46 protein-coding genes and 1 tRNA gene (1 of these 47 only partly in view) are annotated in these 57,671 nt (G+C 55.8%); 13 read left to right on the top strand and 34 right to left on the bottom strand.

The genetic code is table 11. From position 1 onward, the window contains the following. On the top strand, positions 1-198 hold the final stretch of the coding sequence (locus tag WKI47_RS13035) for a methyl-accepting chemotaxis protein (protein ID WP_340227575.1). 1,128 nt of this gene lie to the left of the window's left edge; the window shows 198 of its 1,326 coding nt (coding positions 1,129-1,326); the start codon falls outside the window, past its left edge; it ends in the stop codon at positions 196-198. 119 nt (positions 199-317) lie between these two features. Here WKI47_RS13035 and WKI47_RS13040 read toward each other — a convergent pair whose 3' ends face one another. From WKI47_RS13040 to WKI47_RS13075, 8 genes are all read right to left on the bottom strand, one after another. After that, entirely contained in the window at positions 318-1,190 is an 873-nt protein-coding gene (locus WKI47_RS13040) for a UbiA-like polyprenyltransferase (RefSeq protein ID WP_340227576.1), read from the bottom strand. Continuing rightward, positions 1,187-2,572 (bottom strand): aspartate aminotransferase family protein, encoded by a 1,386-nt coding sequence (locus WKI47_RS13045; RefSeq protein WP_340227577.1) that lies wholly within the window; start codon positions 2,570-2,572, stop codon positions 1,187-1,189. Before WKI47_RS13045 ends, WKI47_RS13040 begins: the two co-directional genes overlap by 4 nt. 5 nt (positions 2,573-2,577) lie before the next feature. Further along, complete coding sequence (locus WKI47_RS13050; RefSeq protein WP_340227578.1) at positions 2,578-4,656, bottom strand: U32 family peptidase; 2,079 nt, start codon at positions 4,654-4,656, stop codon at positions 2,578-2,580. Positions 4,657-5,031: 375 nt separating this feature from the next. Further along, positions 5,032-5,868 (bottom strand): energy-coupling factor transporter transmembrane component T, encoded by an 837-nt coding sequence (locus tag WKI47_RS13055; RefSeq protein ID WP_340227579.1) that lies wholly within the window; start codon positions 5,866-5,868, stop codon positions 5,032-5,034. Next, positions 5,861-6,979 carry an ATP-binding cassette domain-containing protein gene (locus tag WKI47_RS13060; RefSeq protein WP_340227580.1) on the bottom strand — a complete coding sequence of 373 codons (1,119 nt, stop codon included), beginning with the start codon at positions 6,977-6,979 and terminating at the stop codon, positions 5,861-5,863. The genes WKI47_RS13055 and WKI47_RS13060 overlap by 8 nt, the downstream gene beginning before the upstream one ends. Then, positions 6,936-7,823 (bottom strand): ATP-binding cassette domain-containing protein, encoded by an 888-nt coding sequence (locus WKI47_RS13065; RefSeq protein WP_340227581.1) that lies wholly within the window; start codon positions 7,821-7,823, stop codon positions 6,936-6,938. The genes WKI47_RS13060 and WKI47_RS13065 overlap by 44 nt, the downstream gene beginning before the upstream one ends. Before the next feature lie 60 nt (positions 7,824-7,883). Further along, entirely contained in the window at positions 7,884-8,438 is a 555-nt protein-coding gene (locus WKI47_RS13070) for a Gx transporter family protein (RefSeq protein WP_340227582.1), read from the bottom strand. Next, entirely contained in the window at positions 8,422-8,829 is a 408-nt protein-coding gene (locus tag WKI47_RS13075; RefSeq protein ID WP_340227583.1) for a NusG domain II-containing protein, read from the bottom strand. The genes WKI47_RS13070 and WKI47_RS13075 overlap by 17 nt, the downstream gene beginning before the upstream one ends. A gap of 503 nt (positions 8,830-9,332) precedes the next feature. Between WKI47_RS13075 and WKI47_RS13080 the strand changes: the two genes are divergently transcribed. Together WKI47_RS13080 and WKI47_RS13085 are read left to right on the top strand one after the other, a co-directional pair. Further along, complete coding sequence (locus WKI47_RS13080; RefSeq protein WP_340227584.1) at positions 9,333-10,610, top strand: hypothetical protein; 1,278 nt, start codon at positions 9,333-9,335, stop codon at positions 10,608-10,610. A 476-nt stretch (positions 10,611-11,086) separates the two neighbouring features. Continuing rightward, positions 11,087-12,013: a LysR family transcriptional regulator gene (locus tag WKI47_RS13085; RefSeq protein WP_340227585.1), complete on the top strand. Its 927-nt coding sequence runs from the start codon at positions 11,087-11,089 to the stop codon at positions 12,011-12,013. A gap of 80 nt (positions 12,014-12,093) precedes the next feature. Here WKI47_RS13085 and WKI47_RS13090 read toward each other — a convergent pair whose 3' ends face one another. From WKI47_RS13090 to WKI47_RS13120, 7 genes are all read right to left on the bottom strand, one after another. Beyond that, entirely contained in the window at positions 12,094-12,849 is a 756-nt protein-coding gene (locus WKI47_RS13090; protein WP_340227586.1) for an SDR family NAD(P)-dependent oxidoreductase, read from the bottom strand. Positions 12,850-13,268: 419 nt separating this feature from the next. After that, positions 13,269-15,368 (bottom strand): M28 family peptidase, encoded by a 2,100-nt coding sequence (locus tag WKI47_RS13095; RefSeq protein WP_340227587.1) that lies wholly within the window; start codon positions 15,366-15,368, stop codon positions 13,269-13,271. A 112-nt stretch (positions 15,369-15,480) separates the two neighbouring features. Beyond that, on the bottom strand, positions 15,481-16,695 hold the full coding sequence (locus tag WKI47_RS13100) for a dipeptide ABC transporter ATP-binding protein (RefSeq protein ID WP_340227588.1): 1,215 nt from the start codon (positions 16,693-16,695) through the stop codon (positions 15,481-15,483). Beyond that, complete coding sequence (locus tag WKI47_RS13105; RefSeq protein WP_340227589.1) at positions 16,673-17,692, bottom strand: ABC transporter ATP-binding protein; 1,020 nt, start codon at positions 17,690-17,692, stop codon at positions 16,673-16,675. Before WKI47_RS13105 ends, WKI47_RS13100 begins: the two co-directional genes overlap by 23 nt. Further along, complete coding sequence (locus WKI47_RS13110) at positions 17,670-18,704, bottom strand: ABC transporter permease (RefSeq protein WP_340227590.1); 1,035 nt, start codon at positions 18,702-18,704, stop codon at positions 17,670-17,672. Before WKI47_RS13110 ends, WKI47_RS13105 begins: the two co-directional genes overlap by 23 nt. Before the next feature lie 233 nt (positions 18,705-18,937). After that, positions 18,938-19,888, bottom strand: a complete 951-nt coding sequence (locus WKI47_RS13115) for an ABC transporter permease (protein ID WP_340227591.1) — start codon at positions 19,886-19,888, stop codon at positions 18,938-18,940. A gap of 91 nt (positions 19,889-19,979) precedes the next feature. After that, positions 19,980-21,584 (bottom strand): ABC transporter substrate-binding protein, encoded by a 1,605-nt coding sequence (locus WKI47_RS13120; RefSeq protein WP_340227592.1) that lies wholly within the window; start codon positions 21,582-21,584, stop codon positions 19,980-19,982. 262 nt (positions 21,585-21,846) lie between these two features. On the opposite strand from WKI47_RS13120, the gene WKI47_RS13125 reads away from it, so the two are divergent. Beyond that, entirely contained in the window at positions 21,847-23,364 is a 1,518-nt protein-coding gene (locus tag WKI47_RS13125) for a carboxypeptidase M32 (RefSeq protein WP_340227593.1), read from the top strand. Between the two features lie 146 nt (positions 23,365-23,510). On the opposite strand, the gene WKI47_RS13130 is transcribed toward WKI47_RS13125, so the two are convergent. Genes WKI47_RS13130 through WKI47_RS13160 form a run of 7 tightly spaced genes read right to left on the bottom strand, consistent with a single transcriptional unit; the run spans position 23,511 to position 34,556 of the window. After that, complete coding sequence (locus WKI47_RS13130; RefSeq protein WP_340227594.1) at positions 23,511-23,900, bottom strand: hypothetical protein; 390 nt, start codon at positions 23,898-23,900, stop codon at positions 23,511-23,513. Positions 23,901-23,922: 22 nt separating this feature from the next. After that, positions 23,923-25,656, bottom strand: a complete 1,734-nt coding sequence (locus WKI47_RS13135) for a hypothetical protein (protein WP_340227595.1) — start codon at positions 25,654-25,656, stop codon at positions 23,923-23,925. A 44-nt stretch (positions 25,657-25,700) separates the two neighbouring features. Then, positions 25,701-26,315, bottom strand: coding sequence for a hypothetical protein (locus WKI47_RS13140; protein ID WP_340227596.1), 615 nt, complete (start codon positions 26,313-26,315; stop codon positions 25,701-25,703). A 41-nt stretch (positions 26,316-26,356) separates the two neighbouring features. Continuing rightward, positions 26,357-29,893: a DUF4132 domain-containing protein gene (locus WKI47_RS13145; protein ID WP_340227597.1), complete on the bottom strand. Its 3,537-nt coding sequence runs from the start codon at positions 29,891-29,893 to the stop codon at positions 26,357-26,359. A gap of 21 nt (positions 29,894-29,914) precedes the next feature. After that, a complete protein-coding gene (locus WKI47_RS13150) occupies positions 29,915-31,057 on the bottom strand; it encodes a VWA domain-containing protein (protein ID WP_340227598.1) in 1,143 nt (380 codons plus the stop codon). Then, entirely contained in the window at positions 31,042-33,468 is a 2,427-nt protein-coding gene (locus WKI47_RS13155; RefSeq protein ID WP_340227599.1) for a DUF5682 family protein, read from the bottom strand. The genes WKI47_RS13150 and WKI47_RS13155 overlap by 16 nt, the downstream gene beginning before the upstream one ends. Continuing rightward, complete coding sequence (locus tag WKI47_RS13160) at positions 33,456-34,556, bottom strand: ATP-binding protein (protein WP_425355461.1); 1,101 nt, start codon at positions 34,554-34,556, stop codon at positions 33,456-33,458. The genes WKI47_RS13155 and WKI47_RS13160 overlap by 13 nt, the downstream gene beginning before the upstream one ends. A 317-nt stretch (positions 34,557-34,873) precedes the next feature. Between WKI47_RS13160 and WKI47_RS13165 the strand changes: the two genes are divergently transcribed. Beyond that, positions 34,874-35,131 carry a hypothetical protein gene (locus tag WKI47_RS13165; RefSeq protein WP_340227601.1) on the top strand — a complete coding sequence of 86 codons (258 nt, stop codon included), beginning with the start codon at positions 34,874-34,876 and terminating at the stop codon, positions 35,129-35,131. Positions 35,132-35,210: 79 nt separating this feature from the next. Here the strand turns inward: WKI47_RS13165 and WKI47_RS13170 are convergent, their stop codons facing one another. The 3 genes from WKI47_RS13170 to WKI47_RS13180 form a co-directional block, all read right to left on the bottom strand. Further along, entirely contained in the window at positions 35,211-36,827 is a 1,617-nt protein-coding gene (locus WKI47_RS13170; RefSeq protein ID WP_340227602.1) for a sensor domain-containing diguanylate cyclase, read from the bottom strand. Between the two features lie 769 nt (positions 36,828-37,596). Then, positions 37,597-37,668 (bottom strand) — tRNA-Thr (locus WKI47_RS13175). A gap of 118 nt (positions 37,669-37,786) precedes the next feature. After that, positions 37,787-38,107 carry an MTH1187 family thiamine-binding protein gene (locus WKI47_RS13180; protein ID WP_340227603.1) on the bottom strand — a complete coding sequence of 107 codons (321 nt, stop codon included), beginning with the start codon at positions 38,105-38,107 and terminating at the stop codon, positions 37,787-37,789. Positions 38,108-38,508: 401 nt separating this feature from the next. Here WKI47_RS13180 and WKI47_RS13185 point away from each other — a divergent pair, with 401 nt between their 5' ends. The 6 genes from WKI47_RS13185 to WKI47_RS13210 all read left to right on the top strand — a co-directional run bounded on the left by WKI47_RS13185 (position 38,509) and on the right by WKI47_RS13210 (position 47,028). Further along, positions 38,509-40,551, top strand: coding sequence for an anaerobic ribonucleoside triphosphate reductase (locus WKI47_RS13185; RefSeq protein ID WP_340227604.1), 2,043 nt, complete (start codon positions 38,509-38,511; stop codon positions 40,549-40,551). A gap of 58 nt (positions 40,552-40,609) precedes the next feature. Beyond that, positions 40,610-41,131, top strand: a complete 522-nt coding sequence (gene nrdG, locus WKI47_RS13190; RefSeq protein ID WP_340227605.1) for an anaerobic ribonucleoside-triphosphate reductase activating protein — start codon at positions 40,610-40,612, stop codon at positions 41,129-41,131. 383 nt (positions 41,132-41,514) lie between these two features. Continuing rightward, a complete protein-coding gene (locus WKI47_RS13195; protein ID WP_340227606.1) occupies positions 41,515-42,357 on the top strand; it encodes a TerC family protein in 843 nt (280 codons plus the stop codon). A 260-nt stretch (positions 42,358-42,617) separates the two neighbouring features. Continuing rightward, positions 42,618-43,067, top strand: a complete 450-nt coding sequence (locus WKI47_RS13200) for an IDEAL domain-containing protein (protein ID WP_340227607.1) — start codon at positions 42,618-42,620, stop codon at positions 43,065-43,067. Positions 43,068-43,739: 672 nt separating this feature from the next. After that, complete coding sequence (serS, locus tag WKI47_RS13205; RefSeq protein WP_340227608.1) at positions 43,740-45,035, top strand: serine--tRNA ligase; 1,296 nt, start codon at positions 43,740-43,742, stop codon at positions 45,033-45,035. A 406-nt stretch (positions 45,036-45,441) separates the two neighbouring features. After that, the gene (locus WKI47_RS13210; protein ID WP_340227609.1) at positions 45,442-47,028 is read left to right on the top strand and encodes a methyl-accepting chemotaxis protein; all 1,587 of its coding nucleotides are present in this window, start codon (positions 45,442-45,444) and stop codon (positions 47,026-47,028) included. Between the two features lie 127 nt (positions 47,029-47,155). Here the strand turns inward: WKI47_RS13210 and WKI47_RS13215 are convergent, their stop codons facing one another. Beyond that, complete coding sequence (locus WKI47_RS13215) at positions 47,156-48,820, bottom strand: NAD(P)H-hydrate dehydratase (protein ID WP_340227610.1); 1,665 nt, start codon at positions 48,818-48,820, stop codon at positions 47,156-47,158. A gap of 36 nt (positions 48,821-48,856) precedes the next feature. Further along, on the bottom strand, positions 48,857-49,504 hold the full coding sequence (locus tag WKI47_RS13220) for an NAD(P)-dependent oxidoreductase (protein ID WP_340227611.1): 648 nt from the start codon (positions 49,502-49,504) through the stop codon (positions 48,857-48,859). A 276-nt stretch (positions 49,505-49,780) separates the two neighbouring features. Between WKI47_RS13220 and WKI47_RS13225 the strand changes: the two genes are divergently transcribed. Continuing rightward, positions 49,781-50,662, top strand: a complete 882-nt coding sequence (locus WKI47_RS13225) for a hypothetical protein (protein WP_340227612.1) — start codon at positions 49,781-49,783, stop codon at positions 50,660-50,662. A 50-nt stretch (positions 50,663-50,712) separates the two neighbouring features. Here the strand turns inward: WKI47_RS13225 and WKI47_RS13230 are convergent, their stop codons facing one another. The 3 genes from WKI47_RS13230 to WKI47_RS13240 form a co-directional block, all read right to left on the bottom strand. Then, on the bottom strand, positions 50,713-50,910 hold the full coding sequence (locus WKI47_RS13230; protein ID WP_340227613.1) for a hypothetical protein: 198 nt from the start codon (positions 50,908-50,910) through the stop codon (positions 50,713-50,715). Positions 50,911-51,338: 428 nt separating this feature from the next. Then, positions 51,339-51,794: a DUF4385 domain-containing protein gene (locus WKI47_RS13235; RefSeq protein WP_340227614.1), complete on the bottom strand. Its 456-nt coding sequence runs from the start codon at positions 51,792-51,794 to the stop codon at positions 51,339-51,341. Between the two features lie 81 nt (positions 51,795-51,875). Further along, on the bottom strand, positions 51,876-52,964 hold the full coding sequence (locus WKI47_RS13240; RefSeq protein ID WP_340227615.1) for a lactonase family protein: 1,089 nt from the start codon (positions 52,962-52,964) through the stop codon (positions 51,876-51,878). Positions 52,965-53,242: 278 nt separating this feature from the next. On the opposite strand from WKI47_RS13240, the gene WKI47_RS13245 reads away from it, so the two are divergent. After that, positions 53,243-54,187, top strand: a complete 945-nt coding sequence (locus WKI47_RS13245; RefSeq protein WP_340227616.1) for an ArsR/SmtB family transcription factor — start codon at positions 53,243-53,245, stop codon at positions 54,185-54,187. A gap of 87 nt (positions 54,188-54,274) precedes the next feature. On the opposite strand, the gene WKI47_RS13250 is transcribed toward WKI47_RS13245, so the two are convergent. The 4 genes from WKI47_RS13250 to WKI47_RS13265 all read right to left on the bottom strand — a co-directional run bounded on the left by WKI47_RS13250 (position 54,275) and on the right by WKI47_RS13265 (position 57,665). Further along, positions 54,275-54,502: a hypothetical protein gene (locus WKI47_RS13250; RefSeq protein ID WP_340227617.1), complete on the bottom strand. Its 228-nt coding sequence runs from the start codon at positions 54,500-54,502 to the stop codon at positions 54,275-54,277. Between the two features lie 142 nt (positions 54,503-54,644). Continuing rightward, entirely contained in the window at positions 54,645-56,066 is a 1,422-nt protein-coding gene (locus tag WKI47_RS13255) for a DUF4179 domain-containing protein (protein ID WP_340227618.1), read from the bottom strand. A 27-nt stretch (positions 56,067-56,093) separates the two neighbouring features. Continuing rightward, complete coding sequence (locus WKI47_RS13260) at positions 56,094-56,612, bottom strand: sigma-70 family RNA polymerase sigma factor (protein ID WP_340227619.1); 519 nt, start codon at positions 56,610-56,612, stop codon at positions 56,094-56,096. Between the two features lie 480 nt (positions 56,613-57,092). Beyond that, on the bottom strand, positions 57,093-57,665 hold the full coding sequence (locus tag WKI47_RS13265; protein ID WP_340227620.1) for a hypothetical protein: 573 nt from the start codon (positions 57,663-57,665) through the stop codon (positions 57,093-57,095). Positions 57,666-57,671 lie beyond the last annotated feature (6 nt).

A 57,671-nucleotide genomic window follows, 5' to 3' on the forward strand; every position in this document is an offset into this window, starting at 1 on the left:
GGGCACTCCGTTAACGATATCGGAAAAGTGATCGAATTCGTGACCGGCTTGTCTGTCCGTACCGTTGACAACGTGGAAGAAATCAACGCTAGCCTGTCCGGAATCTCGTCGGCTTTGGAGCAAACCGAACAGTCGACGCAAGAACAAAATGCGCTGGCGGATCGTCTAAGCGAACGAGTCGGGCAATTTACGATCTGAATCCTGATACTCGACGGGATCAAAAGGGCCCGAACGCGCCAAGCGAACCGACGGCAAGGCAAGAACAAAAAAGACTTCACGTTTCGCCTTTTCGCGAACGATGAAGTCTTTTTTTCGCCTTACAGGAAGTAATCCAGCATCGTAAATAACAGAATCAGCATACTGACCACCTGGTTTAGATTGTACGAAGCGATCTTCATCAGTCGCCGATTATGCGGCTTGACGATTCCGTGCTCCAACATCAGCAGGAAAGCCGCCAGTACGATCCCGATCAGATACAACCAGCCCAGATCCCGGAAAAGGAACAAGAACAGCAGCAAGCCCACCATAACCGCATGCAAGAAGCGCGAGATATACAATGCGGGCTTCAAGCCAAACGCGCTCGGAATCGAATATAGCCCCTGCTTGCGATCAAAGTCGATATCCTGTGTTCCGTACAAAATATCAAAACCGCCGATCCATAACATCACGATCGTGCCGAGTACGAAAGGCGTGAACGCGAATGATCCCGTCACCGCAAACCAGGCCCCGATCGGCGCGGAAGCGATCGTAAAGCCCAAATACAGATGGCTCAGCCACGTAAAGCGCTTGGTATACGAATACGAAGAGATCAAAAAGATCGCGACCGGAGACAAGACCAGGCAAAGCGTATTCAGCATTCCGGCTGCCACAATAAAGATCGCGTAATTGACGACGACAAAAATCCAAACTTCGCGCACGCCGAGCAGCTTTTGCGGCAAATGCCGATGAGCCGTGCGCGGATTGGCGGCGTCGAACTCGCGGTCGGCCAACCGGTTGAACGCGTTCGCGCCGTTGCGGGCGGCGACGAGGGCGATCAGCGACCAAAGAATCACGCGCCACGAAGGCACGCCGCCCGCTGCCCATACAATCGAAATGATCGCGAAAGGCAATGAAAATAGCGTATGCGAGAACATGACCAACGAACCGAAATCGCGTGTTTTTAAAAAAGCACTTCGTATCGCCGCACTCATGGCTGCACGCTTGGCGCAGATCCTTCGCTCTCTCCGGCATGTTCCGATTCAAGCCCTGCAAGCCGTTCCTGCTCGATCGCGCCCAGCACCGCATCCAGCGCTTCCAGCATGATCTCGATGTCCGACGCTTCGATCACTACCGGCGGTTGGAAAGCCAAAACGTTGCGGGACACGCCGTTTTTGCCGATCAGGAAGCCGCGGTCTTTCATTTCTTCCAGCACCCGATCCGTAACCGTCGCGCCGTAAGCCGGATCTTCCGCATACAGCTCGGCCCCCAACATCAAGCCAAGTCCGCGAACTTCGGACACGATATGCGGATAAAAAACGCGCATGCGCTCCAAACCAAGCTTCAGCGCCGAACCCAGCCGCGTCGCCCGTTCCGGAAGCTGCTCCGACTCGATGTACGCCAGCACCGCCAGCGCCGTCTCGGCCGAGATCGGATTGCCGCCGAACGTCGAAGCCGACGGCACATTGAGCGAAGCCGCGACCTTTTCCGTCGCCGCGAACGCCCCGATCGGGATGCCGCCGCCAAGCGCTTTGGCCATCGTCACGATATCCGCCTGCACGCCAAGCTGCTGCGAAGCGAGCAGTTGCCCGGTACGGCCGAAGCCGGTTTGGATCTCGTCCGCGATCAGCAGCACGCCGTAGTCTTCCAACATTTTTTTGGCGCGCGACAGATAACCGTCCGGCATGACGATCATTCCGCCGTTGCCCTGAATCGGCTCGACGATCATCGCCGCGATATTGTCGCCCGCTTCGCGCAGCACGTCAGCCAGCGCGCTGAGCGAACGTTCTGCCGCTTCCTGCGGATCAAGGCCATACTCGTACGGACGAGGAATAAAGTAGACATGGTCGTCCGGGAACGGATCGGTCCGCCACATTTGCAAACCGGTCACGCTCGTCGTCAGCGAAGTGCGGCCGTGCAGCGATTCGGTCAGCGAGATAAAGCCTTTGCGCTTCGTATGCCGACGGGCCAGCACCAATGCGCCTTCGTTCGCTTCCGAACCGCTGTTGCAAAAGAACACGCGCGGGTAAGCGGGCAGCAACTCCGACATCCGTTTCGCCAGTTTGGCGGAAGGCTCGGTCAGATAGATCGTCGTCGTATGCTGAAGCTTAAGCGCCTGGCGAACCGTGGCTTCGGCAATCGCGGGGTTGCAGTGTCCCGTCGCAACGACGGATACGCCCGCGAAAAAGTCCGTATATACCTTGCCTTCGCCGTCGGTCACATGCTGCATATGACCGGATACCAGCACGGGCGGATTGGTATAGAAATGCTGGGTACACGGGAAAAAGTGGGCTTTGCGCAGCGCGACGACTTCTTCGGGAGTCATCACCCGCCCGTCTGCTGCGTGTTTGACTGGAGTTTGTTGTTCGCTGTTCATTCCGCTCATCCTTTCGTTGCCTGAAGCTCAGGCTGGGTTGCAGGCGCGACTTTTTCTTCCGACGCTTCCTCCGCCGAAGGCGCCGCGTCCAACGCGGTCGGCAGGTTCGCCGGCGTGCTGCGGTCCGCGCGGCGGAAAGCCAATGCGCCAAGCGTGAATCCGGAAAAAGCCGGCTCAAGGCTGTTCGCCAGTTCAACCGCGCGTTCCGGTGCCTCCAGTGCCGTGCGATACACCGCCAACAGTTCGCTCAGGCGTTCCGGCGTATAAGTCGAACCTTCGATACGGAAGTGCGAAATTCCGGCCTGCATCAGCTCGGAAACGACGGGCAGCATGCAGATTTCTTTGGACGTCGTGAGGTGGCAACGGCCGTGAACGTCTTTGTAGACCGGGCTTTCGCCTTTGTCCGTCATCAGGACAAGCACGTCGTCGCGAACGTAACGGTTGCTTTCTTCGGCGATCGGCTCGTAGACTTCGGTATTTTCGTACAGGTCATGTTCCATGTACATGACGACCGGCGTGCCGTGCACCGTCAGCTCCATCTCGCCTTGCGTGCGGCCCAGCAGAGCGGCCAGATCCGGCAGGTTGGCTTCGATCGAAGCGGTCATGCGCTCCACGCCCAGTTCGCGATACATGTTTTCCGCCATATGGTTGTACAGGTTGAGCGACAGATCGCCGATCAGCGGAAGACCGAAGCGTTTGAAGCGATGCACCGCTCCGATATTGGTCACGAGCAGCGCGTCCAGGCCCGGTACGCCGCGCGACAGCAACGCATCGTATTGTTCGAAATGTATCTCGTTCATCATGCGCGGCGTCGCCAGCACCAGACGCGTACGTCCTTTGATCGCGGCCAGCTCGGCGATGTCCCGGCGTCCGAAAGCCCGATCCGGCAGCAGCACGTCGCCCGACAGGAACAGTTCGTCCACGCCGGCTTCCAGCGCCACTTTTGCCTGAGCCATATTATTGACGCGAACCGTCAACTTCGGAGTCGTGTTCGGCATCGCGGAAGTCGGCCGGGCAGCCGCTTTTTCCGCAGCCGTGTTTTTCAACCATTCGCGGGCGGTGTTGACCGCCGATTCGCTGCTTTCGCGTTCCGCCGTCGGCGTACTGAATACTTTGCCCGTGCTGTAAAACTTGCCCGTGCCTTCGAAGCGCCGATTGATATTGGACAGCCCCGGCGTGCCGAACGCATACGCGGTGGAAAAGTCGCGTTTGCGGCTTTGGTGCAACTTGTCGCTGTCCACGCCGCGCTCGTAGCCTACCGGATCTTCGAGATAGCGGTCGATCGCTTCGCCGTAGCTATTGACCAGCGACGCCATGAATTCTTTGTCGCGCATCCGGCCTTCGATCTTGAACGAAGTGACATGCGCGTCGATCAGCTCCGGCAAATATTCGTACATGTTCATGTCTTTGGCCGCGAGCGGGTACGGCGTGCTGAACACGTAACCGTCTTTTTTCATCCGGTAATCCCAGCGGCATGGCTTGAGGCATTTGCCGCGGTTACTGCTCATGCCGAACAGATGGGAACTGATATAGCAGTTGGCTCCGTGCACCGAACACATATCGCCGTGGACAAAGTATTCGATCTCGATGCCGGTCTGCTCTTCGATGATTCTGGCCGTTTTGAGATCCATCTCCCGCGACGTGACGACCCGGGTGACGCCGAATTCCTGAAGCGCCCGGACCATCTCGACGTTATGCACGTTCAGCATAACGGAAGCGTGGACAGGCAGGGACAGCCCTTGTTCGCGAAGCAAAGACGGAACGGCCAAGTCCTGCACGATAATGGCATCGACGCCGGAGCGGTCGAGGAAGCCCAGGTATTCGCCGGCTTCGGATACGTCTGTTTCGCTAAGCATGTTGTTGACGGTGACATAGGCTTTTTTGCCGAGGCCGTGCGCGATGTTGACCGCTTCGACGATGTCTTCGCGGGTGAAGTTGTAGCCTTTGCGCATCATGCGCATATTGAGGCCGGGGCCGCCGAAGTAGACGGCGTCGCAGTTGGCGCGGATGACGGTATCGAAAATTTCGAACGTTCCGGCCGGGGCTAGGAGTTCGACTTCTCTTCCTTGGAAATAACGTGACATGATGGTTCCTCCTTGAAGAAAGGTCCTGTTCGGGGAGAGCGCTGGGACGCTGCGGGGGAAATTGCCAGCATAAGCTTCCGAAGTGCATTTCTTCGAAATGCTTCACAAGCCGCTGTCTCACTCGGAAAAAGCCGATTGAAATTTTAGTGGAATTTTTCCGAGTTCAAAGGCGTCTTTCACTGAATTTCCTCCTCCGCTTGGCGCTTTGCTGAAGCAAGAACAGGAGCTTTCTTCTTCTATTTGGTGTGTAGTTAGAAGATTGTGGCTTTTTGGATTTGCCGATCCTTCCTCGCCTTTTTTTAAAAAGATGTATTTGCTTGGACTCTTGATGCGGGTATCGGCAAGCAAGCTCGGCATATAGGAGTGCCGGTTTCGTCATAAGGTGAATCGCATTAACAACGCTCCTAGAGGAAGAATTGCGAATAGGAGCGTGAACCAGGTATCGGCGGATCGCCAGATGAGTTGGCGGTAAGCGGTTCTGGGGGCGCCGATGCGGTAGCCGCGGGCTTCCAGGGATGTCGTCAGTTCTTCGGCGCGGCGGAAAGCGCCGACGGTGACAGGGACGAGCAGCGATAGAAGCAGACGGGCTTTTTCTTTGAGCTGCATTTCTTCGTAGTCCGCGCCCCGCGCGGCTTGGGCTTTGAGGATAGTCTGGGCTTCTTCGAGCAGAGCCGGGATAAAGCGGAGCGCCAGGCGCATCATGAGCGAGAAGCGTTCGGCTCCCGTGCCTTTGCCGGAAAGCGGCTTGAGCATGCCTTCGACGCCGCGGCTAAGCATGGACGGCGTGGTGGTGAAGGTCAGCATGGCGGTGAATACGATCAGCAGCGCCATACGGCTGACGGCAAGCAGAGCACTGGACAAAACGGCGGACGTCAACGTGAACGGTCCCCAGGTCCAGCTCCAAAGCAAAGCATCGGCGGCAGACAGATTCAAAGCGCCGTTTCCGGCTCCGGCAATCAGTTGGAACAGGAAAACGAAAAGCATCAGCCAGCGAAGCGGACGCAAAGCGCGCAGATAGGTTTTGGCCGGGATTTTCGTAGCGGCCAGCACCAGGATGGACAGAAGGGTAAGCGCGGCAAGCTGCGGCCAACCGTTGGACAGGATAAGCGCCGCCGTGAACAGCAGCATAGCCGTGATCTTGGCGCGCGGGTCCAATTCATGGACTCGCGAATCGGTCGGAATCATTCGGCCAATGATCAGTTTGTCACGCATGCGCTTTGCTCCTTTCGCGGTTCGGCTGTTTTTCGCTCTCTTTTTGCTGCTCATCTTCTGGTTCGCTCTCGCGCTCGGCGAATCCGCGAACCGCTTCTTCGATCCGCTTAGCCATCTCCTCGGCCGTTCGGGGAAGAGGCAAAGCCGCCAATTGCGGCAATCGAGCGGTCCATTCCGCCCAGCAGCGAAACTGTTCGGGAACGGCTACGCCCCAATGTTCCAGCTCCTCCGCACGGTCGGCCAGCTCATCGGCATCGCCTTGAAAAACAGCGCGGCCTTCGTGCATCACGATCCATTCGTCCGCGACTTCCATCAATTCCTCGATCCGGTGCGTCACCATCAAGATCGTCCGGCCTTCTTCGCGGCACAGCCTCGCCAACAGCGCGATCAGCTCCCGGCGAGCTGCCGAGTCAAGCGTAGCCGTCGGCTCGTCCAGCATCACGATCTCCGGACCGGCTGCTAGCACGGATGCAATCGCGACCTTGCGCATCTGTCCGCCGCTTAGTGTCAACGGATGACGCTTGAGCAGCGCTTCGTCCAAGCCCATCGACTTCATAGCGCCGACTGCTTTCAACCGGGCTTCCTCGCGGGCCAAGCCAAAATTCAGCGGGCCGAACATCAGGTCTTTTTCCACCGTATCCTCGAACAAATGCTGCTCGGGAAACTGAAAGCTAAGTCCGATTCGGCGGCGCAGCGTATTGAGCTTGGGCTTTTGCATATTCGGCAGTAGCGCGTGATCCAACACTTCAACCGAACCGCCTGTAGGCAACAGCAGACCGTTCAGCAGTTGCAGCAGCGTGGACTTGCCCGAGCCCGTACCTCCGGCGATACCGACGAGCGTTCCTTTGCGAATACGGATATTGACATCATGCAGCGCCGCTGCGGCGAACGGACTGCCTGCCTGATAGGTGTAGTCGACGTCGGTCAATCGGATTGCCGGATCTCCTTCGCTCATAGAAGTGGGTTGAGGATTGCCGGCTGGAATGATCCCTATCGGCGCAGCTGCCTCGCTCCCTCCGGTTGCAGGGTCGATACGGGTGCTTTTTCGACCGGATTCATCCGCTTCGCTATTCGATTTTTTCCTCGCGTTTACTTTCATCCAGCCGATCACGAACGCGTCCCCCTTCAACTGCCTGCTTAACTCCCGGTTGCTGCAACTTCTTGCTGATTTCCGACTGCCCGATCCCCCGCGCTTTGAGCTGCTGTTCCAGTCTCAAGCGAAACGGAAGCTCGATCCCGCAGTCGCGCAACCATTCTTTATTTTCGAAAAAAGATGTCGGCGCGCAGTCTGCACGGATCGTTCCGTTTTGCAGTGCTACGATCCGATCCGCTGCCAGCATTTCGTCTACATCGTGCGTGACGGAAAAAATGGTGTAGCCGCCCTGCTCTTTCATGTCCCGAATCACGTCCAGCAGCTCGCGCCGCGAACGTTCGTCCTGCATGGACGTCGCTTCGTCGAACACGACGATCTCAGGCTCCATGGACAAGCATGCCGCGACCGCGCAGCGCTGCTTTTGCCCGCCCGATAGCTCGCCCGGATGCTTGAGCAGCAGCGAAGAGATGTTCAACTTGCCGGTGTAGACTTCGATTCGCCGCTCCATCTCTGCGCGTTCCAGACACAGCCCTTCGAGTCCGAATGCGATATCTTCTTCGACCGTCTCCCCGATAAACTGATTGTCCGGGTTTTGGAATACCATGCCGATCCTGGCCCGAACAAGCGGTGCGTTATGCTCGGTCAATTTTTCGCCGAAAACGGATACGGTGCCGCTTTGCGGTTGCAGCAATGCGTTTAGCAGCCGGACAAGGGTCGATTTCCCGCAGCCGCTTTCCCCTACGACCGCGATCCACTCCCCCTGTTGAACGGTAAGGTTTACGCTTTTAAGCACCGTGTCTTCTTTTGTATAAGCGAATTCGATATCCCGAAGCTCGACTACGGCCGCCGCTTCCCGCTCCATGCCGACTCCCCCTTCCTGCTGCTCTGATTTCCCTACTTCCGATTTGCCAGGCGGCTTCGCTCAATATTCGTTGGGTACAAACGGAGCGAACAGCTTCATATGGCCGAGCGCGTTTACCAGATACCGAACCGCGATGCCGACCACGATTCCCGTTGCCACGCCCGCGATCATCAGCACCGGCAGGTAGTAGAAAATGTTGAGCGAGTCGATCACGATCGCGGCAGCCGCAAGCTGTCCGATATTGTGCGCGATCCCCCCGGCGACGCTGATCCCGATCAGGCTGAGACGTTTGCGGCTAATCTTCATCAATCCGTACATCACGCCGAAACTGAGCAGCGCGCCGAACAGACTGAACAGCATCATCGAAAACGTACCCAGGACCATGGCGGTCAGCAGCGTTTTGAGAATGACCAGCATGAGCGTGTCTTTGCCGTTCAGAAAATACAGACACGTCAGGATCATGATGTTCGCCAGCCCCAGCTTCGCGCCCGGCATCATAAAGCTTCCGACCGGAATCATCGACTCGATAATCCCCAGCACGACCGCCGCCGCAGCAAAGATTGCCAGAATGACCGTTTTTTTCAATAGCAAAGATTCTTCAGCCAACGACGTCATCGACTTCCAGCTCCTCTCCCGATTCGACTCCGATAAAGACCGACACGCGGTGCGGCAAGCATACGATCTGCTGCCCCGGACGCGTGACGAACCCGAATCCCAGGCACAATCGGTCCGGGCAGTCCGCGTCGATCATTTCCACGCCCCCGTTGTGGATTTTGATCTGATTGAATCCTTCTTCCGTTTTGATCATGACCACCTGCTCTTCTTCGGTCAGCGGCAGGGTCTGGTACGGCTCGCCGTTCACCTCGATATGCACGTAGCGATTTTCGATGTGATTTTTTTCACTTTCATTGCCGCTCCAATACCGGGGAGCGATAAAAGCAAGCGCCGCGATGACCACGATTCCGATCAGAATCAAGTCGCCCCTTTTCATCATTTTGCCCTTCATAGCCTGACTCCTAATCCGTACTTTGCACCTAATTTCACATGTTCCCCCAGAAAGATTCGTTCCTGCTGCAAAATACTCTTTTTTTTGAATACCTAAATCTTAGATGCCTCCATTATACGCCCGCAGCCAAGATTCGACAATGCTTACAGCGGCTGCGACAGGTTCGTTTTGAGGTGTTTTCACAAATTGCTCAATATTACATAAAAATTTAGGTAAAAATGAAGACGATTCCGGAGCGGGGAGCGGCAGTGACCCTATTGTGCAAAGTGAGCGCCGAGTGCGGAAGATGCGGCGGCTGCCGCCTTTCCGCTTCGACAGGCTGTACAATGCGGGATCTGTTAGAATAGTGGGGAGCGTGCGTGACGTTATGACGCAACCAATCCGGTGAACTGTTCGTTTATCTTTTTAGAAAAGATTCATTGAATTTAAATCATGCAATCAGAGGCCGGTATTGATCGTTTGGCGATTGAACCCGTATTCTCTTTTAGATGGAGGAATACTAGATGAAGCGAAAAGGAACTTTGCGCAGGCTCGGCGCGGTGCTGGGCTCGGCGGCTTTGCTCGCCGTGCTGGGCGCCTGCTCGGGAGGCGCCCCGGTTGAAACGGCGGACGGCGGGAGTTACTCCGCCGAACGCCCCCGTCCCGCGAGTGATGGCGGGACGGGGGCCGCGGAATCTTCGCGGCCGGAAACGGACCCGGCGCAGCCTACCGGGTCCGGGGTGGCGGACGAGTCTTCGCGTCCGCCTGACCCAAGCGCCGGCGGCGAGGCGCAGCCGCCGTCGGAGCAAGGCCGACCGGATGAGTCGGCCTCGGAGCCGGGCACCGGCAAAGGGGTGGCCGACGAGCAGAGTCGGCCGGAAGGCGAAGCCGGTGAGAGCGCCGGCGAAGCGGCGCGCGAGGGCGCGAGCGATCCCGCCGAGCGTAGCGCGGCGGGGAGTGCCGCGGACGAGCGGAGCCGGCCGAGCGACGAGGGCGGCTCCGGGAGCGAAGCGACGGATTCAAGCGATCGCAGCTCTGCCACCGAGCAGAATCGCCCTGTCGATTCCAATCAGACGGAGACGCCGTCCGCCGACAAGCAAAAATCTGCTGACCAAGAGCAGCAACGACCCGAGTACAATACCACAACTCCTCAAACTGACGAGAAAAACCGTTCAAACGATTCTTCGTCCAAAGATGAAGATAGTCAAACTGCCAAGGATCAAAGTTCTTCGGATCGCACGTCCAATGTATCCGACGAAGAAAAACGGCCTGTTCAAGCGCCCAAATGGAACGGCCCGGACTATCCATCCGAGCAGTCCCGAACAGACGGTTCCCTGCCTGGCAGCGGCCATTATCTGATTACCGAGCATTTGCATCCCGGCCTGTATCGCTCGGTCGGCAATATCGAATACTGGGAACGGACCTCGGGCAAATCCGGCACCGAGCAAGATCGCATCGTCCGAGTGAAGCCTACGGGGCCTGCCGTTGTAGAAATCAAACCTTCGGACATCGGTTTTATCTCCAAAGGATCGGGAATCTGGAAACCCGTATCCGGCAAAACCGGCTCCTTCAAAACCGAATTCGGAGCCGGAACCTATATCGTCGGCGTCGATATCGCACCGGGACGCTATCGCTCGCTGATCGGCGCAACCCGCTGGGAGACTTTATCCGGTTTCAGTGGCGAGCAGTCCGACCGGATACGCGGCGCTTCTCCCGGAAAATCGGCTCCCGTAACCGTCGAAATCAAAGCAACAGATAAAGGCTTCTCGTCCAGCGGCGCTTTGTGGACGAAAGTCGAGTGAGCGGCGCGCATACTCCGCGAAGGCGTTCATTCCTGCGTAAAAGCAATAATTTTTGCGGCAAAAGCCGATTTAGGCTGCATTGTTGCGTGTAAGCAACAATGCAGGCATTTAATCGTCCAATCAGCCGATACCGTGCTTGATTTTTGCTTTTTCGCAACAATCAAACGGAATTCCCTCCACTTGGCGGCAATTGTTGCTTATATGCAGGATTGAGACAGACACCAGCAGGGTCGATACAGACATTCATACAGATTTTGATCTTATTTTCTTCATATTCACAACGCGTCAAAGACCCTAAATCTTTTTTTCAGGGTCTTTTTGAATGATAAGATCGTTGAATTTCCGCACTGCTTTGACCTGATCCGTGTACGAGTAGCCTTCACTTATAGAAATTATTAATATCTCATTGGAATAGTGGGTTTTATGCTATAATACTTCATTAATACAGTTAATTTTGCATAAGAAAGGAGCCCGACATGGAACTGCGGATGATCAAAACGTTTCAGACCGTCGTACGGCTGGGCAGTTTTCAGCAGGCGGCCGAAGTCCTTCGTTACTCTCAACCGACGATCACGATGCATATTCAAAAGCTAGAGTCCGATCTTGGAACCAAGCTGCTTTTCCGGGGCAAAACGATTCAACTGACCGAAGCCGGACGCGTGTTCCACGAACGGGCGGATCAATTGCTCAAAGACTACGATTCGCTGAGCAGCACGCTGAACGATCTGGTGCAAGGCGAAGCCGGGCAGGTACGATTCGGGATCTCCGAACCGACTGCCAGCAGCCGGATGCCTGGCATCCTCTCCGACTTTCTGAGCCGCCATCCCAAGATTCAACCCAGTCTGAAGATCGGCGACAGCAAAATGCTGAATCGGCTCGTTATCGACGAAGAGCTGGACTTCGCGGTCTGCCCTTCGCCCGAGCTGCATGTCGATACCGAATTCGAACCGCTGCTTTACGAACCGATGGGCTTGCTCGTTTACGATTCCCACCCGCTGGCGAGCCGAAAAGACATTATGCTGCACGAGTTGAAAAACGAGAAGTTTTTGCTCACGCCGCCGAACTGCCCGTTCCGGATTCGGATCGAGAAGCAATTGTACGAAAGCCTGAACGAAGCTTTTCACGGGATCGAGGTCAGCAGCATTCTCGCGCATAAGCACTATGTTCAAGCGGGACTCGGGATTTCTATTGCTCCGATCCTGACCGTAACGCCGCTTGTGCCGGGTACGCGCCTGATCCGAATTGCCGATCTGGACTTCGGGCCGGTCGCCGGCATTTTGCGCAAACGTTCGGTCAAGCTCGGTTCCGCTGCCGAAAAGCTGCTTGGCGAAATCCGGGACGCGTTGCGCAGCGAAAACGCCGACCGGCAGTTGGACGACGGTCTGGCGATCCGGCTGGCTTAAATATGCGCTTGCCCCGTTTACGATTATTGGCATTCGTAACCGATACGGCTTACGTGCAAACGGACAGCCGATAAGCCGGGTTACAAAATCCCCGCCGTACGCCCTCCGTCTACGGTCAACGTCGCTCCGGTTATAAAGGAAGCCTGTTCCGAACTCAGGTACAGGATGGCTTGCGGAGCATCGTTCGGTCCCGAAGTACGGCCGAGCGGCGTGATCTCGATCATGCGCTGCGTATGCTCCGGCGTCATTACGCTGACTTCGCTGCCCGGGGCATAACCGGGCACGACGGCGTTAACGCGTATCCGATGCTCGGCCAGCTCCAACGCGAACGTTTTCGTCAACATCTCCAGCCCTACTTTCGAAACCGAATAGTTGCCCATCCCTACCCCGGCGGCTTTGGCTGCTCCCGAGCTCATCGACACGAACGAACCCTCCACGCCCTGCGCAATCATCAACTTCGCAAACCGCTGAATCAGTAAAAAAGGAGCCGCCAGATTGAGATCAATCGTCTGGCTCCACTCCTCAAGCGACGTCGTCATCAGGCGTCGATACGGATAAATTCCCGCGTTGTTCACCACAATGTCCGGCGCTCCCCAATCCCGTTCCACGCTATGGATCAGATCGTTGACCGACGCTTCGTCGGTCAAATCCGTAACATGCCGTTTCACCTCCGACGCATGTAATCCGCCAACTGACTGCTCCAAAGCTTCCGCACGAATATCCGACAGATACAACCGGGCTCCTTCGGCGGCGAACGCTTGCGCGATCCAACCTCCGAACACCCCCGCCGCTCCGGTAATCACGACTTTTTTATCCTTAAAACGCTGCTGCGACAATACGGTTCCTCCTTATGCGTGCCCTCGTCGTTGCCTGTGTACTCTTATTTATGCCGACGAGGTTTGTTCTGCGGTTTGTCTTCCATTTCGGATGTGCGCAAAATGTCAACAATACCGGCTGTATGTTCTACTTTTTTTGAAATGCTGAGGTTTCGTCAACAATTTTGTTCATTTTGCGCTCGAATTGAGATGTGAATGCAAATTTGTTGACTTTTCATCAGCATTTTTGAAAAATAGCCGTCAAAAGATCTAAAATTGGCGCAAAACGTCAACATTTTTTCTTCTTGCGCGAATCTACGTTTTCCCTTGCTGGCTTTTAACGATGATCCTAAAAAGGCACGTCTTGGATCAGCCAACCAACGTGCGCTTTCGCGCATGGGTACGCCAAGCGTAGAAGGCCGTCACGCGACAGACTGCTTTTAGGCTTCCAATTCTTCGACAGCTTGCTTGGCGATAGCAATCGCCTGCTTCAATTCGTCGGCCAGACGGTTGGCGCGCCGGATCAGCAGCGTTCTCAAACGGTAAAAAGCGTCGCTGCCATACTCTGCCTGCGCAAATTCTTCAATCTCAGCCAGAGCGGGCACGAACGGCTGCGGGAGCGCAGGATCAGGTTCGAAACGGCCTCCTTTGACATACCCGATCGGCACGACCGCTTTGGATAACCGATGGATGTGCTTGTTGGCCTTTTCGAACCAGTCGTTATAGGCGATAAGATGTGGTGCTTTGCCGTTACCAGATCCGTACCCGGAACCAGCCGTGTAGCCGGACCGTGACAACTCGTATTCGTCGGAAAGCCGTTCGAACGCCTGCTGCCGCAGGTTCAGCGTCCGGTACAGCCGCTCCGTTTCGTTTTGCAGCTCGCCTGCCCGATTCAACAGCACTTCAAGATCCAGGCGATCTTCGGCAACCTGCGCATATTCGATCAGTCGCGCGCGAATGGCCTTAACCGACTCCCGATGATCCAGCGGCAGCAGCGGAGCGTTGATCGCACGATGTGCGGCTGCCACGTAAATCCGGGCGTCGCGCTCCAGGTTAGCCGGATCGATCTTGTCCAGCGTGTCTTCCGTCGTATGCCACCACCAGCCGAACCAGCCGTCCGGCTGATAAGACAAGCCCATGAAGGCAGACGGAATCCCCGTTCCCCAGAACGATTGGTCGCCCGCGCGACCCAACGGACGGCCTTCGAACTCCGCGCTCTCGGTCACCCCGCGAATCGCCTCGGCGGCAAGCCCCGTCGTTTCCGCCATGATATTGGCCGCGCTCAGCAGCGACGCCCCTTGCCCGCCGACGGAGTCGATATTCAGATGCAGCACGCCGCGTTCGCTCAGTTCTTCGTGATGCCGGTCGGCATAAAGCGCCGATCCTGCGTAACGCCCGTGCGAATGGCCGGACCAGAACGCCAGTCGCAGCGTGCGGCGCGGAGGCTCCGGCTGCGCAGCCAGTACCCGGGCTGTTTCCAGCATCACGGCATTGGCCGACGCGTTATCCATCGCGCCGTAATGCCACGAGTCGATATGGCCGCTGAACAGCACGAAGCGATCCGGTTCTTCGACGCCCCGAAGTTCCGCCGTAAGCGTCGGAATGTTGCGCCAGCCGGTATCGACCTGCGCGCTCAAATGGATTGGCAGCTCGCCTCCCGCTCCGGCGATCAGATGTTTCAAGCGCGCGCCCGCTTCGCGGTTGATCGAGATGACCGGAATCGAGACGTACTGGTCTTGGTCGTCCGGCTGCGGGTTTCCCCAGACCGAAGATACGATCATCTCGTGCACATGCTCGCCCGAATTGACGAACACCACGGCGGACGCTCCGGCTTGCTCCCATTTGCGCACGGACGGCCATCCGGCCAGCCCATCCAGCAAAACGGCATGTCCGGGAGCGAAATGCGACACCGGATCGGCGCCGGAACCGCGAAGCGCTCCGGCTCCGAGCGAATAAACGGCGGCTTGTCCCGCATTTCGTTTGTCGGCATTCCGCTGGGTCGCGTTTGCTTTCGTTGAAGCCAAGCCTCGGCTTTCCCCGCCTGTATCGGACACAACCAGTACCGTCTCCAATCCTTCGACCGCCGCGGCCATCGAATGCGTGATCGCTTCGATCTGTTCGCCGCCCGCTTGAAAATCGACTTTCCCCGGCAGACTGATATAGGCTTCGTCGAAAGTCAGTTCTGTCGATAGTCCCCATTCGTCCAGCTTGCTTTGGGCATATTCAAACGCCCGCAGTTCTTCTTCCGAACCGGACAACCGCACTTCGCGCGCCAGCTCCCGGTTGAACTCCAGCAGCAGATTGACGTTGACCGCCTGAATCGAAGCCTCGGCATCGCTATAACGATTGATTTGCGAAGCTGTCTGCCCGGAAGAAGCTTCCGGAGAAGCTTGATTGGGTGCGGAAGCTCGATCTTCCGCTTTATGTTGAGCTTCGTCTTGAGCTTTATTTTCAATATAAAGGAGAGACTCGCCTTGTGTTTCGGGACCCGCCGGGTTTTTCTGTTCGATTCGGCCTTTTGCCGATAACGGATAGGTCATCGTATTTTCCCCTTTCGGTGTGGGCTTGATCGCAGCCGGATTCGTTTTGCATATTCAGCTTCGGATTTCGCTTCTCTTGTCCTATCGCGGCAATGCGGCAAATCTACTGTTTTTATGTGGCGTACAAATGGCACTGCACTTCATGCCCAGGCGACGCTTGGACGCGCTCGGGAACCACGCTGCGGCAAACGTCCATCGCGAACGGGCAGCGGGTATGGAACGTGCAACCGCTCGGCGGGTTCAGCGGGGAAGGCACTTCGCCGCTCAGTACGACGCGTTCTTTTTTGACCCGAGGATTCGGGATTGGCACGGCGGACAGCAGCGATTGCGTGTACGGATGCAGCGGGTTGCCGAACAGTTCGTCCGTCGGCGCCTGTTCGACCAGGCCGCCGAGGTACATGACGCCGACCCGGTCGGCGATATGGCGCACCACGCTGAGATCGTGGGCGACGAACAGATACGACAGTCCGCGTTCCTGCTGGATTTCTTCCAACAAATTGATGACCTGCGATTGGATCGACACGTCGAGCGCGGACACCGGTTCGTCGCAGATCAGCAGCTTAGGCTCCAGCGCCAGCGCTTTGGCGATGCCGATCCGCTGGCGCTGCCCGCCGGAAAATTCGTGCGGGTATCGGTAATACTGGTCCGGGCGGAAGCCGACCCGCTCCAGCAGCGACATTGCGCGTTCGGTACGTTCGTTTTTGCTGCCCCGGCGATGGATATGCAGCGGTTCTTCGATCGCGTAGCCGATCCGTCTGCGCGGATCGAGCGACGTGTACGGGTCTTGGAACACCATCTGGATATTGCTGCGCATGTTTTTCAGCCGGGCGCCTTTGAGCTTGGCGAGGTCTTGGCCTTCGTACCAGACTTCGCCGCCGGTCGGCTCGATCAGGTTCATGACGGCGCGCCCGGTCGTGCTTTTGCCGCAGCCGGATTCGCCGACCAGCCCGAACGTCTCGCCGGGATAAATATCGAACGACACGTCGTTTACGGCTTGCACGCTGCCTGTTCGCCGACCCAAGGCGGAGCGTACGGGAAAATGCTTTTGCAGCCCCCGCACGCTGAGCAGCGGTTGCGCGCTGGGTTGAATCAAGCCGACAGGTTTGACCAAGTCGCTTGATTCAACGCTCCCGATTCGGTCGTTTCGCTCTTTTCGGTCGGGTTCGGCCTCACGCTTGCCGGAAAAAGACTGACGATCCGACCGGCTTCCCGTTTCTTCTTGGGACACCGGACGCAGATCCGTCGCGGACGCAGGCTCCGGCGAAAGATGGTCCGTGTCCGTCAACAGATTGGTTTTTCTCGGTTCAACCGATGGCGACGGCGTCATGCGCGTTCCCCTCCTTTTCCGCGACCCGGTCGATATGCCAGCAGCGCACGCGATGTCCTTCGACCGTCGATTGAAGCTGCGGCATCTCGGAGCGGCATTGATCGTCGGCATACGGACAGCGCGGCGCGAAGCGGCAGCCGACCGGAATCTGATGCAGCGACGGCACCGTGCCTTCGATGACGTGCAGTTTGTCTTGGCGCTCGCCTTCGATCTTCGGCACCGAGCGCATCAAGCCGAGCGTGTACGGATGCCGGGCTCCGAAAAACAGCGTATCGGTATCCGTTTCTTCGATTACCTGGCCCAGATACATGACCGCGACGCGATCGCAGACTTCGGCCACGACGGCCAGATCGTGCGTGATCAAAATGACGCCCATCTCCGACTCTTTTTTGAGCTTGTCGATCAGGCCCAGAATCTGCGCCTGGATCGTCACGTCGAGCGCGGTCGTCGGTTCGTCGGCGATCAGCAGCTTCGGTCCGCAAGCAAGCGCCATCGCGATCATGACCCGCTGGCGCATTCCGCCGGACAGCTCGTGCGGATAATCGTCGACGCGCGTTTCCGGGGACGGGATGCCGACCTGCCGCAGCATGTCGATCGCGACTTTTCTCGCTTCCCGCTTGCTTGCGCCCCGGTGCAGCCGGACGTTTTCCGCGATCTGCCGCCCAATGCTGTGCACCGGATTGAGCGACGACATCGGATCTTGAAAAATCATCGAAATCTCGTTGCCGCGCAGCTTTTCCATATTCCGTTCGCTCAACTCCAGCAGATTGCGCCCGGCATACCGGACTTCGCCGCCGTATTCGACGCTTTTCTCGTCGAACAGCCGCAAGATCGACTCGGCCGTGACGCTTTTGCCGCAGCCGGATTCGCCGACGATTCCCAGCGTTTCGCCCGACGATACGGTGAACGAGACGCCTTCGACCGCGGACACGATGCCTTTTTCGGTCGGAAAAGAAACCTTTAGATTGTGTACGTCAAGAAGTAGCTTTTCCGCCATCTGTAGCCCCTCCTTTGGTCGGATCGTTCGAAAAAGCAGTGTCGCTTTGCGGATCGGTTTCGTTTTTCCCGCCGGATTCGCGAAGTTTGCGTCTGCTCCAGCCCAGACCGCCGAACGCGACTTTTTTGCGGCGTTTGGCATGGGGATCGAGCAGGTCGCGCAGGCCGTCGCCGAACAAATTCAGCCCGAGCACGATCAACAGGATGAACGCGCCGGGGAAAACGGTCATCCACCATGCGTTGTAAATCACCGTTTTGCCGTCGTACAGCATGTTGCCGAGACTCGGCGAAGGCGCGGGGATGCCGGCTCCGAGAAAACTCAGCGACGCTTCCGTCAAGATGCTTGCCGCGAAAATGAACGTCGATTGCACGATCAGCGGCGACAGCGTATTCGGAGCCATATGCAGCCACAGGATTCGTCCGGCTCCCGCTCCCTGCGCGCGCAGCGCTTCGATATACGTCTGCTCCCGGATGACCAGCGCCCGCGAACGGATGATCCGCGCGATCGACGGCACCGAGATGATGCTCAGCGCGATCACGACGTTCGACGGCTTCGGGCCCATCGCCGCCATGATCGCGATCGCCAGCAGCAACGAAGGGAACGCGAACAGCCCGTCGCAGATCCGCATCAAAATATGGTCGAGAATACTGTAGTAAGCGGACAGCAAGCCGACGGCCAGACCGACGAGCGACGCGATCAGCGTGACGGCCGCGCCGACCAGCAGCGAGATGCGCGCGCCGTACACGACGCGGGTCATCACGTCGCGGCCGAAGTTGTCGGTGCCGAACCAGTGCGCGGCGCTCGGTCCGCGCAATCGGCTGACCGGATCGATTTGCAGCGGGCCGTACGGCGTGAGCAGCGGGCCGAGCAGGCTGAGCAGCACGACCGCCAGCAGCACGGAGCCGCCGATCGTGAGCATGCGGTTGTGCGCGATACGTCGCAGCAGCGCTTGGCGGCGCTCGGCGCGGTACGTTTTCGCGGCGTTGGAAACACTGACGGGATGAACGCTCATGCGCGGTCCCTCCTTTGAAAAATAGTCCGACACAATAAGTCTTGGTACTCTGTATCAGGTCAAATAGTGCATTTCGGCCGAGCGTAACCTAACCCCTTAAGCGGTCAAGGTACTAGTAGTTTGTCTCGAGTTAATGTAGGGTTACGCTTGCCTGAAACGTACTAGAACCATGCACGTTTCAGGCAAGCGAAAACCCCAGATTAAAGCAAGACAAGCTACTAGCTTCTGATTGTTTATTTCCGGCTCAACCGCACGCGCGGATCGACCACGCCGTACAACAGGTCGACGATCAGGTTGAGGAACACGTAGGTCACGGTGATAATCAGCACCGAGCCTTGAATGACGGCGTAATCGCGGCGGCTGATCGAACTGACGATCAACTGCCCGACGCCGGGGATATTGAACAGCGTCTCGATCACGGCCGCGCCGGTCACGAGTCCGCCGAACGATTCGCCGATGATGGTCAGGATCGGGATAAACGCGTTGCGCAGCGCATGGCCGAACACGATCGCTTTTTCCCGGACGCCTTTGGCTTTGGCCGTTTTGATAAAGTTTTCCGACATGACGTCAAGCAGCGACGAACGGGTAATGCGCGTAATCAGCGCCGACTGCACTACGCCGAGCACCAGCGCGGGCAGGATCAGGTATTTCAGATGGGCCCACAGCCCGTCGCCGAGCGGCTTGTACCCGGCGACCGGCAGCCAGCCCAACTCGACGCCGAACAGCAGCACCAGCAGCGAACCGAGCAGGAAGCTGGGAATCGAGATGCCGAGCATGGAAAAGCCCATGACCGCTTCGTCCACGATCGTGCCGCGTTTGCGCACGGCCAGAATGCCGAGCGTCAGCGCGATCCCGATCCCGATAATCTGCGCCAGAATCGCCAGCGACAGCGTCGGGCCCAGACGTTCGACGAACGCCGCCCAGACCGGTTTGTCCAGGAAAAAGGATTCGCCGAAATCGCCTTGCACCGCGCCGCCGATCCAGGACAGAAACTGTTCGCCGAGCGGCTTGTCCAGACCCATCTGCTGCCGCAGCGCCTGCACTTCTTCCGGCGTCGCTTCCTGCCCCAGAATGGTCGCGGCCGGATCGCCCGGCGTCAGGTGAATAATGAAAAACACGATGACCGCGACGATAAACAGCACCGGCAGCACGGCGAGCAGCCGTCTTGCGATATAGCCTCCCATAATAGAGGTTCCTCCTTTTGGCCGGAATAACGAAAGCGCAAGCCCCGGCATAAGCCGGAGCCTGCTTGCTTTGCGTGACGGTGAATGTCGGTTACTGCTCGCTGTTGGTAACGTTGAAGAAGATCGGGCCGAGAATATTTTGGAATCCGGCCACGTTTTTGGACAGCGCGGTGATCTGCTTGCTTTGACCGATTTGCGAGAACGGCACTTCCGTCCAGACGAATTCCTGCACTCCGTCGATCGCGCTGCGCGCCGCTTCCGGCGATTCCGCGACGCGGATGTCTTGCAGCAGGCCGTCGAGCTTGTCGCTTTTCAGGAAACCGGCCGCTCCGCCCCAGAACGAATACTGGTAGAACGTCGGACGGAACGCGTAGCTCATCGGATAGATGTCCCAGCCGCTGCCGGCCAATTTTTCCTGCAAGGTCGCCCAATCGTACACGTCCAGCTTGACCTTCACGCCGATCGCTTCGAGCTGCTGCTGAAGCACGACGGCGACATTGTACTGGTCGATATAGTCGCGGGTGGTGTAGATGACGATCTCTTCGCCGTTGTAGCCCGCTTCCTGAAGCAACTTTTTCGCTTTTTCCGGATCGTTCTGGTTATAGTTCTCCTGCCCCGCTTCCGAATACCAGGCCGGGAACTGCTCCAGCACGAGCGAAGACGTCTTGGTGAAAAAGCGTTCGTCGCGGAAAGCGGACAGCAGGATCTCGTCGTCGTTCAGCGCCGCGTTGACCGCTTGGCGCGCTTTTTCGTTTTGGAACAATCCTTCGTTGCTGTTGTAGAAGTAGCCGATCAGGCCGCCTGGGCTCAGGAATTCCTGAAGATCGGGATTGCCGGAAATCTGCTCGGAGTTGTCGACGGAAATATTGAGCGCGATGTCGTATTCGCCGGACGCGATGCCCGCGAGGCGGGTCGATTCGTCGGTGACGAAATGGAAGTACAGATCGTCGACGAGCGCTTCTTTTTTGCCGCCCGCGCCGCTGCTGGCTTCGGTTCGCGGCGAGTAATCGTCATACTTTTCGAGATGGATGTATTGATCCTGTTTCCATTCCGCCAGCTTGAACGGTCCTGTGCCGATATAGTCTTTGATTCCGTCTTCCCCTGCCGCTTCCACGACTTCTTTCGGATAGATCGAGGCCGAAGGAATCGGGTCCGCGAGCAGTTGAAGGGTGAGCAGGAACGGCGTTTTGAGCTTCAGCACTACCGTGTAATCGTCCGTCTGTTCGGCGACCGCGCCCTGGAAGTTCGTTTTGCCCGGCGTCGAGATCTGAATCCAGCGGTTGAGCGACGCCACGGCGTCTTCGGCTTTCAATTCTTTGCCGTTATGGAACTTCACGCCCTGACGCAGCTTGAACGTGTAGGTGAGACGGTCGTCGCTCACTTCGTACGATTCCGCCAACATCGGGGTGACCTGCGCATTCTCGTCGAGCGTGACCAGTTGTTCGTAGATTTCGCGGCTGATGTCTTTGACCGCGGTATTGGAAGAGATTTGCGCGTCGAGTGTGACCGGCTGCGTCGGATAGCCAACGTCCAGCTTGCCTCCGGCGTTTGCCGGATCGGCTGCCGCCACCTCGGTCGTCGCTGTCGGGTCGGTATTTTGGGCCGCCGCGTTGTTCGTCGTCTGCGCGTTGCCGCATCCGCTCAAAATCCCCATAACCACTGCAAGCGTAACGCCGATTCCGGACCATTTTTTCATCTTGTGAACCTCCCCTTTTCTTGTATGTATGTGCCTGTACAGGCCGCCTTCCACTATTCGTTCGCGTCGTCACCGGCAATAACCATGTAAACAAGTCGGATTAGTGTATTAAGCTTGACGTTATGATACGGGAGCGACGCTTTTTTGTACAATCAGCATTTCTGAATCGCCAGTTCAGAAAATCTGAATCGGCGAAACGTATCGCAAGCGGCGGCGTTAATGGTACGATAGTCCCCAAACTTTTATCGGGAGGGATCGGAACATGGGCGTGATCGCGAAGCCTTTGGAAGCATTGGGAACAGAACTTGCCGCGCATATTCAAAAGATCGAACATTACAAACAGGCGTTGACGCTGCTGTCGTGGGACGCGCGAACGATCGCTCCAATCAAAGGAGCAGAGCAGGGTTCGCGGGTACGTGGCACGTTCTCAGCGGAATTGAGACGTCTGCAAACGGAACCGGATTTCGGGAAAAGGTTGGAAGAAGCGCTGGCGACGGCGGAACCGGGCAGTCTGACGCACCGGATCGCCGCTGTTCATCTAAAAGACTTCAAACGATGGAGCGCGATTCCGGCGCATGCGTATGCGGAGTTTGTATTGGAGCAGGGACGTACGCAGGCGGCATGGACGGAAGCCCGGAAAGCCGGAGACTTCGCCGTGGTGGTGCCGCATCTGGAAAAGATTTTCGAAAGCAGCGCCCTCTTCGCCGCGTATTGGGGATACGAAAACGACGTCTACGATCCGCTGGTGCAGCAGTTCGATCCCGATCTCGACGGCGCGACGCTGGACCGGGTATTCGGCGAGTTTAAAAACGCGTTGCTGCCGCTGATCCGCCGCGTCGTCGAAGCGGACCGTCAGCCGGACACGTCGATCTTCGAGCGGGAATTTCCGTTGGACGAACAGCGGAAGCTCGGCATCGAACTGCTGCACGCGATCGGCTACGACTTCGACGCGGGCAGCTTCGGCAGCACGGTGCATCCGTTCAGTTCCGCGATCAACCCGAACGATGCCCGATTGGCCGCCAAGTTTGTCGAAAACGACGTTCGCGTCTCGCTGTGGAGCGCGCTGCACGAAGGCGGACACTCGCTGTATACGCAGCATATCGACCCTTCGCTGATTAACACGGGGTTGGGCATTTTCACGTCGTTCGGGATTCACGAATCGCAGTCGATCTTTTTCGAAAAGCTGTTGGGACGCCATCCGGGCTTCTGGGAGCAAAATTACGCGACGTTGCAGCGTATCCGGCCGGAGCCGTTCGCGAACGTACCGTTCGACGATTTTTATTTCGCGCTCAACGCGGTCAAACCGGGCGTCAACCGTTTCGAAGCGGACGAATTGACCTACAATCTGCATCTGATCATCCGGTACGAACTGGAACGCGCGATTTTGTCGGGCGAAGCGAAAGTCGGCGATCTGCCGAAGCTGTGGGACGACAAATACGAAGAATATCTCGGTATCCGACCGCGCAACCATCGCGAAGGCGTGCTTCAGGATGCGCATTGGGGCGCGGGCTTCGGACTGTTCCCGTCGTATACGCTCGGGTTCGTGTATGCCGCGCAGTTCGAAGAAGCGCTACGGCTGGATCTGCCCGATTACGACGGTCATATCCAGCGTGGGGAGATTGACCGGATTCAAGACTGGCTGACCGAACATATTCAACGCCACGGCTCCGCGAAATCCGCGAACGAGCTGCTGCGGGACGTCACGGGCGGCGGGATCGATACGGCGCCGTTGATCCGGTATTTGACGAAAAAATACGAGGGGCTATACGGGCTTTATTGAGAAGAAGAACGAAACGGTTGAACGTTAACCTTTTTTCAGCTATCAAAAAGGCGTTGTAACGGATACACGATCCGCTACAACGCCTAAATTCATGCAATCGGTAGAACCCAATACAAGCAGGCTGGCATTTTTCAAAACCAAAGAACCTACGAAGCGCCTGCGCCCGTATCCTCTTCCGCAGACTCGACTTCGGACTCTTCCTCTTCCACGGACTCTTCCGATCCGCCTATACTTTGCCTGGCCAGCTCGATGTAACTGCATAAACGAAAGAACAAGCCGGCCACTTTTGATGATTCTGCTTTTTCGATATCGGAAGTCGCAAGTCGGCTCTGTTCACCGGATCGTCCCAGCTTACGCAGCAAATCCTCAAGCAGATCCATATCTAACCTTTGAGCTTCATCTGCCAACATTTCCAGTCGCTTGGCATCTTCCAAAACAAATTGGCTTGTTCCGCGCAACAGCAAGTCCCCCGTCCAATCTTCTATTCGGCTTAACAAACGATTTAACTCGGTGTTTTCTTTTCCGATTCCGTTCATGCGTCATTCCTCCGTTTGTTGCCTACCCATCCAGCTTCAGATTCAGCAGCCGGTTTCCTTGAAGGAAACTGATGGGATAGACTCCCTCTTCGCCGATCGAAGCAAAGATATGGAATTCGTCTCCGCTAGGCAGCCCCCGGCCCGATTCCAAGCGATTGATCGCCGTACTCCAATCCGCATGATAAGGCAAGATCAGTTCCAATCGGTCGCCTGCGGCATCGACAACCGTGAATTTAAGAGTTTGCGAAGCGCGATCGTAGACCGAGCTTTCGATTGCCGCTGCCCTCAGCAGCTTGAAACGCCGAGGAAGACCGCCGAACAATCCCACCCGAACAGGCTCCGATGCCAATTCCGCAAAGGAAGCGGCTCGCAAATTCCCAAAGCCGAACGATTCTACCCCAGGCCGCTCCGGAAGCGTCAGCGCAGGCGAACCTCCGGCGGATAGACGTCCTTCGCCGCTCACTTTTACGGCACGGAACGACAACATCGAGCTGCTGGCGTCTTTCATCGACAGATCCGGCTTCCATGGGGAACGTTCGCGATAGTGACGAGAGAAGTTGAACTCAGAACCTTCGTAGTAAGCAGGCCGCGCCTGGCTATACGTATAGAGTCCGCCGTCTTCGCCGCAGTAGAAATAATACGTGATCCCCCGGTATCCCGAACGGGTCTCCCACGGTTCGGCTCCCAGCGCATACAGATCAAGCCTCGGCACCGTATAATATTTCCCCCGGAAGCGTCCAGCCAATTGCGCCCGGCGTGCGGGTCCGATCTCGCGCTCCAGCGCATCCAGCATCAGGCTCACGCGAGACAGACGACTCAACAGCACACGCGTAGAAAACCGAACATGACGCGCGAAAAACAGCTCCAGCTCGCCATGAATTCCGCGCGCCTCGCGCTCCAGATTCGGCAGTCCGCTGCTGCGAGCGGCAATCGCGAGCAGTTCGAAACGATCGGCGAAACTATGCGGCAAACGCGCAAGACCGTTGCGAAGCAGCTCGCCGATGCTATCGCGGAATTCTTCCAGCGTTTCCGGCGGAAATTCGACCCTGGACAGCTTCGCTGCCAATTCATCGCTGTCGTCCAGTCCCTTACTTGCCCGATAACGCAACAGCGCTTCAAGCTTGTACATCTCGCCGTCAGCGCCCGGAACCGCGCATAAGGCACGGTCAACCTCGGGCGTATCGGTAAAAGCAACCTCCACGCCGGAACGCTTCATCTGCACGACCAGCAATGATCCTTCGCGTACGTCCAGCTCCTCGATATACCGTAAACGAAACGCCGCCTCTTCTACTCTCGCAGCGGGAAAAGACGACACTAACGCCCCCATCTCCGTTTCCGTTAGCCAGCCGAAATCCAGGGTCGGCGGCTCTGGTGCTGCGGACAACTCTGCTTTTGCAGAAGCCGAAGCAAGAGTTTCAGGCTCTTTTGCATGTCCCGGATCTACCGAGGCCGCTTCAGCCCCGCCTCCAGCAACATGCGGATAATCCAAAATGCCGATCAAGACATGCTTGCAGATCTTATCCGATGGACAACTGCAAGTAAACGACTCGATCGAATCCGTCAGCGTGCAAACCGTGCCGTCGCTGAGCGTACAGACCACTGCGTTTTCGGTAAACGCGTACTGAACCGACACGCCTTTTTCCATATCCTTCAGCGCCCGATTGTACAGGCCTTTATTGGCATAACGGATCAAATAATCTTCTGTACCGAGTGCGACCAGTCTTGCAAACTTTGCCTGCATTTCACTTCCGCTCATCCATATTCACCTCCGCCCCCGCGCCTGATTACACCGTCCGCCGCCTACAGCGTTTCCGATTCTTCGCCCAAGTAATCGTTCAAATACGCGACAAGCGCCGCATCGTCCCGAAGCTCAAGATGTACGCCCCAGCTCCAATCGGCCAAAGCAAACGGTGCAAGACCCGCTAGCGTGCGCAGCAGCTTCAGGCTCCATTCATACCGATCGCGATCCTCGAACTCCAGCGTCAGCCAGGCTTTGTATAAAGTGCCGTTCTTGTGTTCGCAAAAAAGCACGGTTTCTTCATTCGGTCCGAAAGCTTGGATCTGAGGGCATTCCACGCGATACGAAGAACCGTAACCCGTCGTGACGGCATCGTACGGCTGCGCGAACGAAGCAACCGCCGCCCCGATGCCTGCAACGTCAATGCCAAGCTGCGTCAGGCCGCCGGCATCCTCTTTTCGCACATAGAGATCGGTATATCCCGCTTCCGTACGATGCTCCTCTGAAAAACTCGCGATCCGGCCCATCTCTTCGTCCACTTCGTCCTTCCGTCCAGGCAGTACCAGTTCCAACATACAATAATCGTCTTCGTGGAAAAATAGCTTTCTTACGCCTGAATCGGCAGAAAGGGAAGCTTGCGCCGCCCTTTGCTCCGACTCCTGTTCACGGCTCGTCATGCTTGTCTTCCTGCCCTTCTCTTGTAGGACCGGCCCATCGCTTACTGTCCGGTTGCGCGCAGAATATCATAGACCGTCTCGCTGAACACGCGGTTCGGTACGCTTTTCAGTACATTTCCTTGCGTGGACGTGTAGTAGTAGCTGTCGCCTTTATTGTTGAAAAACTCAAGCTGTTCCAGCGTCACATCGTCCATCCCGTCGTAATAAGAAATGCTCGTGCCGCTGAACGACAGCTGTGCGATCAATTTGCCATATTCTTTGAACAATTCCGTGTAAAAACCGCCGTCCTGCGCACGTCCTTTGACCCAGCCGTATTTCTCCAGCGCTTTTGGGAAGCCTGTCGGCGAATATTCGCCTTCCGGCAAACGGCCGTACGTACGGCGCTCCAAGTCGTCCTCCTCAGGCAGATATACCGGACGATTCAACTGGATAAACGGTTGGACGATCTCATAGTCTTCCAACTGCGTTTTCCAGGCACTGAGCGTCTCGGCGTCGAGTTCCAACGGATGGACCAGACCGATCTTCGCCGTATCGGCCAATTCGTATTCGTCCTCGTCCACCGTGTTGAATGTGCCGTCTTCCATATAGCGGAAGGTGTCTTCGATCGTCGTTTCTTCGTTGCCGACCTTGTATACTCCCCAGACCAGGCCGACTGCGAAGCGGCGCATGACCACATTGCCGACGAACAGATCTTGCCACTCCGACGCCGTCCATAGACGCTGCTTGGAGAGTGACTCTTCCAGGCGCTGTGCCTGAATGCCGACCATTGTTTTGAGATCTTTTTTAAGCTGGGTAAACCGGGATTTGGACTGGGCGGCAAGCTCGGCATCGTCTTTTTGTCCCGGAGCCGGAAGGCTTTTGACCGCTTTGCCCGTCTCGTCGTTTATAGCGGACAATTGAAGGTCGGCGCTGACTTTGACCGTGAACGAGCGTTCTCCGTAGCTCAGCGCCAGCTCGCCTTTCTCGTCAAAGCCAAGCGTCGTGATCAGCCGGTCGGCAAGTTGGTCCTTGGTCAGCCCTTGGTTCTCCGCCGCCAGTTGCAGGGCTTCTTCCGCGGCTCCCTTGACCTGCCGATTCTTGATTGCGCGCCCCAATCGGTCGATCGTCATCAAAGCCGCCGTATCGTTCATAAAAGCGAGCGCCCGTACGGCATCCGCTGCAATCGCACCCCGGCTGCTTTCCGCCCAATCCTTGATCTGACGGCCGAGCAGATCAATCACGTCGCGCTCGCCAAAACGCGCCGCAAGCGGCAGCACCCATTTTTCTTTTGCCGGTGCCTGGGCGTCGATCCAAATACGCAATACCCCGGTCGTAAACGCAGCAAGCGACGAAGCTTCCGCATACTCGGCAACCTCATCCAGGCGCGGGTTCGGCTCGGAAGCAAAATCGACGGATTCCGTCAATACATACGACTTGATGGCTTCATCCAGCTTATGTCCGTCCTTACCGTGGAGTTCAGGCAGCCGATCGAGCGGCAACCAGGATAGACGAGCCAGCTTTTTGGCATCGGCATGCTCGGCCAGAGCCGCGTGCGCGTACTCGGCAGGCTTGCCGAGCGTATCGGACAGCGCCTGCAACCGGGCTTTTAACGCTGCGGATTTTTCTTTTTTCAGCAATTCCCCGTAAGCTTCTCCTTCACCCTCGATGCCACGTAGCAGGTCGATCACGACTTCGCGCACGCTTGCTTTTTTCTCTGCCAGATACAGCTTTACGTAAAGGTCTTTGTCCGGACGGCGAATCAGCTCGGCACGCGCAATCTCGCGGGAGCGCTTGGACGAATCGCCGAGGCCCATTCGCAGCGCCTGGATCAACAATTCTTCGCTCGGCTGTCCTTCGGCCGACAGCGCCGTTTCCAAAACGATCTGCCGGACATCGCCTTGCAGGTCGTTATACAATTCCAGGCTGGCCGCCAGCCGATGGCGCACGATGCTTCGCAGTTCTTCTTCCGGCACCCGGGCATAATAATATTGGTTCAGTCCGTTCAGCATCAGAAGGCGCAGCAGCAAATGGGCATCGTCCGCCTCGGGGTCCGCTTCGGCCCGTTCCAGCAGCCTTTCCCCGTTGAATACCGGCGACTGGTACAGATACGACAGGAACGACGCCGTACCGATCTCCGGGTGCGTCGCCACTTTGACGAGTTTGGCGTAGAGTTCGGAGTCTTCGGGCAGGAACGTTGCGGCGATCAGCAGATTGCGGCGGCGCGTGTCGTTGCCTCTCGCATCGTCCCAAGCATGGGAAGGCTTATGCTTGGCGTACGTTTCGAGCGAAAGTTCTCCCGTCAAATACTTCGCCAGGCTGCTGCCGAGAATGTTGCCGTGAAGTTTATCCGCCAGCGCTTCGAGCACCAGCTTCTCGATTCCGCCTTCGCTTTCCGGAGCCGCCCCTTCGTCCAGCAGCACACGGTAAACATAAGCTTTGAGCATTGGGCGACGCAGGATAGAAAACAGATATTGCGCACGCTTGGTGTCTTTGACCAGCTCGGCTCGCAGCATGTTCCAGGCCGGCATATAACTGTCGATCTCCCGTGCCAATGTGGCGATCAAAGCAAAAGGCTCGTCGATGCGAACAATACCGTCCAATACAAGATCCGGGTCCTTGCCCGTATTTTCCATCATCAGCAGCTCGGCACGCATCTCCAGCGGCAGAATCTCATGCACGTCGCGCACCAGATCAAGCACGGCCAAGTCAAGCTCGGATGAGGATTTCAACAGCCCTTCCTTGCCGCCATTCAGCAGCAGCACATAATAAAAGGCCATACGGAGCTGCGTCAATACGGCGTTCTGCTGCTCCCGGCGAAGCTGCTCTTGCGGATCAAGCGTCGAATCGGGGAATAAACGCGCCTTCAGCGCCGCACGTCTGGCCTCGACGAATTCCGGGGCAAGATCAAGCTGCGTAAGCGTGTCTTTGAGCGGCAGCTCGCGCGACGCCAACGGTTCGATCGCTTTCAGCAAATATTTGCGTAGACGTTCGGCATCCCCTGCAAGCAAAGCCTGAATCGAATGCGGCAGTTTCAGGATCATCTCGTCGGCAAAAGACGGGTCGATCTGCGCATACAGCTTCAGCAGAACCAGCGTATCCGCGCTCGTTTCCAGCGGCGATATCGATTTGCCTTTCTGCTGCATAGAGCTGATCCGTGAACGGAACATTTTCTCGACATGTTCGGCGCCCACGTATATGTACATCAAACGAAGACGTTGGAGCGACTTCTCCATACGTTCTTCCACGTCATGGATTTGGCGTGCCCCCAGATTGATACCGGCCAACAGCTCGTCCGTGCAAGCCCGATATAACGCAGCCTCCTGATACCCGTATCCTCCATTGCCCATCGTACGCAGCAGCACCGCAGCAGCACGGAAAAAGACTTCTCCTTTTTCGCTTCGACCCAGCTTTTCCAGCGCATCCACCGTCCGGTACAGATAGCGATTGGAACCCGTCATCATATCCGGGAACTCTTCGGATGCTCCCGTCACATAGTCGATAATCGAATCTTTGCGATCCACCGCGAGCGAATAATCGTCCGAGCAAGCTTTGGCGAATTTCTCGATCAAGGGATCTACGGTATGATTGTGCAAAGTCATAAGTAAGCCTCCTAAAAAAGTTTAGTTGACGATCCGTCCTATCCATTCGGCGAGGGCATCCGGCGTAAGCGCCGCTACCTCCGCCCCCATATCCGCGAATTTGCGTGCTGCATGCTCGTCGTACATGGTGTGGCCTTCAAAATCAAGCGCGGTCAGAACCAGCAAGCGGCAACCCGCATCCAGAATGTCTTTTCCGGCATGGTACATCTGGGAAACGGGATACCCTTCCATCAGGTCGCTGACCAGAATAAACAAGGTACGTCCCGGATTTTCGATGAGCGTCTCGCCGTAACGCAGCGCTTTGGCAATATGCGTGCCTCCGCCAAGCTGTACGCTCATCAGCACATCGACCGGGTCTTCCAGCCGTCCGCTCAAATCCACGACCTGGGTATCGAACACGAACAGGCTTGTTTTAAGCGAATTCAACCGGTAAAAGATACTGGCCATGACCGAGCTGTAAATGACCGAATCCAGCATACTGCCGCTCTCGTCCACCGCGATGATGACATGCCATTTGTTGTAGGGCTGAACGCGTCCGTCAAAATAGAGCCGATCGACCACGAAACGCCGATTCTCCCGATCATAATTTTTGAGATTGCGGGAAATGGTCTTCTTCATATTGAGATTGCGCAGCGTGCGCACGCGTCCGGACGTATAGCGGTTACGCTTGCCGACGATGCTCGCCCTGGCGTCCGATTCCAGCTTGCGTCGCAGCTCCTCGACCACTTGGCGAACGATCTCTTTGGCGCTTGCGACGACTTCGCCTCGCATGCGGCCTTTGAACTGCATAATATTTTTCAACAGGTTCATGTTCGGTTCCAACGATTCCAGCACGGCCTTATCGGTCAGCAGCTCGCTCAAGCCGTAGCGGTCCAGCGCCTGCTTTTCCAGAATCTCGACGGTCTCTTTCGGAAAAAGTTCGCGTACCTTCCCCAGCCAACCGGGGACCGTAAGGTTAGAGCCGCCACGTCCGGCCTGCTTGCGCCGGTAGCCCTGTTCTTCGCCGTATTCACGGTCGTAGAGATAACCTAGCAGCTCGTCCAGCTCTTGGTAAGCGAAGCTGTCCGCGTCATAGCTGTCCGTCTCGCTCAACGCTTCGTCAGCCGAAGGGCCGAGAAGCAATCGCCAGCGGTTCAATACCTCCGCACTCATTCCAGTTTCCATAATGCAAACTCCTCCCATATCGCCCGATCCAGCTCCTGCGCCGTACGCAGCGTACGCTCGTCAACGGCCGGCATCTCCAGTCGCGAAGCCGGAATGCCGTGCAATCCAGCCACTTTCGCCGCGATGCGCGACGTCTCGGGCGGCGTGAAAAAGGTGAAGGCCAACCGCAGCTCCGGCAGCATCCGCAGAAACTCTTCATGCCGCAGACGTTCCAACAGAGCGCTCAAATCCGCGATCAATTGATCATCTTGCATCAGTGCATCCCGCGCTAACGCGAATACGCCCTGCAAATACTCGGCGCTTTTAATCGCCTGATCCGGCGAACCCTGCATATAGGCGCGCGCCCGATTCGAGATCTCGCTTCTTTCCCGCTCCCCAAGGCGGACAAGAATCGCAACGACCGCGCCTTCCAGCCTCGGAGCCAGATTGTGTACCGCTAAAAGCTCATTCAACCGATCCTGAAAGTTCTCGTAGGCTGCCGATGACCCTTCCGTATTACCGGCACGTCCGGCAGCGTGCATATAAAGCAGCTTTAGCCCTTCCACGGCCTGCGGCTGCTCATCCGGATTCAGACCATTCAGTCCAGGCAACCGCGATACGGAGGCCGCATAAGCTTCGTTTGCCAATTCTCGCAGCCGCACCTCATCCACCACACCCAACAATCTGCGATGGGAACGAATCCGGTCCAGATTATCGAGCGTATCGCAGAGCGACAGGAAACTGCCGTCTTGGCGCAAAGCCGCTTCGAGCCGTTCGAATAATCGCGCCGATAGATTTTCCAGCCCCATCACAAGTGCCCGCAACAGCCACAAAGCAACTTCACCGCTATGATGCTCCGGTACATGGTCCAATTCTGCAACGATTCGGGCTTCGGCCGCTTCCGCGACCGTTCCGCCGTAGATTGAATTTTCAATCAAACGTGCTTCGGTGCGCGAGGAATAGGAATACGTCCAAGTCTCCCGGACAAGATTCATATCCCGCCTTGCGATCCAATCCGGACCGGATTCGCGTTTGGCAAACTCCGAACCAAGAAACTCGGAACAATGCAGCAAACGGCTCGCTTCGCGATGTGCGGGCTTCGCGTAAGGCTCCAATGTTCGGCGATGCCGGCCTGTCGACTTCACGTTCAGACGGCAAGCTGCGGCACGCTTTTTGAAGTCTTCCACGATCGGAACCGCGAACTCGTTCGGTGCGACCTCTCCGATTCGATCGCCGGTCATCAAGCCCATCAGCTTTTCCAGCGGACGATCCGAAGCCAGCGTGCGTTCGCCCTTGATAAACGAAGCGGTGACCGCATCCATCAGCTCGTACGCACCGCCCTGACTTTTATTCCGAAGTTCCGCCAAGCCTTGCATCATGCCGTAAGCTTCGATTCCGTCCGCAGTCGACACCGCTTCGGATGCTCCCCGAAGCTCCTTGCCTAGTATCGAGAGAAGCTCAAGACCCGTTCGATCGTAGGGTTTGGTCTCGCCTTTGACGATCAGCTGCCAGGTTCGGTCATAGTAGCCGACATACGGCATGCCGCTGGCATAACCGTTCAATCGGTCGGCTTCCTCAAACGTGAATACCATCGGATACATCTGCTTGCGGATCAGCTCTTTTTCTCGGGGAGCTACCTGAACGTCTTGGCCGGGATCAACGATCAGCCCGTAGGTATGGAAGCCACCCGTTACGACCAGTATGCGCCGATACTCGGTACGCGCCTCCTCGATCTGCTCCCGCATTCGGGCCTCCCGATCCAGATCGCCTTCCAATTGCAGCCGCTCGGACGAATAGGTCATACGCGATAATGTGCAATAGGTGAATACACTCTGCACAAATTCAGCGGTATCCCGGCTCAACCCACCGACCTCAAACGCCCGCTCCCATAATTCATCGAAATCGCGCGCCCGACTGGATTGGCATAACCGGCCTATAAAATCCGAGCCTGCCAACAGTGCTTCATCCTGAGCGGACGCTTTGCCGGAATCGATCGCCGTTTCCCGCCGCCCACGGTAATCCAGATCAATAAAACGTGCCGGTATGCCTCGCGCTGACGCTTCCCGTATCGCTACGTATTCCGGCGAATAGTCCAGCATCGGGAAATAGCAGGAGCCGCGGCCCTTGTCGTCTTCATACCCGTAATACAGACTGACCGGGGCTTGGGTAGCTGGATCAGCCAGTACAGGGATCAACGGATTTCCGCTCTCCGGGCCTTCGATCAGCACAATATCCGGTCGATACGCTTCAAAGGTACGCAGCAGATGGTACGAACAAGCCGGACTATGATGCCGTACCGGAACATGCACAACCGGGCCGCTTAGATCGAAGACTTTTTCCGTAAATACGGCATTGAGCCTCGCAAGCTCCGCTTCCGTATCAGGAGGCCATGCAAGCTGTTCGCTCTCCGCCGCCGGATTCAGCCGATCCATTTTTTCTCCTTGTAATACGCGTCCCATAGGCTTTCCGTACGTGCGCGTTCCTTCACGACCTTGGAGAAGTAAGCCTTGAGCACGCTCAAATCCTTCGTGCTTTCCTTCGCGACGGTACCCAGCATATTCTGCACAAGCCGCTCCATCGAAAGGCCGCCTTCTTCATAATAGTAGGAAGTCATGGCGCTCTGGACATAGACGGATACCGCTTCGGCCGTGCTCATGACCGCCTGGGGAACCTCGATCTTATACCCTTCGCGCGTACGTCCGGTGCGCAGCTCGATGAAGGTTGTGGCCAGCAGCTCCACGACGTCCGGATCGACTTCGACGTCTACGCCGCTGTGACTGAGCAGGTTGGACGCTTGCGATTCGATGATCTTCGCTTCCATTTTGACATTCTCGATCGGACGGACGGTCTCGAAGTTAAAGCGTCGCTTGAGCGCGCTGCTCATCTCGTTGACCCCCTTGTCGCGAATGTTCGCTGTCCCGATAACGTTGAAGCCCGGCTTGGCAAACAGCACGCCGTCCGCCAGCTCGGGAATATTCATCACCTTGTCGCTCATTATGCTGATCAGGCTGTCCTGCGCTTCCGACGGACAACGCGTGATCTCCTCGAAGCGCGTAATCAGGCCATGCTTCATGCCTTGATACAGCGGAGACGGCACAAGCGCGGCTTCGGAAGGTCCTTTGTCCAGCAGCATGGCGTAGTTCCAGGAATACTTGATCGTATCCTCCGTCGTGCCTGCCGTGCCTTGAATCGTATTGGTGCTGGTGCCGGAGATCGCCGCCGACAGCAGCTCGCTCAGCATCGTTTTGGCCGTGCCCGGTTCACCCACCAGCATCAGCCCGCGGTTACCCGCCAGCGTGACGACAGCCCGTTCGATCAGGACATCGTTCCCGTAAAATTTTCGCGTAATATGTATCTTTTCTCCATCCAGCACGATCGGCTTTTCCCGTCCGATCAAAAAGTCGCGCACGGCGGCGGGAGACAGCTTCCAATTCGGCGGGCGTTTGCCCAGTCCTTCTGCGGCTAACGCGGCCAATTCCCGCTCATGCAGCACTTCCGCAGGCGGCTTGATCATCTCGATTGTCATGACGTCCCTCCTTCAAATAAACAGATCATACGTTCTCATTTTTCTAATATGTATTTTATCACATCTGACCGGGATATCGCGAGAACAGCGGCCGGAAATGAGCGGGATGTCCTGTTCCCTTGCCCGCTTTCGGGATATCTCATCCTGATAACAGAAGGTTACCGGGACCAAAGTCGCTCTCTTGCGGTTTCTTTGTCTTTTTTTCAAAAAAAACGAACTTTCTCACTCTGCCCCGCGTATATGAAGCAAGGAACGGAAGCGATCCACTCGCTCCCTCCCTTCATTTTTTACCCACTAAAGGAGGCTACCGTATGACATTTTTCTGGATTTTGTTGATTTTTGTTCCTGTTGTTTTGTTGTTATCCGCTCTGAATCCCAACAAAAACAAATCACGTTCGCGCAGAGGTTATCACTCCGGCTTTATGCACGATTCAGGTAGCGGATATTCCGGCGATTACGGCAACCATCACTCTTCCAATCATTGCAATGATTCCCATTCTTCTTCGTACGACGGCGGCAGCTGCGATTCCGGTGGCGGAGACGGCGGCGGCGGAGGTGGCGGGGAATGAGCTTCGAGGACATCTATGCAGCAAAAAGAACGCGTTAATCCCAAAGTCGGGAAGCACGCGTTCTTTTTCATGGAAAAATCTATACGACTACCCGATTGCGCCCGCTCTCCTTCGCCCGGTAAAGCGCACGGTCCGCCAGCTCGAACAGATCGTCGACATGCGTGGATTGCAACGGACTGACCGCTCCTCCGATCGACAGCGTGACAGGGATGCGCAGCGCATTCTCGTGTGCAGCAACCGCCAGCCGAAGGCGTTCCGCCATCTCGTACGTTTCCGGCAGGTTACGTCCCGGAAGCAGAACGACAAACTCCTCGCCTCCGTAACGGCCGCAGACATCCCGGGCCTCCACCGTCTCCTCCAATGTACGCGCCACGGCTCGCAGTACCTCATCTCCCGCCGCATGCCCGTGACGATCATTGACGGCTTTGAAACGGTCAATATCGATCAACAGCATCGCGAACGGACGGTTGTCCCCTTCCATCTTTTCCAATGCTTCGTCCAAGGCACGTCGGTTCAAAAGGCCGGTCAACGGATCTTTTAAAGCAAAATCGTTCAGATCGCGGTTCTGCCGCTTCATCTCGCGCACCGTCCGCATGACAGCTCCATTCAGCAAATCCGCCTCGCGGTTCCAGTGGCGTCTGACGGAAGGCATGGCCTCATCCTGCGGACGATCGGCTGCACGAACGACAAAGTCGGCCAGCGATACAAAAGGCGCCGCCAGACGGCGAGCCAGGAACAACGACGAGGCGGCCAGAATCAGAAAAGGCCCTAACACGACAAGCAGCGTACCCCGCATTTGCTCCAACTGCTGCGCGGTGATTAGGCTGGTCGGCGTCTGTGCCACGATTCCCCAGCGCGTCGCCGGAACATACGTGTATCCGACCAGATACATTTTACCTTCGGTATTGATCAGTTTTTCCTGCCCGCTTTCCCCCTGAATCAAATGCGTGACCGCCGGATTTCTACTGACATCCTCGCCGATTCGGCCGCGATCCGGATGGTAGACCAGCTTGCCCCGCGAATCGACGATATAGGCATACGAACCGCTCTCATCAATCTCGTTTTCCCCGAATAATCCGCCCAACACGTTCGGTGCCTCCAAATGCAAAGTACCGCCGACGATTCCCAGATAGACCCCTTCATCCGTATAGATCGGCTCGGTTACGGTCACTGCCATTCCGCCATGAATATCAAGGTAAGGTTCCGATTGAAACGGACGACGGGTGGCAAGCGCTTCTTCCAGCAACAAAGGATCGATTCGTTCGGGCTGACTGTATTTCGGCAATCCGTCGTACGTCGCGATCAATTGCCCGTTCGTTCCGGCAACGAAAACTCCCGTGAAATATCCACTGCTTTCGTACAACAACCGCAGTTTTTCCTGCGTTTGGGACGATACGCGCAGTACCGCCATTTCGGCGAATTCACCCGCAAAGGCGGTTAGACTCTTGCTGATCGAGACGAAAAGCAGGTTCATCGCATGCCCTACACGCTCCGACTCCCGGAAATTCGCTTCTAATGTCCGCTCTTCCAATAACTGTTGCTCCGAACGGTACGAAGCGAACAGCGTAATCACAAGCGTCATCAAAAAGGTCAAAACGACGAGGCCGGAAAACAGCGCGCGTAAACTGACCCTGCCTTTTGTTTTGAAAAGTCCGTCGTCCTGCCCCTTTTTCCGATCGCCCATCGTTATTCTCACCGTGCCCCTCACCTTTTTGATCGATTGAAATATTGTTGCCGAATGACTTTCTTTCTATATATTACGGTACAATTTGTCGATTATTTAGGGATTTTATCGAAGAAGTTGGAGGGAAACAAACTCTTCAGTTTACCGGGAAAGTCGTTTCGGCGCGGGAAGCAAGAAGACTTCGAGAGAAATTACCAGCATAGGCTTCCGAAGTGCATTTCTTCGAAATGCTTCAGGTCGCGTGTTGAAATCGAGAAAAGGATTAAATTTTTAGTGGAATTTTCTCGATTTCAAAGGCGAACATTTCATTCCTTCACTGAATTTCTCTCTACGTCTTCTTACTTCTAGCCGCTATAGACTTTTTTGATACGTTAATGTTCTTACTTCATGACTTCAAATTTAATTCTTTCTTGGGCATATCTGTAGAAGCCGCTTACTCGGATACGTTCTTATTAGCGGGAGCCATTGCTTGGTTTGGGGCTTGGTTTAGCTTGGCGTTGAAATCCGATCGGGCGAAGTAATGCGGAGTCTTGAAGCTCTGTAGGGCTATCGTTCCACGAACAAGAGAGGCTCAGCGCTGGTTTCCCGTCTGAGCCTCTTCCGTTCCTCAACCTAGGTTGTGGGTTGACCATGTGGCGACGCCACATCTAGGAATTACCCGGAATCCAGATAATTATTCGGCACTTTATATATAAATAAATAATGAGCAAGCACTTTTTTTTGAAAACAAAAATGCAGACCTCCAAAAAATGGAGATCTGCATTTTATTGGTTAATCGTGATGCTGATGAAGGGAATTGAACCCCCGACCTACGCATTACGAGTGCGTTGCTCTACCCCTGAGCTACATCAGCATATTTTGGGCTAACCTTGCTGTCTTAGCAGCAACGAAATCCATTATACACCTTTCCCAGGGATACGCAAGATCTGTCTCCAAAAAAGTCAAAATAGGTCTTTCCCCTTCATTAATCCCTACTCGCCCGCGCCGCGTTCGGCCAGCTTAGCGTGTACGGAAGCGAGCTTTTGCGCGGACGAACCGGCTTTGTCCCGGCGGTCGTCGATCTTGACCGACGTCGATACGCGCTGGGCGCCGGATTCGAAGGTATGCTCGTGCAGTTCTTTTACCGCGGCCAGAATACGGTCCAAAGGACCCTCGATAATCGTGCTCATCGAAGTCAGCTCGTAGGTCACGCCTTCGATGCTCGCAAGCTTGTGCTGCATGTCTGCCACGTACCTGCTCAGACTGGTCGTTCCTGTTCCGATCGGGATGATTGTCACCTCTGCGATTGCCATTTCGTTCTCCTCCTTGTCATGAAAAGGGTGGGCTGTCAACTCCGTTTTTATGTCTTTTTATTGTACCGCGAAGCCATCCAAAAATCGAATTTCGACTCAACCCGCACCACTATGGGCTTCGTGTAAAAAGGGCGTTTTCAACCTTGACGATTTGATTAATTTTTCGGCCAGGGTTTGTGTCCATTATGTGGCAACTCGTATCCTTTCGCTTCACAGATACCATATATAGGTGTAAATTAAGTAGCCGAAGGCCAAATATGGTATTCAACGCAAAACGCACAAGTCCGCGATTCCCGATCCATGGAGCCGCGGCTTCACTATTTCATACATAGAGCTTGCTTCCCCGCCGCATTATAGACAGGCATCGGAAACCAACTCATCTCGAAAGGACGGAACCCAAAATGAGCATGACTCTTCCCTTCTCCCCGGTGGCACGTAACGCAGAAAGCGACGCGCTTGAGGAAATCACCAAACTTGGACGCGATATCGCAGACAGCCTCGACACCGAGACGCTGCGTGAGAACGCGAACCTGAACGGAGACAGTTTTTCCGGCAAAATGAGCAAATTCGGCAGCGAATACGCCAAATGGTACGCACGCCTGCATATTTTGCCGAGAGAAGTGGAAGCCGCCATTCGCGGGAACACCGTCTATGTGCATGACCTCGATCATTATGCGGTCGGCACGACCAACTGCATCTTTATTCCGTTCGATAAGCTGCTTGCCGAAGGCTTCAGCACGGGCAACGGGGATCTGCGCACGCCGCGTACGATTATGACGGCAATGGCGCTGGTGGCGATTATTTTCCAATGCCAGCAAAATGCCCAATACGGCGGCGTATCCGCGAACAAGATCGACCACGATCTGGCGCCTTACGTCGGACGTTCCTTCATTAAGCATTTCCGCAAGGGTCTGTCGTACTTCGAGAGCTTCAAAGAAGGCCGCGAGAGCCTGACAGATGCGGCTGCACCGGAAGGCCCGGCTGACGAAGACATCTATATGGATAACACAGAGCTGCGCGATCTCTACCCGCACGCTTACCGCTATGCCTACCAGGAAACGCGTCAAGAGACGTTCCAGGCGGCGGAAAGCCTTGTGCATAACCTGAATACGATGTCGAGCCGCGGCGGCGGTCAGATTCCTTTTACCAGCATTAACTACGGAACCTGCACGTCGAGCGAAGGCCGTCTGGTCATGGAGAGCTTGATGGAATCGACGATGCGCGGACTCGGTCAGGGACAGACGCCGATCTTCCCGATCCAGATTTTCAAATGCAAAAAAGGGATCAACCAAGCCATGGGCGAGCCCAACTACGATCTGTTCCTGAAAGCGATCGAATGCTCGACCAAGCGTCTGTATCCAAACTTTGCGAACCTCGACGCGCCGATCAATATGGAATATTACGTGCCGGGCGACCCGAATACGGAATTCGCGACGATGGGCTGCCGGACTCGCGTCGTGGCTGACCGCTTCGGCCGCAACCATCTGTCGGGCAAAGGCAATCTGTCGTTCAACACGATCAATCTGGTGAAGCTGGGGATCGAGAACGGGGTTGCGCTTGGCAAACGCAAATGGGCGGATGAAGAAGGCTTCTACGAAATGTTGGACGAAGCACTGAATATCGCGATGCAGGGACTGCTGCACCGTTACCGTATTCAAGCGAAACAACCGGCCAAAGCGTCCGACTTTATGATGCGCGAAGGCGTCTGGGAAGGCGGCGACGCACTGGGTCCGGACGATAAGGTCGAAGACCTGCTCAAGCACGGCAGTCTGTCGATCGGCTTTATCGGGATCGCCGAGTCCATGAAGGCCATGTACGGCAAGCATCACGCGGAAGATGAAGACGTCTATGCCAAAGCTCTGGCCGCCGTTCGTCATATGCGCGCTTACTGCGACGCTATGAGCGAGAAACACAATCTCAATATCACGTTGTTCGCGACTCCGGCCGAAGGGCTGTCGGGCAAGTTCACCAAGAACGATGCCAAAGAATACGGATGTATTCCCGGCGTAACGGATCGCGAATATTATACGAATTCGTTCCATGTACCGGTCTACTTCCAGACGCCGGCGGCACGCAAGATTTCGCTCGAAGCGCCTTTCCATGAAGTGTGCAACGCTGGCGCTATCTCGTACATCGAATTGGACGGCAATGTGCGCAGCAACCCGGAAGCGTTCCGCAAGATCGTGACGTACGCGCTGGATCAGAACGTGAGCTACTTCAGCATCAACCACCCGATCGACCGCTGCACCTCATGCGGCCACGAAGGGATCATCGGCGAGTCGTGCCCTTCTTGCGGGAAAAAGGAAACCGAGGTGCATATCTCCCGCCTGCGCCGCGTTACGGGCTATCTGACAGGCGACTACCAGACCCGTTTCAATGGAGCCAAGCAAGCCGAGGTGCGCGACCGCGTGAAGCATGCCGGACAAGCGGCGCCTAAAGTGTAAACAAACCAGCCAGCACTCTGTACCAGGCTGTTCGTTCAGGGCAAGGAGGTGTTCAACGATGAATATTTGCGGGTATTATCCGGAATCCATTAATGAAGGAGAAGGTCTGCGGGCCTCGGTCTTCCTTAGCGGCTGCAAGCATTATTGCAAAGGCTGCTTCAGTGCAAAAACCTGGAACTTCGACTACGGCGAACTTTTCGACGGCAAGCGTCAACGTGAGATCATTCGGGAAATGGCGGAGAATCCGCTGCTTGACGGACTGACCTTGGCCGGCGGCGATCCGTTCTTTTCGGCGGCGGAAGCAAGTTCCTTCATTGATCTGGCGCGCGAGAGCATCCCGGAGCTTAATGTATGGATGTACACCGGGTACACGTTCGAACAGCTTGCAGCGCGGCCGGAGTCGGACGAGTACGGACTTCTGCGGCGTGGCCATGTTTTGGTAGACGGACGCTTCGAGCAGGATTTGCGGGATGTGTCGCTTTTGTACCGGGGAAGTGCCAACCAACGCCTGATCCGTATTCCCGAGAGTCTGGAGCGCGGCGAAGTCGTATTATGGGAGCGAGAAAAAGCCTTTATGTAAATACTGTCCTATATAAATCCAGTTCAGTATTTAATTGTTGACAATCGGCTTAGTCTTGAGTAAGATAAGCTTAAATTTACGGAAGACCCCACAACCGCATACTCGTACCTTGTCAACATCAGTTGAAAAGGTCCTATATCTTTCCTTAACCGGGTAAGAGGGAGTAGCTTTTACAGCAAAGTCGTCAATACGGGAGCATATCCCCGGCTTTGTTGGCAACCATCGTTGTTAGCGAGACTTTTACCGCTTTAGGTTACGTTTGTTTATTCGTGCACCCACGCATATTCATTCGTATCCTTTGGCGGTAAAAGTCTCTTTTGTTTTATTGGGGTCTTTTCGTAAACAGAAAGGGAACTCATCCCACATTAAAAGGAGAGAAGCAAATGGATTTGTCGTTGATGCTTGAATACGGATGGGTACTGCTCGTACTGATCGCGCTGGAGGGCCTGCTTGCCGCGGATAACGCGTTGGTACTGGCCATCATGGTTAAACCGCTTCCGGAAGAACAGCGTAAAAGAGCCTTGTTCTACGGCCTTCTCGGGGCATTCGTACTCCGGTTCGGCTCCTTGTTCGTGATCTCGTTCCTGGTCGACGTCTGGTGGATCCAGGCAATCGGAGCCGCGTACCTGCTGTTCATTTCGTTGAATCATATCATTAAAGCCATTCGCAATAAGCAAACCGAAACCGACGAAGCGGAAGAATCCGCAGAAGGCAAAGGCGTTGGCAAGAAAAAAGTCAGCTTCTGGGGCGTCGTGCTCAAAGTCGAATTGGCTGACCTTGCGTTCGCGGTTGACTCCATCTTGGCAGCCGTTGCGCTTGCGGTAGCCTTGCCTCCGACCAACCTGGGTACGATCGGGGGTCTGGACGCCGGACAATTTGCCGTTATCTTCGCAGGCGGTTTCATCGGTCTTGTCATTATGCGTTTCGCGGCAAACCTGTTCGTCGGCCTGCTGCACTCGCGTCCGGGTCTGGAAACAGCCGCTTTCGTTATCGTAGGCTGGGTTGGCGTTAAGCTGGCAATGCACACACTGGGCCATGAAGCAATCGGTCTGGTTCCTCACGACTTTGTCGAAGGCACGATCTGGAAAACAACCTTCTACGTCGTTCTCGTTTCGATTGCACTGATCGGTTGGTTCACATCCAAGAAGGTCGAAGTGAAGACGCACGAAGAACCGATTCGCGAAGTCGAAGAACAAGCGAAAAAGCTTCCGAAACTCGATAAGTAATCGATACAACCTACCATGTTCCCGGTACCGGAGAAGTCCTATAGGACCCTCCGGTACTTTTTTGCGTCCGTGAAAAGAAGTGCGTATCGGAAGAAGTTCCTATTAATCTTTTACGAGTAGATTTTGCGAAATCTTTTTAAAAAACCTATAAACTTTCGTTTTCCTTCACCGATAAATAAAATATCAAAACAAAACAACAACAAAAATCGACAAACAAATCAATTAAACGACAAATAACGAATGAGAGAGGTGCAGCAGTCATGATCACGCTGAATACACAAGGAATCAAGGAAGTTCTCCATAAACAAATTACGAAGTTTTTCGAAGCGGAACCGGTTATGCTTGAACTCACGCAAGACATCCAAAACAATGATGCCGAAGCTGGACAGACGCTGCACTTCTCCAACCCTCACTACTGGGTGAAAGTGATGGATTGCTCGTTCGAGAGCTATGTTAGACCGGTTATCCTTTGCGAAGTGATCTACTTCCTGAAGAAAGAATACATGGACGCCGAAGTCGAAGTGAATGTCGATATCGACCTTTCCGCCCCTGCCGACGAACGCATCACCATCTCGGCTACAATCAGCTTCAATGACCAAGTTGAACTGGAACGTACAGAGCTGAACAATCTGATCGACCTGGCTCTGCAACTCAAGGACAAAGAATGGTTCGAAGAGCTGTCGAGCCGCTACAACGCAATCAGCGCTTGATTTCGAAGCACGCTCACGCTGTAAGAAGCAAAGGTATCAAGCTATTGAGTCACCATTCGACAAAATCGGACACTTAAAACGTTCATCCTTACTCGTCCGACATTTGAAAGATCTTGCAACTTTTCACCTCAGGGTGTCCCGCGGCTTCTCGGCCAGTGCCTCTCCACTCGATTTCGCTTCCGATGCCGAGACCCGCTTCATCATATCTTTTTCTTCTCCTTCCCTTCCGGTGCATCCCTTCCCAACTTATACGTCTACGAGATGCACCTTCAGGCTCCGGATTCCCCCGAATCCGGGCCTCTTTTTTTGCGAATCCGATCATGGCCTTCTACTTCGTCCCTGTTGCGTGAACATTAGACGCAATCCAAAGGTTGACGACCTCTCGATCCGGCGGTATACTGGGAATCACAATTTTAGAACTCACCATGCCGATGAAGAGAGTCCAACTCCGAGGCGTTTTCGTCAAGGGTCCGGCAGCGTCAACCGCTTGCTACCGACCGCCTAAGTCAACCGGCATTCGCCCGTTATCGCGAAACTCCAGAGCGGATCGCTCCTTCGGGAACGGTCAAATTGGGTGGCACCGCGAGCGTAAATAGAACGCCCCTCGTCCCAAACGAGAGGGCGTTTTTTGCGTTTTTTTCACACCAATCACTCAGAGGAGCGTGCATGGACATGATGGATATTCGAACGATTCGGGAGCAGGCGGCACAATTTCAAACAGTAGCGGACGGTAAAAAAATCGCGATTTCGATCGAGGAATTGCTGGAGACGGATACGCGCAGACGCGAGCTTGCCGGGCAAGCCGAGGAACTTCGCGCACGGCGCAATCGGCGCAGCGAAAGTATCGGAGCCAAGATTGCCGCAGGTAAACCGGACGAAGCTCGGATAGAAAAGGAACAGATGCGGATCGACCGGGAAACGCTGGCGGGAATCGAAGCGGAATTGGATACGGTGCTTCAACGCTATCAGTATCTGATGGAACGCGTACCGAATCTGGTGTCGCCGGATACGCCGATAGGCCGCTCGGATGCCGACAATGTCACATTAAGCGAGACCGGACAACCTCCAAAATTCGACTTTGACGCACGGGATCATGTCGAACTGGGCGAACTCCACAAATTATTCGACATCGAACGCGGGGTCAAAGTTGCCGGAAGCCGCAGCTACTTTTTGAAAGGCGACGGGCTTAAGCTTCAGCGGGCCGTTCAGCAGCTTGCTCTGGACTTGCTCGAAGAACGCGGCTTTACCGGGATGGACGTTCCGCTCATGGTTCGGACCAAAGCGATGCAGGGAACCGGATTTTTCCCGACCGGACAGGATCAGGCGTATCGGATCGAAGGCGAAGACGCCTGGCTGGTCGGCACGTCGGAGGTTCCGCTGATCGCGTATTTCGCGGAAGAAACGCTGGATGTCGCCGAACCGATTCGCGTCGCCGGTATCTCGACCTGCTTCCGTAGCGAGGTCGGATCGGCAGGACGCGACGTGCGCGGATTGTATCGGGTACATCAATTCGCCAAAGTCGAGCAAGTCGTGATCTGTCGGGGCGAGGAAGCCGAATCGGAACGCCTGCTGCAAGAGATCACGCGCAATGCCGAGGATCTGCTGGATCTGCTCGAACTTCCTTATCGCAAAGTAGCCGTCTGCGTTGGGGATATGTCGCAGAAAAATCACAAACAATACGATATCGAAACCTGGATGCCAAGCCGCAATGCTTATGGCGAGACGCATTCGGCATCGAACGTGGGAGACTTTCAAGCCAGACGTGCCGGACTGCGCTATCGGGATGAAGACGGTAAATTGCGCTTCTGCCATACGCTTAACAACACGGCCGTCGCCCTTCCCCGTCTGTTGATTCCCCTGCTCGAAAATCACCAGCGCGAAGACGGTTCGATCTATCTGCCGCCCGCGCTTCGCCCGTATATGGGAGGCCGGGAAGCGTTGGGGATTGTAACGGCCGACGCGGAATAAAAGAAATTTCGAACCGGCCGGAAGGCTTCTTTTTCGAAAAGGTTCAACGTTCGCCGACAAGCGTAAATCCGTGTGTATATCGCCGTTTTTCCTTCGGGAAAAGCGGCTTTTTCGTGCTGCTCGCTAACTGGATTTCCCTATACACAAAATATATTTTTTTACAATTATGACGTTTTGCTATCAAAAATCCCGAAGCGTCGGACGAAAAATACATATATCGCCTTTCAAAAAAACCAGGCACAACCGACTCCTTTGTCAAACGTGATCCGATCGGCCCGATAACCTTTCCTTTTCTTCCTGTCACAGACTTTATCCGCTACATACAAGCTCGGGAAGAGTTAACCGGAAATCGGCCGTTCGATATCGGAGTCGGAAGCCCAAAAAAATAAAACGGAGTGATCAGAAGATGCAGTGGTTCAGAAATCGAAAAATTTTCACGAAGCTGATGGTTGTTGTCGTGACGCTTACCCTTCTTACGGCAGGCGTCGGTCTGTACGGTTTGTATAACATCAATATGATGAAAAACAATTTGAACGAGCTGTACAGCGACAATATGATGCCGCTGCGCAAACTGGCCAACACCGAAACGTCGCTGCTTAAACTCAGAGTCACTTCCCGCGATATCGCCATTGCCGAAACGCAAGCGCAAAAAAGAGAAATCGCCGAGCAAATCGCTCCGCTGAGCGAACAAGTCGATATCAATATGAACGATTACCGGAACAGTCCGCTGAGCAACGAAGAAAGCGCTTTGCTGCAAGAGTTCGATACGTATTGGGCCGAGTACCAACAGCTTTACGCCAACGCGGTCGAGCTTGCGGAAACTTCGACCAACGCCGTTTTCCAGGCTTATTTGACCGATGAAGTCGGCCCGACCAGCACCCAGCTATACGAATCGATCGAAAAATTGGGCGTGCTGAACGAACAACAGGCCACCGTAACCGATTCGCAAGCGCAAAGCGACGTATCGCGCGCTTCGCTGTGGACGATGATCATTATTGGCGCGTCGATCGTGTTCGGTCTGCTATTAGTCGTCCTGGTCACTTCCATGATCAGCAGCCCCGTGAAAAAAATCGCCCGTATCGTCAAAAATATCGCCGAAGGCGATCTGCGCGAAAAATCCGAGTATCACGCCAAAGACGAGGTAGGCGAACTGTCCGCTTCCGTCAATAAAATGGCCGATACACTGTCGACCCTGATCGGCGGCATTCAGGATTCCGCGCAAAACGTAGCCGCTTCGTCGCAACAAATCTCGGCCAGCACGCAGCAAATTGCCGGGGGCACCTCTGTGCAAATGCAGTCGGCCCGCGCGATCAACGAGCTGTTCAAAGATATGGCAACCGCGATCGAAGAAGTCGCCAAAGGCGCGGAAGGCGCGGCCGAACTGTCCAATGAGACGGTCGAAATGGCCCAGTCCGGCGGCGAAACGATTCAGCTTGCTTTGAGAAGCATGGAAGACGTCACGCACCAAGTGGGTAAACTGGAAGAGCATTCCGCCAAGATCGGAGATATCATCAACGTCATCGACGATATCTCCGCGCAAACGAATCTGCTTGCCCTCAATGCGGCGATCGAAGCGGCCCGCGCCGGCGAATCGGGTCTCGGCTTCGCCGTGGTTGCCGATGAAGTGCGCAAGCTTGCCGAACGCAGTGGCGCAGCGACCAAAGAAATCACGTCCATCATCCGTTCCATGCAGCTCAATATCGAAAAAAGCGTCACGGCCGTCAATACGAATCTGGAGCACGCCAACGATTCGGGACGTGCTTTCAACGAAATTATCGACCGTCTCGGCAATACGTCGCTGAAAGTCAACGGCATCGCCGCGGCCAGCGAAGAACAAGCGGCACAGACCAACGAAGTGATGCAGACGCTCACCGGCATCACCATTGCCAGCGAAGAATCGGCAGCCGCCAGCGAGCAGACGGCTACGTCTTCTCAAGCTTTGGCCCAGCTCGCGGATCAACTGCATCTGTCGGTATCCACGTTCCGGGTGTAAAACAAACGACTTCTTCTATAAAAAATAGCAAAAGACAGCTCCGAAAGCCGTAAGGCTGGCTTCAGGAGCTGTCTTTTTTGCGGTTTTGTACAAGCAAAATCGGCCGAAACCCTTACTCTTCTGCCGTCTATAGCGAGTCGATCACGTCGCCCGCCAGCAGCGATGCCGGATGTTCGCGCCGTTCGGCGGCGCGTTCTCCCGCCCGGCCATGCAGGTAAACGCCGAAAGCGGCAGCCTGGATGGGATTCAGCTTTTGCGCGATCAGCCCGGAGATGACGCCTGTCAGCACATCGCCCGTCCCGCCTGTAGACATGCCGGGATGACCCGTCGTATTGATAAACACCGCGCCTTCCGGCGAAGCGACGACGGTGCGCGCTCCTTTGAGCACGAGCGTAACGCCGTGCCGTACCGCGTATTTTCGCGCCGCTTCGATCCGGTCTTGTTGAAGCTCGGCCGTCGGAACTCCGAGCAAACGTCCCATTTCACCCGGATGCGGGGTTAGCACGACGTTCGGCCTGCGTCCCCACGCCGCGATAAAATCGCCCGCGTCCGCGAGCATGTTGAGGCCGTCCGCGTCGATAACAAGCGGAACGTCGGACTCTGTCCAAAGCTTTTTCAACCATTGCGTATCGCCGTCAAAACGTCCGAGACCCGGTCCGATCGACATAACGCTCATCTTCTCGGCCAGCTTCAACACGGTATCCGCCGAATCGCGGTTCCAGGAATCTCCCGCCGTCGCTTCGGCAACCATAAGTTCGGGGACATGGCCGACAACGCTTGGCAGCAATGCTGCCGGGAGCGCCCATGTCACGAGGCCGGTGCCGATCCGAAGCGCCGCGCGCGAAGCCATAAGCCCGGCCCCGCTCATCAGGCGGCTGCCGCCGACGACCAAAGCGTGGCCGTAAGTGCCTTTGTGGCTGTCTTCTTCGCGGTCGCGCGAAAGATCGATATTCAGGACGCCGCGCAGCGACCGCTCCGTGATCAGGTAAGCGTTCGGCGGATCTTCGATTCGGGAGGCGGCCAACTGCGGAATCCCGACAGCCCGCACGCGCACTTCGCCAGCCGTTTTCGCGCCGGGATACTGCACCAGACCTGTTTTCAAAAAAGCAATGCAAACCGTTCGTTCGGCACGAATACAAACCTGCGCGGTCTGCCCGGTTGACGCGTCCAAACCGCTTGGAATATCGGCCGCGATAATCGGAAGACCGCTGTCGTTGGCCGCGCGAATCAGGCCGGCGTAAGGCTCGCGCGGTTCGCCGCTTGCGCCGATGCCGAGCAACGCGTCGACCAAGCCCGTGTACGCAGTAAAATCCAGCTTCGCCAAGTCGCCCGGCTCCGATGCGGGCCGCACCGGAATACCCGAGCGACGGACGGATTCGAGCTGCGCGGAAGCTTCGCCGGAAAAGCGTTCCGGGCTTTCCGCGCACAATACGGAAACTTTTACCCCCGCATCCTGCAAGTAACGCGCGGCGACCAGACCGTCTCCGCCGTTATTTCCTTTTCCCGTCAAGATCAGCCAGTGCTCGCGCTCGGCGCCGTCGAACGGCGCGATCAACGTATCAGCCAGCACGGGAGCCGTAGAGGTGACGCCACGCTTCGCCGAACCGTCAGGTCGCGTTCCCGCTCCGCGGTTGCCCGTGACGGATACGGCGCTGCGCTCGCGGATAAAGTCCAGCACTTCCTCGGCGATCGCGCGTCCGGCCGATTCCATCAAGGAAAGGGACGGAATGCCCAATTCTTCGATCGTATAGCGATCTATCCTTTTCATTTGCTGCGGCGTTACGATGAGCATGGTTATCCCCGTCTCCTTCCGAAATTGCCGAGATGATCAGTAAGCTACCGTGAAGCGCGAGCGGATAAAGTTCGGATCGTCCAGTTCATCAATGACGGCTGCGGCAAAATCCTCGATGCTGATTCGGCTGTGCCCTTCGTCGTCCGTAACCAGCATCGACATGCCGACGCGGAAGTTCCCTGTGCGCTTGCCGGGTTCGATCCAGGCAGCCGGGCTGACATACGTCCATTCCAGTTCGCTCTCGGCAAAAATCTCGTACGCATCGGCATGTGCCTGTGCCAGCGGAAGCAGCTCCTCCGGGTAATCCGGCGCATCCATGACGCGAACGCCGGGAGCCGTCAGCAACGTACCCGATCCGCCCGCGACGATGACACGCTCAACGCCTGCCGCCTCCGCGCCTTCCAAAATCAAACGTGCCGCTTCCGATAAAAGAGGGCCTTCGCCCGGCTCTGTTCCGAATGCGCTCAAGATCGCTTCGCAACCTGCCGCCGCCGAAGCGATCGCGCCCGGCGCAAGCAAATCTCCTTCGCGCACGCGCAAAGCCGCATGTTCCTCTTGAAGCAGCGAAGGATTTTGCATCAGCACCGTGACCTCGCATTTTCGGTACAAAGCCTCTTTGACCAAGCGGCGGCCGATCGGCCCATCCGCGCCCAATACTAATATTTTCATCATTTCCAATTCCATTGTCGATTCCGTCCTTTCGCTAGCTGCTTACGCAGTCCTATATCGATCCGATAAAGCCTTCTTGATTCCTATACCCGTTTCCGGGAAAGATCTTGCTTCCCCGCGAAGCGAATTGTACGCGCACCCGACCTTTTTGTCCATGAAACCTTGCAAGGAAGCTTCAAATCTCGGTGATCGCGTACAGAATTCGCACCTTAGAAGCTTGAAGCCGCATCGGGCTTGTGTAATAGTGGGTAAGACAGGTTTATGCGATGCGCGAGAGGAAGGCGAATCAGAATGGAAACGGTGATCGGGCTGGCTATGGCGGCCTTTGCGATATGGATTTACGAACAAGCCCGCCGCGCCTTGGAACGGCGGGCGACAAACCGCGAGCGGAGGCTACGTTCGGCGCTGGAAGCGTTGAGCTCAGCGGCTGCGCTGTTGGACGAAGCATTGGACGCCCCGTTCGCTTCCCCGGCGCCGGGATTGGAAGCGAGATTTCGCGAGCGGCTGCTGCTCTGCCAGGGGATGCAGGGCTTCGCATCCGAGCTGGACGGTCAATTGGCTCTGTATTTGCATGGCGAAGAAAGCAATCGCCTGCCTTTGCTGCACGAAGCGCTGCATCGCGAGCTGGAACGGACCCGTCACGAGCTGGCGGTGCTGCTCGAACACGAAGAGCGCCCGTCCTGGGGCGGCGGATTTCTCCGCCTGCTGAAGCCGGCGCTGGTGCCGGCGCTGCTGGCCGCCGCCGGAGCGGCCGGCTGGCAGTTCGCCTTGGAGCCGGAGCTTGACGGCTCCGCCTGGCTGCCGCTGCTCCGCCTGGCTTCCTGGCTGCTGGCGGCTTTGCTTGCGGCGCGGCTGCTGGAGCCGGGCTACCGGGCCGAACGGCCCGTCTTGCGGCGCGTCGTGCCGCTGTTGGCAGCGGCTCCCGCGCTGCTGAACCCGGCGCTGGGGCCGCAGGCCGCGCCGTGGCTGCTGCTCGCGCAGCTGCTGCTGGCGGCGGCCGGGTTCGCCGCGCTGCGACCCGCCGCTTCCAAGCGGCGGGAGCGCCCTTATGCCGGGCATTCCCCGCAGCTCCGCCCGGCCGCGGCGCAGCCGAAAGCCGTCCCGGGGCCGAGCGCCGGGACCGAACTTTCCGCTACGCCTATCGGCTCGCGCCACGCCCGCCCGGAACAATAAGCAACAATAGGCCAATATTTGCGATCCGTGATACGTCGTAATACGCCAGCCTACCAGCCAAGCCCGCAAACGCCGGGAATTCGCTCCGCCGCATTTTGTTCGCGGAACGCTGTCGATTCGAAATGAAGTTCGAATCCGGGTTCGAACTCAAACGGATTTGGCGGTTCGGCGGTTGAGTGCTCCAGATCGCTAAGCCAGAACGGTTTGGTTGCCAGCAGGATTTTGCGGAAATAAATGCTGTAATGCAACTCTTTCGTTCGTTTCGCTCGCTGTTCTTCACATAAATACAGATATCCATTTATTTGAAGAAAAATGTCGCGAAAACGCATGAAATCGAGAAATTAAATGGATATCTGCATCTATTCTCTCAAAAACGCAAAATCCGATCCGAATAAGTGTATATCCGTACTTATTTTCGCTCGCGCCCAAAAAGGCCGTTCCGAACCGTACTCGCATCTCGGTCCCGAACAGCCTTTTTTATATTTGGATCGCTTGACTAAACCGAACTTCGTTTACCCCAAACCTTCTAACATTTTCGTTTCTGCGCAAACTTCCCTGCCCCTTCTGTATCGATCAGACCCGATTCGGCAGCGATTGCGCTGTTTTTTACGGATTACGTTTGTTGTTCAGAATACGCTGTTCCGTACGGCTTCGCTACGCCTTGCACAAGCCGTTTTTACTCCGCTTCGTACTTCGCTTTATGCTCTTCTTTCATCCGAACGTAATCCTCGTCCGTTTTCGCCTGCTCCCAGATCTTTTTGAAAATAGCTGCCGATTCGGCTTTTTGCGGGTCGCCTTTGTTGATCGACAACGTGCCGTTTTCGGCATATTTGCGCCCGCCTTTGTAGTTGGTGTAGCGCCGGGCGCGCGTGTAGCCCATCTGCAAAAATTTGCGCGCCATGTCCATGCCGATAAAATCGTCTTTTTCTTTATACTCCAAAAACATCGCATAAATTTTTTCCGAAGACTCGCGTGCGATCTCGGGTGTTTTGAAACGCCAATGCGGCAAAATCTCGCCTTTGTACGGCTGGACCATCAGCACGCCTTGTTCGCCTTTTCCGACGCGATACAATTCCGGCTGTTTTCTCAAGTCCAGGTTTTCGTAATCCAACTCATAGTCGAATGCCTTCATCGTTTCCGCCTCCCCGCGTTTATGGCCTCGCTCACGGTTCATCTTGATCCTCGGCCCCATGTTCCGCCGTTCAAGCTCGGCTCATCTTGTTTCCGCCGCCGCGCTTTCCGATTCTTTCGTTTCGGGAAACGGGCATACGCATACCGGACGGTTCAACTCCAGCGCGAATCCGGTCGGCGTCAATCTTCCGTCGCGTTCGTTGATCGTAAACGAAACGATGCTGCCGCTTTCCTGATTTGCCGCAAGCAAACAATCGCCCGCGATCGCAAAATGACGCGGCACGCTTCCGCCCGAAGGCACGCGCTCCACCAGCGTCAATTGTCCGTTTTCGGGATTCACCGCAAAATGCGCAAGGCTGTCGTCGCCTCGATTGGAAACGTACACGTGACCGCCGCACGGCGATACCGCGACATGCGCGGCCGTGTTGGCCGGATCGGCCGCCTGTGGCTCCGGCAAAAGCAGCACGCGCTGAGAAGGACGCAGCCGGCCGCTTTGTCCGTCGTATTCGAATGTCGTGACGGTATTGTCCAATTCGCCGGACACGTAAGCCCAATTGCCGCTCGGATGAAACGCCAACGTTCTCGGGCCGGTTCCCTGAGGCAGTTCTGTATCATCCTGCTTGAACAGCAGTTCGTCTTCCAGCGTATATTTCGCGATGCGGTCGGTTCCCAAATCGGGCGCGAACAAAAAAGTGCCTTCCGGCGACGACACGAAAGCATGCGGATGCGGACCTTCCTGCCGGTCTTTGTTCGGTCCGGAACCGGTATGCCTCACCCGACTTGCCTGATCCAAAGAGCCGCGGTCGCGTATTGGCAGTGCCACCACGCAACCTCCGTAGTTCGCCGCCAACAGCATTTTCCCGTCCGGGGTCGTCTCGACAAAGCACGGCGAAGAGCCTTCCGAGACTTTGCGGTCGTGCAGATGCAGCTCCCGGTTTTCCGGGTCGATACTGTAGGAAAACAGCTCGCCGTTCGCTTTTTCGCTAGCCACGTATAGGTTTTGCCGGTTCGGGCTTACCGTCAAATACGACGGATTTTCGATACCGACCGTGCCGGAAACAATGTGCATTTCCCCGCTGGTCGTATCCAATATGCAATGAAATAGGCTTTCTTCCTGTTCGGAAGCATAGGTTCCTACGTAAAAATGGATGTTGTGTGCAGATGCCGTCATCTGTTCAGTCTCCTTTTCTTGCGGCTTGTTTGTCGACTTTCTGTGAGGGTGTGTTTGCTCCTTTATTAACGAGAACCTTTCTTTCTGAAACGAACCTGCCGAAATTCGTCCGGATTCGACAGTCGAATCGGTCTGTTTTTGCCGATTTCGACGTTTTTTGAGACCTGCCGAGCAAGTTAATGCTTGTAAACCGTGCTTTTACCTGCTTTGCATTATATACTGTTAGGAAGAAGATAAGCTATCGAATAGTTGAAAAACATTGCCATTTGGAGGAAGCCATGGAACTCGATATTACCGAACAATCGCTGCCCGTGTATGAAGCGCTCGCCAGCAAAGTCCGCCTCAACCTGCTGTCGCTGCTCGCCGAGCGGCCGATGAACGTACGCGAGCTGGCCGAAGCCTCGAATCTAAGCAGCGCCATTATGACGATGCATGTACGAAAGTTGGAAGTCGCGGGACTGATTCGCACCGAGCGGATGGCCGGACGGGGAGGCGCGCGCAAAGTCTGCTCATTGGCCGAAGACCGAATCGAGATTATTTTGCCGAAAGCCGGGAGCGATCGCCGATCGGTACATCCGGTCAACGTGCCGATCGGGCATTTCACGGATTGGGAAGTGCATCCGACCTGCGGACTGGCGACGACGGAGAAAATGATCGGCCAATTCGACGATCCGCGCTTTTTCCTGTCCCCGGAGCGGGTAAATGCTTCCATTCTATGGTTCGGGCAAGGATTCGTCGAATACCGTGCCCCGAACTTCCTGCTATCTAGCCAGACGCCCGAGGAGCTGGAAATTTCGATGGAAATCTCGTCCGAAGCGCCCGGCATCGACGAGGAATGGCCGTCCGATATTACGTTTCATCTGAACGGCGTCGAGTTGGGAACATGGACGAGCCCGGGCGACTACGGCAAACGACGCGGCAACCTGACCCCGACCTGGTGGCCGAACGATATTAACCAATACGGACTGTTGAAAAGGCTCAAAATCAACCGCAGCGGCACTTTCATGGACGGTACTCCGCTGTCGTCCGTTACGCTCGATCAAATCTCGCCGTCGAGCAAGGAATGGAAGCTTCGGATCGGCGTACGCAACGAAGCCCAGCACGTCGGCGGCGTCACGCTGTTCGGCAGCGGCTTCGGCAATTACAATCAGGATATTTTGTTCCGGCTTTATTATCGGGATGCGATCAAGCCGGAGTCCGGAGCCTCCGGGTTAACGCCTTGAGTCTCGCGGCCTAAATCCCGGACCAACCGAGGATCGCCAGCCGTACGGGTTTTACAATCAAGTATGCGAAAAAACGAGCTTGCCGCGTCAGTCTTCATACGCGGCAAGCTCGTTTTGTAGAGATACAAGTTCGTTTTTTGCCTGTTCAAACTGCGCCCTAAGATCCGACAGCCGTTCCTCCGGCCCGCTTTGCGACGCTTCGATCTCCGCCAGCAGCCGTCCTACCCGGTCGTTCAGCTCGCCGATCCGGTATTCCAGATGCGCGATATCCGACGAAGCGCCCGCCTGGGCGCCGTCGCGTTGCGAGTACGTCATGAACATCCCTCCGGCTTTTTATTTTTTCCCACTATATCCAAGTCTTGCGACGAAAGCAAGCCGTGACTTCAAAAAAAAGCCTCGGTTTACCGCTTGAAGCGGGACTCAAGGCTTTTGACGTTTACGGGCGTGCGTATTCCGGTTATTTGATTTTCAATTCCGCCGGCTCCCAGATCGGCTCCCAGAATTTTTCGATTCGGAATGCAGCCGGCTGTTGTATCGCCTGACCGTCCAGTTCAAAAATCAGCTTGTCGACGCTGGTACCGTCCGCTTCGTCCCGGTAACCGGATTTGCTAATCAGTTGATGTTCGGTTCCTGCCGCGTCCGTAAACGTGTCGGACAATTGGAACATCGGGATGTACCGGCCGTCGTCGGAAGACGTTTCGACTTTGCGTTCGAACGTTAACTCTTTGCCGGAAGAATCGACCGCGACCGACATCGCTTCGTCGCCTTCGACGATCTCGCCCGTCGTTGTATCGACCACCAAGAGGGTACGGTCGGTATCGGCCGCCGAGATGCCGGCGATCGTAAAGTCGATCGAAGCCGGATCTTCGATTCCCGTCGGTTCGAACGTCAATGTTCCTTTGCTTTGTTCCGCCGTAAAATGCAAGTCGGCGATTTGCGATCCGTCTTCGCTCGCGATCTTCAAAACGGGATCGATCAGCTCGAACACTTGCTTATCGTTCGATTCGTCGGCCGCGTAATCCACATAGACGCCGAGCGGCGAAGTTTCCAACGTGCTCACTTCGATCTTTTGTCCGCCTACCGTCAATTCGCCGTTCACTTCGGTCGTGCGAATCTCCGTTTTGAGCGTATCCGGATGAGCATTGAACGGAATTTCGATCCGGCTTCCTTCGCCTGTCGGATTGCCGAATTCTCCCGGCGTGACCGTCGTGCGGAAAACGGCTTTCTGCGGGTAATCCGTTCCGCCGGACAATTCGATTTCCGCAAAGAACGTAGCGTCGGCTCCGGCCGGCAGCACGCCGTTTTCTCCCATATACGTCGAAATCCATTTCGTATACGCATCCGCCCCGAAATCGACTTCGGTATTGTTGAAGGTGACCGGTTGATCGGTATCGTTAGCCAGCGAGAAGGCTACGTACATTTTCCGGTCGTCCATCGCTTCGCCGCGCAGCGTCAGCGTGTACCCGTCTTGTTCGACCTTTTCGCTTAGCGAGTTCATGTACCCGCCCTGTATCAGATGGTTCAGCGTGCTGTCCATGCCGATATTCGCGTAATCCGCGATATTTTCTTTCGGTACGTCTTCGGACTGCTCCGTCGCGGCTTGTTCATTCGGCACTCCTGCCGTGACCGCGCTTGGAGCGGGCGATTCGTTCGGAGCGCCCGCTCCCGGCAGCAGCGACGCCGACAACGCAATGATCGCGGCGGCGGTAGCCGTGAATACGCCTGTTCCGTAAACGGCCCGGCGCCGAGTCACGCGTTGTTTGCCTTTTCCGATTCCCTGGCGCACGGCTTCGTTCAATTCCATGCTGCCGATCGTCCGAGATTCGCGTTCCGATTGTTCCGCGTCGTGCAGCAACTTTTGTTCTTCATGGTTACTCATGTCGATTTCCTCCCGCTTGCTTTTTCGTCACAAAAAATCTTTCAACTGCTTCAACCCTTCGCGCAGCCACGTTTTGACCGTGCCTTCGGGCTTTTTGAGCACGTGCGCGATCTGGGCCGAAGTCATGCCATGATAATACTTGAGCATGACCGCGTGCCGATATTTGGACTTCATTTTTCCGAAAGCCCGCTCCAGATCGATCCGATTATGACTTTGCATTTCGCCCGTACCGGCTTTTTCTTCGAATTCCGCCGTCGGGAACGATCTTTTTCTGCGCCTCAATTCGTCCATGCAGCAATTGATCACGATCCGGATCAGCCAACTTTCGAACACGTCCGGATTTTTCAATCGCTTGCGTTTGATCCAGGCCCGGCATGTCGCTTCCTGCACCGCTTCGAGCGAATCCGCTTCGCTGCGCAGATAACTGAACGCGATCGCGTACAACTTGCGTTGCTGACGCTCCACCCGTTCAAAAAACTGGGCTTCCTGTTCCGACAACGAACGTGCTTTGGGTTTCATTTCCGTGCTTTCTGCCGTTTTCTCCATGTTCCCCCTCCTGTCCAGACCGCTGCAGCGGTCTTCGCCGATCGCCCGAACGTTTTTTCGACGACGAAAAGCCACCTTCGCCGCGAAATGATGTTCGGTATCAGCCTTTTGCAAAATCTGATGTCTTTAAGACGCAGCAGGCTTTTAAAACGATTGATTTTTTAGGGAAATACGGAAAAAGACATGAAAAAACCGTCTCAGGGGGAGACGGTCTTTTGGGCCTGCATCGGTTTTACGAAGAAGAGATGCCGGGAAAGAACCCTTTGTTTACTTCAAAACGATGTCTTGAGCGCCGGCGATCAGGTTCGGTTAGGCTTCGATCTTCAAGGTCAGCGGTTGAGGGTAATCGCCTTTTTTGAAGTAAAGCATCACGAACTCTTCGTCGCTGCCGCCGTGCCGACTTAGGCCAAACGTTTCGTGCCTTTGGATAGAGCAGCATACCAAAACGATCTAAATTGGCGCGCTTTTTTTGAATTCTTTTTATTTCAATCTAATTTCCCGATATTCCAGCGTTTCTTTCGGGTACGCCAAGATCGTGAACGTCAGCGGCTGCGCATAGTTCCGGTCTACGAACACGAACGAGGCCAGCGCCGATTTGCTTGTTGGCAGCACTTCGCCGAACAAACTTCCATCGCTCGGATACGTCAACGGATACTCCGCTCCGACGGCGTCGGTGAATGTCGTGTCCAAAAACAGCATCGAAGACGGATCGGAACCGAAAAACTGCTCCGCGTCGACCGGATAGCCGATCTGAAGCTGCTTCGTTCCGCTCGTAGCCGAGTTGACGGCGGCTGTGATGCCTTTTTCCGGCGCTTGCAGCACTTTTTTCGTATCCGTATCGACGATCAATTTACGTTCTTCCGCGTTCAACGCTTCGATTCCTTCCACGCTGAAAGAGACAGAATCCGGATTTTGCGGCAGTGCCGTTTTATCGAACGTGAACACGAATCTCGGTGATCCGTCTTCCGTTTGCTCGATGGCCCCGACGCCCAACCCGCCTTCGGACACGGTCGTTTGACCGTCTTTTCTTACCGTGAGCTTGGCGCCGACCATTTTTTA

This window comes from Saccharibacillus sacchari (assembly GCF_037722395.1).
Taxonomy (GTDB): Bacteria; Bacillota; Bacilli; order Paenibacillales; family Paenibacillaceae; genus Saccharibacillus; species Saccharibacillus sacchari_A.

Bases quoted from the DNA above. Each gene is read 5' to 3' on its own strand.
- WKI47_RS13200 (WP_340227607.1), top strand. From the start codon at position 42,618: ATGATCACGCTGAATACACAAGGAATCAAGGAAGTTCTCCATAAACAA.
- WKI47_RS13165 (WP_340227601.1), top strand. From the start codon at position 34,874: ATGACATTTTTCTGGATTTTGTTGATTTTTGTTCCTGTTGTTTTGTTG.
- WKI47_RS13240 (WP_340227615.1), bottom strand. From the start codon at position 52,964: ATGACGGCATCTGCACACAACATCCATTTTTACGTAGGAACCTATGCT.
- WKI47_RS13075 (WP_340227583.1), bottom strand. From the start codon at position 8,829: ATGAAGGGCAAAATGATGAAAAGGGGCGACTTGATTCTGATCGGAATC.
- WKI47_RS13115 (WP_340227591.1), bottom strand. From the start codon at position 19,888: ATGGGAGGCTATATCGCAAGACGGCTGCTCGCCGTGCTGCCGGTGCTG.
- WKI47_RS13250 (WP_340227617.1), bottom strand. From the start codon at position 54,502: ATGACGTACTCGCAACGCGACGGCGCCCAGGCGGGCGCTTCGTCGGAT.
- WKI47_RS13225 (WP_340227612.1), top strand. From the start codon at position 49,781: ATGGAAACGGTGATCGGGCTGGCTATGGCGGCCTTTGCGATATGGATT.
- WKI47_RS13100 (WP_340227588.1), bottom strand. From the start codon at position 16,695: ATGACGCCGTCGCCATCGGTTGAACCGAGAAAAACCAATCTGTTGACG.
- WKI47_RS13095 (WP_340227587.1), bottom strand. From the start codon at position 15,368: ATGACCTATCCGTTATCGGCAAAAGGCCGAATCGAACAGAAAAACCCG.
- WKI47_RS13140 (WP_340227596.1), bottom strand. From the start codon at position 26,315: ATGACGAGCCGTGAACAGGAGTCGGAGCAAAGGGCGGCGCAAGCTTCC.
- WKI47_RS13145 (WP_340227597.1), bottom strand. From the start codon at position 29,893: ATGACTTTGCACAATCATACCGTAGATCCCTTGATCGAGAAATTCGCC.
- WKI47_RS13135 (WP_340227595.1), bottom strand. From the start codon at position 25,656: ATGAGCGGAAGTGAAATGCAGGCAAAGTTTGCAAGACTGGTCGCACTC.
- WKI47_RS13265 (WP_340227620.1), bottom strand. From the start codon at position 57,665: ATGGTCGGCGCCAAGCTCACGGTAAGAAAAGACGGTCAAACGACCGTG.
- nrdG (WP_340227605.1), top strand. From the start codon at position 40,610: ATGAATATTTGCGGGTATTATCCGGAATCCATTAATGAAGGAGAAGGT.
- WKI47_RS13195 (WP_340227606.1), top strand. From the start codon at position 41,515: ATGGATTTGTCGTTGATGCTTGAATACGGATGGGTACTGCTCGTACTG.
- WKI47_RS13110 (WP_340227590.1), bottom strand. From the start codon at position 18,704: ATGAGCGTTCATCCCGTCAGTGTTTCCAACGCCGCGAAAACGTACCGC.
- WKI47_RS13120 (WP_340227592.1), bottom strand. From the start codon at position 21,584: ATGAAAAAATGGTCCGGAATCGGCGTTACGCTTGCAGTGGTTATGGGG.
- WKI47_RS13235 (WP_340227614.1), bottom strand. From the start codon at position 51,794: ATGAAGGCATTCGACTATGAGTTGGATTACGAAAACCTGGACTTGAGA.
- WKI47_RS13180 (WP_340227603.1), bottom strand. From the start codon at position 38,107: ATGGCAATCGCAGAGGTGACAATCATCCCGATCGGAACAGGAACGACC.
- WKI47_RS13040 (WP_340227576.1), bottom strand. From the start codon at position 1,190: ATGAGTGCGGCGATACGAAGTGCTTTTTTAAAAACACGCGATTTCGGT.
- WKI47_RS13080 (WP_340227584.1), top strand. From the start codon at position 9,333: ATGAAGCGAAAAGGAACTTTGCGCAGGCTCGGCGCGGTGCTGGGCTCG.
- WKI47_RS13045 (WP_340227577.1), bottom strand. From the start codon at position 2,572: ATGAACAGCGAACAACAAACTCCAGTCAAACACGCAGCAGACGGGCGG.
- serS (WP_340227608.1), top strand. From the start codon at position 43,740: ATGATGGATATTCGAACGATTCGGGAGCAGGCGGCACAATTTCAAACA.
- WKI47_RS13255 (WP_340227618.1), bottom strand. From the start codon at position 56,066: ATGAGTAACCATGAAGAACAAAAGTTGCTGCACGACGCGGAACAATCG.
- WKI47_RS13130 (WP_340227594.1), bottom strand. From the start codon at position 23,900: ATGAACGGAATCGGAAAAGAAAACACCGAGTTAAATCGTTTGTTAAGC.
- WKI47_RS13220 (WP_340227611.1), bottom strand. From the start codon at position 49,504: ATGGAATTGGAAATGATGAAAATATTAGTATTGGGCGCGGATGGGCCG.
- WKI47_RS13260 (WP_340227619.1), bottom strand. From the start codon at position 56,612: ATGGAGAAAACGGCAGAAAGCACGGAAATGAAACCCAAAGCACGTTCG.
- WKI47_RS13055 (WP_340227579.1), bottom strand. From the start codon at position 5,868: ATGCGTGACAAACTGATCATTGGCCGAATGATTCCGACCGATTCGCGA.
- WKI47_RS13215 (WP_340227610.1), bottom strand. From the start codon at position 48,820: ATGCTCATCGTAACGCCGCAGCAAATGAAAAGGATAGATCGCTATACG.
- WKI47_RS13155 (WP_340227599.1), bottom strand. From the start codon at position 33,468: ATGGATCGGCTGAATCCGGCGGCGGAGAGCGAACAGCTTGCATGGCCT.
- WKI47_RS13065 (WP_340227581.1), bottom strand. From the start codon at position 7,823: ATGGAGCGGGAAGCGGCGGCCGTAGTCGAGCTTCGGGATATCGAATTC.
- WKI47_RS13070 (WP_340227582.1), bottom strand. From the start codon at position 8,438: ATGACGTCGTTGGCTGAAGAATCTTTGCTATTGAAAAAAACGGTCATT.
- WKI47_RS13150 (WP_340227598.1), bottom strand. From the start codon at position 31,057: ATGGAAACTGGAATGAGTGCGGAGGTATTGAACCGCTGGCGATTGCTT.
- WKI47_RS13185 (WP_340227604.1), top strand. From the start codon at position 38,509: ATGAGCATGACTCTTCCCTTCTCCCCGGTGGCACGTAACGCAGAAAGC.
- WKI47_RS13245 (WP_340227616.1), top strand. From the start codon at position 53,243: ATGGAACTCGATATTACCGAACAATCGCTGCCCGTGTATGAAGCGCTC.
- WKI47_RS13050 (WP_340227578.1), bottom strand. From the start codon at position 4,656: ATGTCACGTTATTTCCAAGGAAGAGAAGTCGAACTCCTAGCCCCGGCC.
- WKI47_RS13105 (WP_340227589.1), bottom strand. From the start codon at position 17,692: ATGGCGGAAAAGCTACTTCTTGACGTACACAATCTAAAGGTTTCTTTT.
- WKI47_RS13210 (WP_340227609.1), top strand. From the start codon at position 45,442: ATGCAGTGGTTCAGAAATCGAAAAATTTTCACGAAGCTGATGGTTGTT.
- WKI47_RS13085 (WP_340227585.1), top strand. From the start codon at position 11,087: ATGGAACTGCGGATGATCAAAACGTTTCAGACCGTCGTACGGCTGGGC.
- WKI47_RS13125 (WP_340227593.1), top strand. From the start codon at position 21,847: ATGGGCGTGATCGCGAAGCCTTTGGAAGCATTGGGAACAGAACTTGCC.